Annotated in this window: 57 protein-coding genes (2 of these 57 only partly in view); 27 read left to right on the top strand and 30 right to left on the bottom strand. The window is 69.8% G+C overall.

Features of this window, described 5'->3' with window-relative positions:
• Together ACMGFG_RS08810 and ACMGFG_RS08815 are read left to right on the top strand one after the other, a co-directional pair.
• Positions 1-1108, top strand: partial view of a DUF7405 family protein gene (locus ACMGFG_RS08810; RefSeq protein WP_436929971.1) — the 3' portion only. The gene continues 203 nt to the left of window position 1, outside the view; only the last 1108 of its 1311 coding nucleotides appear in the window; its start codon lies off the left edge, out of view; its stop codon occupies positions 1106-1108.
• A 112-nt stretch (positions 1109-1220) separates the two neighbouring features.
• Positions 1221-2324 (top strand): DUF7350 domain-containing protein, encoded by a 1104-nt coding sequence (locus ACMGFG_RS08815; protein WP_436929972.1) that lies wholly within the window; start codon positions 1221-1223, stop codon positions 2322-2324.
• Positions 2325-2374: 50 nt separating this feature from the next.
• Here ACMGFG_RS08815 and ACMGFG_RS08820 read toward each other — a convergent pair whose 3' ends face one another.
• The 4 genes from ACMGFG_RS08820 to ACMGFG_RS08835 all read right to left on the bottom strand — a co-directional run bounded on the left by ACMGFG_RS08820 (position 2375) and on the right by ACMGFG_RS08835 (position 7987).
• Positions 2375-3874, bottom strand: coding sequence for an arylsulfotransferase family protein (locus ACMGFG_RS08820; protein ID WP_436929973.1), 1500 nt, complete (start codon positions 3872-3874; stop codon positions 2375-2377).
• A gap of 108 nt (positions 3875-3982) precedes the next feature.
• The gene (locus ACMGFG_RS08825; protein WP_436929974.1) at positions 3983-4288 is read right to left on the bottom strand and encodes a CPCC family cysteine-rich protein; all 306 of its coding nucleotides are present in this window, start codon (positions 4286-4288) and stop codon (positions 3983-3985) included.
• A gap of 140 nt (positions 4289-4428) precedes the next feature.
• Positions 4429-6180, bottom strand: a complete 1752-nt coding sequence (locus tag ACMGFG_RS08830; RefSeq protein ID WP_436929975.1) for a hypothetical protein — start codon at positions 6178-6180, stop codon at positions 4429-4431.
• 427 nt (positions 6181-6607) lie between these two features.
• The gene (locus tag ACMGFG_RS08835; RefSeq protein ID WP_436929976.1) at positions 6608-7987 is read right to left on the bottom strand and encodes a hypothetical protein; all 1380 of its coding nucleotides are present in this window, start codon (positions 7985-7987) and stop codon (positions 6608-6610) included.
• A 122-nt stretch (positions 7988-8109) separates the two neighbouring features.
• On the opposite strand from ACMGFG_RS08835, the gene ACMGFG_RS08840 reads away from it, so the two are divergent.
• Entirely contained in the window at positions 8110-8502 is a 393-nt protein-coding gene (locus tag ACMGFG_RS08840; protein WP_436929977.1) for a DUF7383 domain-containing protein, read from the top strand.
• 244 nt (positions 8503-8746) lie between these two features.
• Positions 8747-10396 (top strand): thermosome subunit beta, encoded by a 1650-nt coding sequence (gene thsB / locus ACMGFG_RS08845; RefSeq protein WP_436930060.1) that lies wholly within the window; start codon positions 8747-8749, stop codon positions 10394-10396.
• Positions 10397-10655: 259 nt separating this feature from the next.
• Here the strand turns inward: thsB and ACMGFG_RS08850 are convergent, their stop codons facing one another.
• Together ACMGFG_RS08850 and ACMGFG_RS08855 are read right to left on the bottom strand one after the other, a co-directional pair.
• Positions 10656-11204: a universal stress protein gene (locus tag ACMGFG_RS08850; RefSeq protein WP_436929978.1), complete on the bottom strand. Its 549-nt coding sequence runs from the start codon at positions 11202-11204 to the stop codon at positions 10656-10658.
• Positions 11205-11367: 163 nt separating this feature from the next.
• Positions 11368-12516, bottom strand: a complete 1149-nt coding sequence (locus tag ACMGFG_RS08855; RefSeq protein ID WP_436929979.1) for a Fic family protein — start codon at positions 12514-12516, stop codon at positions 11368-11370.
• A gap of 203 nt (positions 12517-12719) precedes the next feature.
• Here ACMGFG_RS08855 and ACMGFG_RS08860 point away from each other — a divergent pair, with 203 nt between their 5' ends.
• On the top strand, positions 12720-13709 hold the full coding sequence (locus ACMGFG_RS08860; RefSeq protein ID WP_436929980.1) for an ornithine cyclodeaminase family protein: 990 nt from the start codon (positions 12720-12722) through the stop codon (positions 13707-13709).
• Positions 13710-13730: 21 nt separating this feature from the next.
• Here ACMGFG_RS08860 and ACMGFG_RS08865 read toward each other — a convergent pair whose 3' ends face one another.
• A complete protein-coding gene (locus ACMGFG_RS08865; RefSeq protein WP_436929981.1) occupies positions 13731-14324 on the bottom strand; it encodes a nucleotidyltransferase family protein in 594 nt (197 codons plus the stop codon).
• A 100-nt stretch (positions 14325-14424) separates the two neighbouring features.
• Here ACMGFG_RS08865 and ACMGFG_RS08870 point away from each other — a divergent pair, with 100 nt between their 5' ends.
• Positions 14425-16119, top strand: a complete 1695-nt coding sequence (locus ACMGFG_RS08870) for a thiamine pyrophosphate-binding protein (RefSeq protein WP_436929982.1) — start codon at positions 14425-14427, stop codon at positions 16117-16119.
• Positions 16120-16311: 192 nt separating this feature from the next.
• Positions 16312-17316, top strand: coding sequence for an NAD-dependent epimerase/dehydratase family protein (locus tag ACMGFG_RS08875; RefSeq protein ID WP_436929983.1), 1005 nt, complete (start codon positions 16312-16314; stop codon positions 17314-17316).
• Positions 17317-17360: 44 nt separating this feature from the next.
• Here ACMGFG_RS08875 and ACMGFG_RS08880 read toward each other — a convergent pair whose 3' ends face one another.
• From ACMGFG_RS08880 to ACMGFG_RS08890, 3 genes are all read right to left on the bottom strand, one after another.
• Positions 17361-18059 carry an SIMPL domain-containing protein gene (locus ACMGFG_RS08880; RefSeq protein ID WP_436929984.1) on the bottom strand — a complete coding sequence of 233 codons (699 nt, stop codon included), beginning with the start codon at positions 18057-18059 and terminating at the stop codon, positions 17361-17363.
• A gap of 208 nt (positions 18060-18267) precedes the next feature.
• Positions 18268-18918, bottom strand: coding sequence for an HD domain-containing protein (locus ACMGFG_RS08885; protein ID WP_436929985.1), 651 nt, complete (start codon positions 18916-18918; stop codon positions 18268-18270).
• Positions 18918-19613, bottom strand: a complete 696-nt coding sequence (locus tag ACMGFG_RS08890) for an EthD domain-containing protein (RefSeq protein WP_436929986.1) — start codon at positions 19611-19613, stop codon at positions 18918-18920. The genes ACMGFG_RS08885 and ACMGFG_RS08890 overlap by 1 nt, the downstream gene beginning before the upstream one ends.
• A gap of 133 nt (positions 19614-19746) precedes the next feature.
• Here ACMGFG_RS08890 and ACMGFG_RS08895 point away from each other — a divergent pair, with 133 nt between their 5' ends.
• The 5 genes from ACMGFG_RS08895 (at position 19747) to ACMGFG_RS08915 (ending at position 24745) form a co-directional block, all read left to right on the top strand.
• Complete coding sequence (locus ACMGFG_RS08895; RefSeq protein ID WP_436929987.1) at positions 19747-20808, top strand: hypothetical protein; 1062 nt, start codon at positions 19747-19749, stop codon at positions 20806-20808.
• Positions 20809-20833: 25 nt separating this feature from the next.
• On the top strand, positions 20834-22102 hold the full coding sequence (locus ACMGFG_RS08900) for a M24 family metallopeptidase (protein ID WP_436929988.1): 1269 nt from the start codon (positions 20834-20836) through the stop codon (positions 22100-22102).
• Positions 22103-22151: 49 nt separating this feature from the next.
• The gene (locus tag ACMGFG_RS08905; RefSeq protein ID WP_436929989.1) at positions 22152-23153 is read left to right on the top strand and encodes an LLM class flavin-dependent oxidoreductase; all 1002 of its coding nucleotides are present in this window, start codon (positions 22152-22154) and stop codon (positions 23151-23153) included.
• 539 nt (positions 23154-23692) lie between these two features.
• The gene (locus ACMGFG_RS08910; protein WP_436929990.1) at positions 23693-24484 is read left to right on the top strand and encodes a CPBP family intramembrane glutamic endopeptidase; all 792 of its coding nucleotides are present in this window, start codon (positions 23693-23695) and stop codon (positions 24482-24484) included.
• A 114-nt stretch (positions 24485-24598) separates the two neighbouring features.
• Positions 24599-24745 carry a CopG family transcriptional regulator gene (locus ACMGFG_RS08915; protein WP_436929991.1) on the top strand — a complete coding sequence of 49 codons (147 nt, stop codon included), beginning with the start codon at positions 24599-24601 and terminating at the stop codon, positions 24743-24745.
• Positions 24746-24840: 95 nt separating this feature from the next.
• Here the strand turns inward: ACMGFG_RS08915 and ACMGFG_RS08920 are convergent, their stop codons facing one another.
• Together ACMGFG_RS08920 and ACMGFG_RS08925 are read right to left on the bottom strand one after the other, a co-directional pair.
• A complete protein-coding gene (locus ACMGFG_RS08920; protein ID WP_436929992.1) occupies positions 24841-25299 on the bottom strand; it encodes an NOB1 family endonuclease in 459 nt (152 codons plus the stop codon).
• Positions 25300-25539, bottom strand: a complete 240-nt coding sequence (locus ACMGFG_RS08925) for a PRC-barrel domain-containing protein (RefSeq protein ID WP_135366015.1) — start codon at positions 25537-25539, stop codon at positions 25300-25302.
• Between the two features lie 148 nt (positions 25540-25687).
• On the opposite strand from ACMGFG_RS08925, the gene ACMGFG_RS08930 reads away from it, so the two are divergent.
• The 4 genes from ACMGFG_RS08930 (at position 25688) to ACMGFG_RS08945 (ending at position 29212) form a co-directional block, all read left to right on the top strand.
• Positions 25688-26227, top strand: coding sequence for a plastocyanin/azurin family copper-binding protein (locus tag ACMGFG_RS08930; RefSeq protein WP_436929993.1), 540 nt, complete (start codon positions 25688-25690; stop codon positions 26225-26227).
• 162 nt (positions 26228-26389) lie between these two features.
• Positions 26390-26983 carry a cupredoxin domain-containing protein gene (locus ACMGFG_RS08935; protein WP_436929994.1) on the top strand — a complete coding sequence of 198 codons (594 nt, stop codon included), beginning with the start codon at positions 26390-26392 and terminating at the stop codon, positions 26981-26983.
• 98 nt (positions 26984-27081) lie between these two features.
• On the top strand, positions 27082-28896 hold the full coding sequence (gene infB, locus ACMGFG_RS08940; protein WP_436929995.1) for a translation initiation factor IF-2: 1815 nt from the start codon (positions 27082-27084) through the stop codon (positions 28894-28896).
• A gap of 100 nt (positions 28897-28996) precedes the next feature.
• The gene (locus ACMGFG_RS08945) at positions 28997-29212 is read left to right on the top strand and encodes a DUF8015 family protein (protein ID WP_436929996.1); all 216 of its coding nucleotides are present in this window, start codon (positions 28997-28999) and stop codon (positions 29210-29212) included.
• 13 nt (positions 29213-29225) lie between these two features.
• Here ACMGFG_RS08945 and ACMGFG_RS08950 read toward each other — a convergent pair whose 3' ends face one another.
• On the bottom strand, positions 29226-29579 hold the full coding sequence (locus ACMGFG_RS08950; RefSeq protein ID WP_135366021.1) for a DUF5811 family protein: 354 nt from the start codon (positions 29577-29579) through the stop codon (positions 29226-29228).
• Between the two features lie 116 nt (positions 29580-29695).
• On the bottom strand, positions 29696-30181 hold the full coding sequence (locus ACMGFG_RS08955; RefSeq protein ID WP_436929997.1) for a pyruvoyl-dependent arginine decarboxylase: 486 nt from the start codon (positions 30179-30181) through the stop codon (positions 29696-29698).
• Between the two features lie 108 nt (positions 30182-30289).
• Here ACMGFG_RS08955 and ACMGFG_RS08960 point away from each other — a divergent pair, with 108 nt between their 5' ends.
• The gene (locus ACMGFG_RS08960) at positions 30290-30886 is read left to right on the top strand and encodes a hypothetical protein (protein WP_436929998.1); all 597 of its coding nucleotides are present in this window, start codon (positions 30290-30292) and stop codon (positions 30884-30886) included.
• Positions 30887-30904: 18 nt separating this feature from the next.
• Here ACMGFG_RS08960 and ACMGFG_RS08965 read toward each other — a convergent pair whose 3' ends face one another.
• The gene (locus tag ACMGFG_RS08965; protein WP_436929999.1) at positions 30905-31813 is read right to left on the bottom strand and encodes an NAD+ synthase; all 909 of its coding nucleotides are present in this window, start codon (positions 31811-31813) and stop codon (positions 30905-30907) included.
• A gap of 166 nt (positions 31814-31979) precedes the next feature.
• On the opposite strand from ACMGFG_RS08965, the gene ACMGFG_RS08970 reads away from it, so the two are divergent.
• On the top strand, positions 31980-32615 hold the full coding sequence (locus ACMGFG_RS08970; protein ID WP_436930000.1) for a class I SAM-dependent methyltransferase: 636 nt from the start codon (positions 31980-31982) through the stop codon (positions 32613-32615).
• A gap of 162 nt (positions 32616-32777) precedes the next feature.
• Here the strand turns inward: ACMGFG_RS08970 and pan2 are convergent, their stop codons facing one another.
• Positions 32778-33998: a proteasome-activating nucleotidase Pan2 gene (gene pan2 / locus ACMGFG_RS08975; RefSeq protein WP_436930001.1), complete on the bottom strand. Its 1221-nt coding sequence runs from the start codon at positions 33996-33998 to the stop codon at positions 32778-32780.
• A 212-nt stretch (positions 33999-34210) separates the two neighbouring features.
• Between pan2 and secF the strand changes: the two genes are divergently transcribed.
• Both secF and ACMGFG_RS08985 read left to right on the top strand, forming a co-directional pair.
• Entirely contained in the window at positions 34211-35065 is an 855-nt protein-coding gene (gene secF / locus ACMGFG_RS08980) for a protein translocase subunit SecF (protein WP_436930002.1), read from the top strand.
• A 55-nt stretch (positions 35066-35120) separates the two neighbouring features.
• Positions 35121-36713, top strand: a complete 1593-nt coding sequence (locus ACMGFG_RS08985) for a preprotein translocase subunit SecD (protein WP_436930003.1) — start codon at positions 35121-35123, stop codon at positions 36711-36713.
• 95 nt (positions 36714-36808) lie between these two features.
• On the opposite strand, the gene ACMGFG_RS08990 is transcribed toward ACMGFG_RS08985, so the two are convergent.
• The 7 genes from ACMGFG_RS08990 to ACMGFG_RS09020 form a co-directional block, all read right to left on the bottom strand.
• On the bottom strand, positions 36809-37051 hold the full coding sequence (locus ACMGFG_RS08990) for a HalOD1 output domain-containing protein (RefSeq protein WP_436930004.1): 243 nt from the start codon (positions 37049-37051) through the stop codon (positions 36809-36811).
• 114 nt (positions 37052-37165) lie between these two features.
• Positions 37166-37924 carry a ribonuclease HII gene (gene rnhB / locus ACMGFG_RS08995; protein WP_436930005.1) on the bottom strand — a complete coding sequence of 253 codons (759 nt, stop codon included), beginning with the start codon at positions 37922-37924 and terminating at the stop codon, positions 37166-37168.
• 210 nt (positions 37925-38134) lie between these two features.
• Positions 38135-39151, bottom strand: a complete 1017-nt coding sequence (locus ACMGFG_RS09000) for a GDSL-type esterase/lipase family protein (protein ID WP_436930006.1) — start codon at positions 39149-39151, stop codon at positions 38135-38137.
• A 65-nt stretch (positions 39152-39216) separates the two neighbouring features.
• Entirely contained in the window at positions 39217-40644 is a 1428-nt protein-coding gene (locus tag ACMGFG_RS09005) for a tRNA pseudouridine(54/55) synthase Pus10 (RefSeq protein WP_436930007.1), read from the bottom strand.
• Between the two features lie 94 nt (positions 40645-40738).
• Entirely contained in the window at positions 40739-41695 is a 957-nt protein-coding gene (locus ACMGFG_RS09010; RefSeq protein ID WP_436930008.1) for an archaellin/type IV pilin N-terminal domain-containing protein, read from the bottom strand.
• An 89-nt stretch (positions 41696-41784) separates the two neighbouring features.
• Positions 41785-42144, bottom strand: coding sequence for a type II toxin-antitoxin system PemK/MazF family toxin (locus ACMGFG_RS09015; RefSeq protein ID WP_436930009.1), 360 nt, complete (start codon positions 42142-42144; stop codon positions 41785-41787).
• Positions 42145-42411 carry an AbrB/MazE/SpoVT family DNA-binding domain-containing protein gene (locus ACMGFG_RS09020; RefSeq protein ID WP_436930010.1) on the bottom strand — a complete coding sequence of 89 codons (267 nt, stop codon included), beginning with the start codon at positions 42409-42411 and terminating at the stop codon, positions 42145-42147.
• A 135-nt stretch (positions 42412-42546) separates the two neighbouring features.
• On the opposite strand from ACMGFG_RS09020, the gene ACMGFG_RS09025 reads away from it, so the two are divergent.
• Positions 42547-43416 carry an undecaprenyl-diphosphate phosphatase gene (locus ACMGFG_RS09025; RefSeq protein WP_436930011.1) on the top strand — a complete coding sequence of 290 codons (870 nt, stop codon included), beginning with the start codon at positions 42547-42549 and terminating at the stop codon, positions 43414-43416.
• A gap of 119 nt (positions 43417-43535) precedes the next feature.
• On the opposite strand, the gene ACMGFG_RS09030 is transcribed toward ACMGFG_RS09025, so the two are convergent.
• Positions 43536-43793 carry a hypothetical protein gene (locus tag ACMGFG_RS09030; RefSeq protein WP_436930012.1) on the bottom strand — a complete coding sequence of 86 codons (258 nt, stop codon included), beginning with the start codon at positions 43791-43793 and terminating at the stop codon, positions 43536-43538.
• Positions 43794-43930: 137 nt separating this feature from the next.
• Between ACMGFG_RS09030 and ACMGFG_RS09035 the strand changes: the two genes are divergently transcribed.
• From ACMGFG_RS09035 to ACMGFG_RS09045, 3 genes are all read left to right on the top strand, one after another.
• The gene (locus ACMGFG_RS09035) at positions 43931-45145 is read left to right on the top strand and encodes an RNA-guided endonuclease InsQ/TnpB family protein (RefSeq protein WP_436930013.1); all 1215 of its coding nucleotides are present in this window, start codon (positions 43931-43933) and stop codon (positions 45143-45145) included.
• A gap of 235 nt (positions 45146-45380) precedes the next feature.
• The gene (locus tag ACMGFG_RS09040) at positions 45381-46289 is read left to right on the top strand and encodes a winged helix-turn-helix domain-containing protein (RefSeq protein WP_436930014.1); all 909 of its coding nucleotides are present in this window, start codon (positions 45381-45383) and stop codon (positions 46287-46289) included.
• 85 nt (positions 46290-46374) lie between these two features.
• Positions 46375-47244, top strand: a complete 870-nt coding sequence (locus ACMGFG_RS09045; RefSeq protein ID WP_436930015.1) for a CheF family chemotaxis protein — start codon at positions 46375-46377, stop codon at positions 47242-47244.
• A gap of 116 nt (positions 47245-47360) precedes the next feature.
• Here the strand turns inward: ACMGFG_RS09045 and mntA are convergent, their stop codons facing one another.
• Together mntA and ACMGFG_RS09055 are read right to left on the bottom strand one after the other, a co-directional pair.
• The gene (mntA, locus tag ACMGFG_RS09050; RefSeq protein ID WP_436930016.1) at positions 47361-47765 is read right to left on the bottom strand and encodes a type VII toxin-antitoxin system MntA family adenylyltransferase antitoxin; all 405 of its coding nucleotides are present in this window, start codon (positions 47763-47765) and stop codon (positions 47361-47363) included.
• Between the two features lie 255 nt (positions 47766-48020).
• On the bottom strand, positions 48021-49106 hold the full coding sequence (locus tag ACMGFG_RS09055; RefSeq protein WP_436930017.1) for a Gfo/Idh/MocA family protein: 1086 nt from the start codon (positions 49104-49106) through the stop codon (positions 48021-48023).
• A gap of 212 nt (positions 49107-49318) precedes the next feature.
• On the opposite strand from ACMGFG_RS09055, the gene ACMGFG_RS09060 reads away from it, so the two are divergent.
• Positions 49319-50179: a CheF family chemotaxis protein gene (locus tag ACMGFG_RS09060; RefSeq protein WP_436930018.1), complete on the top strand. Its 861-nt coding sequence runs from the start codon at positions 49319-49321 to the stop codon at positions 50177-50179.
• A 31-nt stretch (positions 50180-50210) separates the two neighbouring features.
• Here the strand turns inward: ACMGFG_RS09060 and ACMGFG_RS09065 are convergent, their stop codons facing one another.
• The 4 genes from ACMGFG_RS09065 to ACMGFG_RS09080 form a co-directional block, all read right to left on the bottom strand.
• Complete coding sequence (locus ACMGFG_RS09065; RefSeq protein ID WP_436930019.1) at positions 50211-50621, bottom strand: HVO_A0114 family putative DNA-binding protein; 411 nt, start codon at positions 50619-50621, stop codon at positions 50211-50213.
• A gap of 23 nt (positions 50622-50644) precedes the next feature.
• Positions 50645-50941: a toxin-antitoxin system TumE family protein gene (locus ACMGFG_RS09070; protein ID WP_436930020.1), complete on the bottom strand. Its 297-nt coding sequence runs from the start codon at positions 50939-50941 to the stop codon at positions 50645-50647.
• A 193-nt stretch (positions 50942-51134) separates the two neighbouring features.
• Entirely contained in the window at positions 51135-51611 is a 477-nt protein-coding gene (locus tag ACMGFG_RS09075) for a toxin-antitoxin system TumE family protein (RefSeq protein ID WP_436930021.1), read from the bottom strand.
• Positions 51608-52150: a DUF7342 family protein gene (locus ACMGFG_RS09080; protein WP_436930061.1), complete on the bottom strand. Its 543-nt coding sequence runs from the start codon at positions 52148-52150 to the stop codon at positions 51608-51610. Before ACMGFG_RS09080 ends, ACMGFG_RS09075 begins: the two co-directional genes overlap by 4 nt.
• Positions 52151-52436: 286 nt before the next feature.
• Here ACMGFG_RS09080 and ACMGFG_RS09085 point away from each other — a divergent pair, with 286 nt between their 5' ends.
• Positions 52437-52712: a ribbon-helix-helix domain-containing protein gene (locus ACMGFG_RS09085; protein ID WP_436930022.1), complete on the top strand. Its 276-nt coding sequence runs from the start codon at positions 52437-52439 to the stop codon at positions 52710-52712.
• A gap of 131 nt (positions 52713-52843) precedes the next feature.
• Positions 52844-53968, top strand: the 5' portion of a protein-coding gene (glmU, locus tag ACMGFG_RS09090) for a bifunctional sugar-1-phosphate nucleotidylyltransferase/acetyltransferase (RefSeq protein WP_436930023.1). Its footprint extends 75 nt past the window's final position; 1125 of the gene's 1200 nt are visible here — the first part of the coding sequence; its start codon is at positions 52844-52846; its stop codon lies beyond the right edge, outside the window.

The following is a 53968-nucleotide window of genomic DNA, read 5'->3' on the forward strand; positions in this document are numbered from 1 at the left end:
CCCGCCGAAACACCACCTCCTGCTCTACCTTGACTACGCCGGCGACGGGACGCCCACGGACACCGACCGCGAGACCGTCGAGACCGCGCTCCGGTCGCTCGAACGCGCCTACCCTCGCAGTACCGAGGAGGGCGATATCGGCCTCCTGTTCACGGTCGGCTACGCCCCCGCCTACTTCGACCGCTTCGAGGGGAGCCTCCCGGAGAGCGTCGACCTGCCGGCTCCGGAGCCGCTCGCGCCGTTCGAGAACCCAGTGGCCGACGAACCCGACGCCGTGGTCCACCTCGCCAGCGACTACGGCTCGGCCCTGCTGGCCGCCGAGGAGGGGCTGCTGGGCGAGCGCGACGAGGTGAACGGCTACGGGATGGACGCCACCTTCGACGGCGTCTTCGAGCGCGCCAGCCTCGCCGAGGGCGGCCGTGCGCGCCGGACCGGCTTCATCGGCGAGGGCCTCCCCGCCGAGAACCAGGACGTGGCGGGGATCCCCGATTCGGAGCCGGTCCCCGACGACGCGCCGCTGTACATGGGGTTCAAATCCGGCTTCGAGAAGACCCAGGCGACCGAGGACCGGGTGACCATCGGCGAGGGGCCGTTCGCCGGCGGGACCACCCAGCACGTCTCCTCGATGGACCTCAACCTCACCCAGTGGTACGAGCAGGACAGCCGCGAGCACCGCGAGGCGTCGATGTTCTGCCCGGCCCACGCCGAGAACGACGTGATCGAGGGGACCGGCGAGAACCTCGGCAATTCGAGCGGCGTCGGCGGCTGCGCAGAGACGGTCGAAGAAGACGCCCGCGACGGCGTCGTCGGCCACGCCCAGAAGAACGCCCGCGCCCGCGAGGACGGCCGCCCGGTCATGCTCCGGCGGGACTTCGACTCGACCGACGGCGACCGCGCGGGCCTGCACTTCCTCGCGCTGCAGGAGTCGATATCGGACTTCGTGAAGACTCGCGAGGCGATGAACGGCACCGACGCCGCCGCCGAGGGCGCGGTCGGCCAGCGCGCCAACAACGGCATCCTCCAGTACATCAACGTCCGCCGGCGGGGCAACTACCTCCTCCCGCCCCGCGAGTCGCGGGCGCTCCCGGCGCCGAACCCCGGGGAGTGACGGGCGCGGTCGGACCGGTCGTCGGAAGCGTCCGCCGACTCCCGGAATGGGACCGCCGGCTTTCGAGAGCCCAACCAGAAGCCGCTTTTGGGTACGGCGATTAGGCCCGGGTATGCACAGACGACGCTTTCTCGCCGCGGGCGCCGCCGCGGCGTCGGTGGGGCTCGCGGGGTGTCGGTCGCTCTTCCAGACGCGGTCGGCGCGGTCGCCCCCGCTGGTCGAGGACCGCCCCGACGCCGTCTACGTCCCCAGCCACGCCGAGGGGATGGCGATGGTCGGCGTGGCGTCGGCGGGCGACTTCCGGGTCGCGCTGACCTACAGCTACCCCCACCGCTTCTGGCTCGTCAGCGGCGACAGCACCGAGAAAGTCGAGATCGAGGGGTCGGACTCGCTGCACCTCATGACGACCGTCTGGGACCCCGAGACGATGACCGTCCTGCCCCACGGGTCGGTCACGGCGACGATCACTCGCGACGGCGAGCGGCTCACCAGCGGCAAGTCGCTGTGGCCGATGCTCTCCCAGAACATGGGCGTCCACGCCGGCGACAACCTCGAACTCGACGGCGACGGTACCTACGAGGTCGAGGTGACGGTCCCGCCGCTCCCCACCCGTCGGGCCGGCCCGCTCGCCGGTCGCTTCGGCGAGCTGGGCACCGCCTCGTTCACGCTGGAGTTCTCGCAGTCCGCGCTGGAGGAGATCTCCTACGAGCGGCTCCCCGACCGGCAAGGGGAACGGGACGCGCTCGACCCGATGTCGATGGATATGATGCCCGTCTCGTCGACGCCCGCGCCCGGTGACCTCCCGGGGACCGTCGTCGGCGAGGGGGCCAGTGGTGACGCCCGGTTCGTCGTCTCGCGGCTGGCGTCGCCGCCCGAGGGGGTCTCCGCGGGGGACTCGACGGCGACACCGGGCGGCGACGCCGACGGCGACCGTCCGTATCTCGCCGTCTCGATGCGGACGCCGTACAACGGCTACCCGGTCCCGCAGGCGTCGCTGTCGGCGACGGTCTCCGGCGGCGGGACGACCCGCTACGACGGCTCGCTCACCCCGACAGTCCACCCCGACCTGGGGTACCACTACGGCGCCGTCGCCGACGTGCAGTCGGGCGACGACCTGACGATCGCGGTCGACGGGGTCCCGCAGATCGCCCGCCACGAGGGCTACGAGACGGCGTTCATGGCCTTCGACGAGCTGTCGATGACCGTGGGAGAGTAGGCCCGGGGAGCGGCAACGGGTCGATACTCGGCCATTCGCGGGCGGGTCGCCTACTCCCGTCCGGGCAGCGAGATACCGCGCGCCGCGAGCAGGTGGTCGACGCCGCCGACGAGGACGAACACGACGCCGAGCGCCGTCGCGGCGAGGTGGAGTTCGCCGAACCAGATGGGGACCCAGGCGAAGGTGCCCTGCATGCCCGCGACCGCCTCGGAGAGCAGCGGGATGTCGTCGTCGGGCGCGGTCAGCGCGCCGGAGCCGTTCGCGGCGGTCATCCGCGGCAGGGGCGTCTTCGTCTGCGTCGCGTCCGCGGGCGTCGCGGTCCCGTTCGCGTCGGTCGCCGTCGACGCGCCGTCGTAGCTGCCGGCGTACTCGCCGTAGGGGAGCCGGTCGGCCTCGTAGACGATGCCGGGGCCCGTCCGCGCGGCGGCGCCGACGGAGACGTTCCAGACCGCCTCGCCCTGCGGGTTGACCTCGACGACGCGCCGGTTGCGCGAGTCGGCGATCAGGGTGTTGCCGTTGGGCAGCCGGTCCGCGTCCCGGGGCCACGTGAGCTCGATGCCACCCGCGCGGTCGACCGCCCAGACGGGCTCCCAGTCGCCGTCGTCGGTCCGGTGGAGCTCGACCACGCGGTCGTTCTCGCTGTCGGCGACCAGCACCGCGCCGTCGCCGAGCCACTGCGGGTTGTGCTGCTCTTTGATCACGCTCGGGTCGCCACAGCGCACGTCCCCGTCGCCGTCGGCGTCGTAGAGCCGGCCGTCCGTGAGACAGTTGGCGTCGCTCGACCCGTCGTCCTCGTTGATGACCTCGACGACGCCCTCGCCGCGCTCGACGATCAGGATCTGGTTGGCGTTGCGCACCGAGACGAGGAAGCGGCCGTCGCCGATGGTGTCCACGTCGTTGATGTGCAGCCAGTCGCGGCTCGTCGGGTCCTCGGGCGCCTCGTAGAGTTCGCTGGCGCGCCACTCCCAGACCTCGGTGTCGTTCTCGACCACGACGACCCGTTCGGCGTCCATGTCGACGTAGACGATGCCGTCGTCGGTGGCGTCGGCGGCGTGGACCTCGCTGTTGGTGATCGACCCGACGGGGAAGCTGTACTCCGAGCGGATGTCCCCGCTGCCGGGTTCGAGGATCCGGTAGCCCGTCCGGGCGCAGGGCGGGGAGAGCTCGCCGCAGTCCTCGGAGCTCTCGTTGGCGAAGGCGGCGAGGACGCGCCCGTCGTCGAGCCTGCTCACCTCGAAGTAGCCGTCGGCTTTGGTGTTGCGCCAGACCACCTCCCGGCCGTCGAAGGCGATGACGCTGCCGTGAGTCACCCACCCGCCCTGGTTGCCCACGAGCGTCTGGGGCTCGTCGGCGGCGGGCGTCTCCGAGGGGGTGGCCGTCCCGCCGGGGTCGGACGGCGCGTCGGTGCCGTTCGGGAAGGCCGTCGGGGTCGTCGACTCGTCGACGCCGCCGGTCGACCCGGAGGGGGCGGTCGCGGCGCCGACGACCATCGTCGCGAGGAAGAGGCCGACGCCGAGCAGGGCCAGGGCGCTGCCGCGCGATACGTCCATCGTGGCACGTTCCTCCGCCGCGTTCGCGAATAAGCCTTCGGGTCCGTGACGGGTCGACGTGGCACGGTCCCGCCGCGGCCCGCCGTGCTCCGGCCGGTTTCGCCCCGCTCACTCCTCGCGCTCGTAGGGCCAGTTGGGGTCCCGGGGCTCGTCGGCCGTTGGCTCGCGCGTACTGGGCGCGGCGCCCTCGACGCAGGCGCCGAATTCGCGGACGTTGGAGCGGGCCTCGGCGAGGCTGACGTGGTTGGTGTCGCTGACGAACTCGGGGTCGGAAAACTGGATGGGGTCGTCGAGCCAGTCGCAGACCGGACAGCGCTCGTAGGAACCCGGTCGTCCGGGCGAGAGCGTCCGGTAGCCACAGCAGGGGCAGTAGCCCTTCTCCCGCGCCGCGGGGTTGCCGGGCGGGTCGGCCATGGCCGGGCTTGGGACCGTCCGGAGAAATGCGTGGCGACGGCCCTCTCCCTCTCCGGGGGTGGGCTCGGGCGGGAGCCCTCGCACCCTATCCGGTCGGGCGGGGCTCTCCTACCCTGTCGGGTCGGGCGGGGCCCTCGTTCCTATCGGGTCGGGTCGGATCCCTTCAGCAGGCCATCCCGTTCGAGTTCGGCGGCGACGGACTCGGAGAGGAACTGCGCCGAGGCGGGGTCGTCGTAGCTGAGATACCCGTCGCAGGTGTGGTAGGCGCCGCTGCGGCCGTCGTACTCGCCGGGACAGCGGCTGGCCTCGTCGAGGCGGCCGGCGACGTTGTGCAGCAGTTCGTGGACGGCGATGAACGTCCGGTAGCTGGTCCCGTCGAACTCCGTGTGGTACCGCGTGGCGACGGCGGCGAACGTGCCCGGCGCGGGGGCGCGGCCGGCCCACTCGGCGTCGACCTCGACGACGGTGACGAGGTGGTAGACGCCGCTGCGGTTGCCCATGAACGACTCGCTGTCGTAGTGGCGCTTGAGCGCCGCGTAGTCGCGGTCGTCGTCGACAGTGATGGAACGGTCGAGCGACCCCTGGTCGACGTGGACGGCGACCCCCGACTCGCCGTCGGGGTTCGAGACGGGCATCTCGGCCCACGCCTCGCGGAGGTCGGCGAGTTCGCCCGCGTCGAACGCCTCGGCGTTCTCGCTGACGTTGATCTGGACGTAGAGGTCCTTGTGCAGCGGGTCGGCGCCGGGCAGGCGGGCGCCGCCGTCGGTGACGCCCGCGACCTCCGCCCCGTCGGCGAGGCCGTCGCCGTCCGTGTCGGCGAGCGTGAGGTTCGTCCCGACCTCGACTTCCCGGCCGTCGACCAGGCCGTCGCCGTCCGTGTCCGCGACCAGCGGGTCGCCGCCGAGTTCGACCTCTCGGCCGTCCGCCAGGCCGTCGCCGTCCGTGTCGGGGTCCGTGGCGTTCGTCCCGCGGTCGAGTTCGGTCCCGTCGGCGAGGCCGTCGCCGTCCGTGTCCGGGTTCGTGGCGTTCGTCCCGAGTTCGACCTCCCGGCCGTCGGCGAGGCCGTCGCCGTCCGTGTCGGGGTCCGTGGCGTTCGTCCCGAGTTCGACCTCCCGGCCGTCGGCGAGGCCGTCGTCGTCGGTGTCGGGGTCCGTGGCGTTCGTCCCGCGGTCGCGCTCGCGGCCGTCTTCGAGCCCGTCCCTGTCGGTGTCGGCGACCAGCGGGTCGGTCGCCCCCGCGACCTCCGCGCCGTCTTCGAGGCCGTCGCCGTCCGTGTCCGCGAGGGTGGCGTTCGTTCCGAGGTCGCGCTCGCGGTCGTCAGTGAGTCCATCGTCGTCCGTGTCCGCGCGGGTCGGATCCGTCCCGAGTTCGACCTCCTGGCCGTCTTCGAGGCCGTCGCCGTCGGAATCTGCCAGGGTCGCGTTCGCGCCCAGTTCGGCCTCCCGACCGTCCGCCAGCCCGTCGTCGTCGGTATCGGCGACCGTCGGGTCGGTGCCGAGGTCGAGTTCCGCGCCGTCCGCGAGTCCGTCGTCGTCGGTGTCCGCGGTCAGTGGGTCGGTTCCGAGGTCGAGTTCCGCCCCGTCGGCGAGGCCGTCGCCGTCCGAGTCGGCGACCGTCGGGTCGGTTCCGAGGTCGACCTCCCGGCCGTCCGCGAGTCCGTCGTCGTCGGTGTCCACGAGGGTGGCGTTCGTCCCGAGGTCGCGCTCGCGGCCGTCGGTGAGGCCGTCACCGTCGGTATCGCTCGGGGGCGTCGCCGTGGCCGGGCCGCTGGAGGGGGCGCCGACCGTGTCGTTCGTCGCGCTGTCGCCGACCGGCAGGCTGCCGGTGAGTGCCAGTGTCGCCGCCGCGCCGACGAGGAGGAGGGCTGCGAGGGCGACCGGGAACCGACGCATCGTCCGAAGGTTCGGATCCGCGGGCAAATACCTGTCGGCGGCTCGGTGCGGTGGTCGATCCGGCGGTTCGGTCCGCGGAAACCCTTCAGCAGACCCGGCTCAGCCGACAGCGAGCGCTGAACGCCCTCGGCGCGAGCGCGCCTCGCCCTTTCAGTCCGCCAGGACAGCACAGCACCGCGACCCCACAGCACAGCAGGGGACCTCACACCTCCCCAACCTCTTGCGCTGTCTGCGGGCGACCCGAGCGTCGCCCGCATGGCCCGAGGGACCTCCGGTCCCTCGCTGCTCGCAGGCTGCGGTGCTCATCCACCGTCAGAGACAAGCTCTGACGAGCCTTCTCTCACGAGTTCGAGAAGACCTCGCGCAGTTCCGTCGCGCGCACGAAAGCGCGCGACAGCGCGCGCCAGTGGCGGGAGTCCCACTCGTCTCAGGGCGCGGTGTCCTCGGTGGTCGCGGGCGCGTCGTCGGGTTCGTCCGCGACTGTTCCGCCCTCCCCGAGCCGGGAGACGAGCACGCCGCGGAGGGGGTGAGGGCTGTGCTCGCGGACGACCACAAGCAGGTTCGCGGCGAACAGGGCGAAGCCCGCGGTCGCGAGGGCGCCCGAGCCCGCCGTGACGGTCGCGGGGAGGTCGAGCACGGTGGCCGCGAGGAGGCCGACAGTCCCGAGGGTGACGCAGGCGAAGTCGGCGGCGGCGAGGCGGTCGTCGTAGAGGTCGTCGATCATCGGGACCTGTTCGTACCCCAGCAGGTCGCTGTAGCGGTGGACCCAGACGATGAACGGGACGACGTGGTAGAGGGTCCCGAGAACGACGAAGCCGACGACGCCGAAGACGAGCAGGTGGACCGGCCCGCCGCCGAACAGCGCCGAGGGAGCCAGCGGGTCGGCGAGCCACGCGCGCCCGGCGAGGACGGCCCACGCGGCCATCGCGACGGCGGCGACGGCGTAGCGCGTGAGCATCGGCGTCCGCTCGACGGAGGTCTCGACGAGCTTGCGCCCGAGGACGACGGCGAACCCGCCGAGCGCGGCGGCGACGAGCAGGCCGCCGACGCGGGCCAGCGGCGCCGACCCGAGCAGCCGCCCGGTCGCAAGCGCGAGCACGCCGACCGGGTAGCCTACTTCCTCGAAGCGCCGGAGGTGAGTGTCGACGCCGTGGAGCTCGGTCTGGGTGAACATCGTGGCGAGCTGGTAGAGCGCGCCCAGCACCGTCGTGAGGACGGCGCCGAAGACCGCGAGTGTCGCGTGGGCGGCGGCCAGCCGGACGCGGCTGACGGGCGAGTCGGCGAGAAAGAGGACCGAGTAGTCCATCGCGAGGGCGAACCCCATCGCGGGGACGACGGCGAAGAAGGCGAGTGCGAGCGCGAAGTGGCGCTCGGTCACGTCCCAGGGGCGGGCGCCGAGCAGGGTCCGACCGACGTTGTAGACGAACGTCCAGAACCCCAGCAGGGCGAGGCCGCCGAAGGCGTGGACCCAGCCGAGCGCGCCGGTCGAGAACGAGGCGGCCATCCCGGCGACGCCGGCGGCGACGAGCCACAGCTGGGCGGTCGCCAGCCGTCGCGAGTGCAGCGCGACGTTCGACCACACGGGGACGAACTGCACCATCGCGCCCATGATCGTCACGCAGACCCACCCCGCCAGCAGGAGGTGGACGTGTGCCAGGCCGGACAGTCCCGACAGCGTCCCCACCGCGTCGAGGACGCCGACGGCGCCGCCGGCGACGAGCAGCGCCAGCCCCACGAGGAAGTGCCGGAGCGGGACCGTCATCGGGGGCTGGCGGTCGGTGTCGACCTCGCCCGGGATCGCGCTCATGCCCGAGCGTACGGCCCCCGAACTCGTCGGCTTGTGGCCGAACGTGTTCGCCTGCGGCCGGCGGCGGAGATCTGGGCATCACCGGACCGGACATATAAATCGGCTGACGCCCACTGTCCGGTATGGGAGACCGCCGCCCCAACTACGCGCTCGTCCCGTTCCAGCAACACCTCGGCCAGAACGAGGAGAGCCTCGCCGTCCCGTGGGCCGAGTTCGTCGGCGACGAGACCGACGAGCTGACCTTCGAGGTGCCGACCGACGACGCGACCGAGGCCTACCTCGAACTCCAGGCCTACGACGTCGAGGAGTACGGCCACGAGATCCGGGTCAACGGCGTCGCCCTCTCCGGGTTCGACATCCCGCCCGCCGACGGCTGGCAGCAGTGGATGGACACGCTCACCGGCATCGACCTCGTCGAGGGCGAGAACACCATCAGGGTCGAGCGCGACACCGACACGACCGACGCGTTCGTCGTCGGCGTCGTCGTCGTCCACTGGAAGGAACCGGTCGACTGATCCGCCGCGCCGGCCCGACACGCGCCCCGCCGGCCACTCGTCTTTCGCTGCCGACATATAAACCCCATCACTTCCCGTCGGAAGACGTTGGTACGGTGTAACACACGCAAACCGGGTAGCGGACTCGATATGCCGGGAATCCGGAGATACAGCCGGGCTCTCGCGGCGTCGACGAACGGCCTCGAACACCCAAATTTATATAGAAGCACATTCATACTCCCGGATGAACATGAGTCAGCAGCGAATGCAGGGTCAGCCCATGATTATTCTGGGCGAGGACTCCCAGCGCATGAAGGACAAGGACGCGCAGAGCCACAACATCTCGGCGGCGCGGGCGGTCGCCGAGTCGGTCCGGTCGACACTCGGGCCGAAGGGGATGGACAAGATGCTCGTCGACTCGCTCGGCGACGTAACCGTCACGAACGACGGTGTGACCATCCTCACCGAGATGGACATCGACAACCCGACCGCGGAGATGATCGTCGAGGTCGCCGAGGCCCAGGAGGACGAGGCCGGCGACGGCACGACGACGGCAGTTGCCATCGCGGGCGAACTCCTGAAGAACGCCGAGGACCTGCTCGAGCAGGACATCCACCCCACCTCGATCATCCGCGGGTTCAACATGGCCAGCAGCAAGGCCAAAGAGGAGATCGGCGAGATCGCCACCGAGGTCGACCCGAGCGACGAGGAGATCCTCAAGTCGGTCGCCGAGACCTCCATGACCGGCAAGGGCGCCGAGCTCAACAAGGACGTGCTCGTCGACCTGGTCGTCGAGGCCATCCAGGCGGTCACCGTCGAGGCCGACGACGGCAGCCACGTCCCGGACCTGCAGTTCCTCAACATCCAGACCCAGACGGGCCGCGCGGTCTCCGAGTCGGACCTGCTCGAGGGCGGCATCATCGACAAGGACGCCGTCCACAGCGACATGCCCGAGACCGTCGAGGACGCCAACGTCCTCCTGCTCGACACGCCCATCGAGGTCGAGGAGACCGAGACGGACGCCCAGCTCAACCTCGATAGCCCCGACCAGCTCCAGGACTTCATCGAGCAGGAGGAGGAGCGGCTCCAGGAGATGGTCGAGACCATCAAGGACGCCGGCGCCAACGTCGTCTTCTGCCAGAAGGGCATCGACGACATGGCCCAGCACTACCTCGCCAAGGAGGGCATCCTGGCGGTCCGCCGCGTCAAGAAGTCCGACATCGAGTTCGTCTCCGAGGTGCTCGAATCGCGCATCGTCTCGGACATCGACTCCGTCACCGCCGACGACATCACCGAGGGCAAGGTCACCCGCGACGAGGACGACGAGCTGTTCTACGTCGAGGGCAGCGGCCACGGTGCGACGCTGCTGCTGCGCGGCTCGACCGACCACGTCGTCGACGAGCTCGAGCGGGGCGTCAACGACGCGCTCGACGTCGTCGCCTCCACCGTCGCCGACGGGCGCGTCCTCGCGGGCGGCGGCGCCACCGAGGTCGAACTCGCCGGCCGCGTCCGCGACTACGCCGACTCCGTCGAGGGCCGCGAGCAGCTGGCCGTCGAGGCCTTTGCCGACTCGCTGGAGCTCGTCCCGCGCGTGCTCGCCGAGAACGCCGGCCTCGACTCCATCGACACGCTGGTCGACCTGCGCGCCGCCCACGAGGACGGCGACGAACACGCCGGCCTCGACGTCCACGAGGGCGAGGTCGTCGATACCTTCGAGACCGGCGTCGTCGAACCCGCCCACGCCAAGGAGCAGGCCGTCTCCTCGGCCTCCGAGGCTGCGAACCTCGTCATGAAGATCGACGACATCATCGCCGCCGGCGACCTCTCGACCGAGGGCGACGAGGACGAGGGCGGCCCCGGCGGCCCCGGCGGCGGCATGGGCGGCATGGGCGGCGGCATGGGCGGCATGATGTAAGCCCACTTTTTCGAGCGGAGAGTTCCTTGCGCGCCGGAGGCGCGCTGTGGGAATCCTCCGCTCGAAAAACTTGGGGAAAAAAGCTGGACGCGTCGGTCGCTTCGCTCCCTCGCGTCCGGTGTCTGCGGGAGTGAGCACCGCGAACGACCGCAGGCTCGTCAGAGCTTTGCTCTGACGGCGAACCGGCGCTTCGGCGCCGGATGCTTACCCGTCGACCGCCGTACCGCTCGCTGATCGTCCTTCCCGTTCTCGGGCCGCGTTACGCCGTCGGCGCCGGTTCCTCGGACTCCTCGCCGACGCGCTCGACCTTCGTGCCGCCGCAGTTGCGACACGAGGGGATCGTCATGTCGTCGTCGGTGTAGTACTCCTCGCCGCAGCTCTGACAGCGGTGGCTCGGGATGTGCTGCTGTTCGCGGTCGCCGGTGACGACCACGGGCCGCTCGGCGTCGAGCGTGACCTCCTGGCTGACGCTGCCGAACAGGACCGACCCGAGCGGCGACCGCTTGCGCCCGCCGAGCAGGATCATGTCCGCGTCCGCCTCGTCCGCGGCCGCCAGGATACCCGAGGCCGGGTCGCCGTACCGGGTCATCGGTTCCACGTCGAGGCCGGCCTCCTCAAGGCGCTCGTAGGCGTGCTCGCCCGCCCTGAGCTGGAGCGGTGACGCCTCCTCGGCCCGGTCGGCCTCCCGGAACACGTGCAACAGCTTCACCTCGACGTCCTCGGTCGCGCTGGGCAACCCGATCGCCGTCTCTACCTGTGCCGTCGCCCGCGACTCCGCCATGTCGACCGGCAGCAGGACTGTGTACATGGGTATGTCACCCGTGTTAACGTACACCAAGTAGCGGGAAAACTGTTCCCCCTGCAGCGGGATCGGGATCCGTTGGGCCGGTTGGGTGTCTGCGTGCGCGGCGGCGGAACGTCAGGCGGAGAAGTGACCCGCTGCACGGTCAGTTCGGCGCATCTCTGCGCGTCTATTCAAGCGGTTCGTTGAGAACGTCGAAGATGTCGACAGCCTTGAATTCCTGGTATCGCTCCTTCCCGGTCACCTCCTCGAGTACGCCCTGGTCGACGAGTTCCGTGATCCCGTTTCTGGCCGACTGCTCCGACATCTCCAGAATGTTGGCCGCCTCCGCGACCGTGAGATACGGCTGCTCGAAGAGTCGCAACGCGAGCCTGTCGGCCGCGGTCTTCCCGTGCCCGTACTGGTGTTCGTAGCGCTGGCGGAGGTCCTGCAACCGCTCGGTTCGCTCCACGGCTTCGCTCGCCTGCGCCCGGATTCCCTCGACGAAGAACTCCAGCCAGGGCTCCCACTCTCCGCGCTCGCTGACGGCACGCATCCGCTTCGCGTACTCGACTTTGTGTCTGTTGAAGTAGGCGCTCGGATACAGGTACGGTCTGGAGAGGAACCCGTTCCGGATCAACTGCAGGGTTATGAGGATGCGACCGAGGCGCCCGTTCCCGTCGGCGAACGGATGTATCGTCTCGAACTGGTAGTGGACGATACCGACGTTGACGAGGTCGTGGTGCTCGCTCCCCGACTGCATGAAATCTTCGAGGTTTTCCATCAGTCCGTCCACGTGGTCGGGCGCGGGTGGAACGAACGGTTCGATGCCCGCTTCCGGCGACGGGATGTGGGTCGGATCCGTCCGGAACTCCCCGAGCGGCTCGGTTTCGCCGCGGACATCCTCCAGAAGTTCCGAGTGCAGGTCTTTCAGTAGCGCTACGGTTATTTCCCCGGATTCCTCGACTTCCTCTGCCCCCTTTCGAACGACGCGCTCGTAGTTGAGCGCCTCCTGAATGTCTTTCTCTACCGTCGAACCCGTTTCGATCTCCGAGCGCCGAAACACGTCCTCGAGCGTGAGCTGACCGCCCTCGATGAGCGTCGACTCGACCGCTTCCCTGCGTACGAGTGTCGTGTACAGGAGCGGATTGGCCGGCGATTCGCGACTGATCCCGTCGAGCCTCCCCAGCTGGAAGATCGTCTCCTGCAATGCGTCCCTGAAATCGTCGTCGAACTCGAAGTTGGCTTCGGGCGGGAGTGGGTCCGGACGATAGTACGACCGGCGACCGTACGGTACGTACGTACCCGGAGCCCGACCCGGAAGCGTCGGTGGATTCATTTTGCTTAGCGCCCTGCTCTACACGCTAAGACAAACATCTTATGAATGTCTTGTGCTCAAAACAAGCCTCCGGGAAGATCAAATATATACGCTCCGATCACGACCGGCTGCTAAGCAAAACGACGCCCGCGAGTGGATTTCAGAGATACAGGTGCCCGTGGTTCCACACCGATTGAAGTGAGTTCAGGATTTATATACACGGTATGCAGACGCTACTTCTGGACCCCGACGCCGTCGAGGAAGCCGCGGAGATGCCGGCGGTCGTCTCCGCGGTCGAGGACGCCTTCGCCGCCGACGCGCGGGGCGACACGCAGATGCCCGCCAAGACCTACATCGACCTGCCGGCGTACAACGGCGACTTCCGGTCGATGCCCGCGTACCTGGACGCCGGCGAGTGGGACGCCGCGGCGGTCAAGTGGGTCAACGTCCACCCCGACAACCCCGCCGACCACGACCTCCCGACGGTGATGGGCACCGTCGTCTACTCCGACCCCGAGACCGCCTTCCCGCTCGCGCTGCTCGACGGGACGACGATAACGCGCAAGCGCACCGGCGCCGCTGCGGCCGTCGCGACGAACCACCTCGCCGTCGAGCACGCCCGGACGATGGGCATCGTCGGCGCGGGCGTGCAGTCGTACACGCAACTGGAGGCGGTCGCGACCGTCCGGCCCATCGAGGAGGTCGTCGTCGCCGACCGCGACCAGGAGGCGGTCGACGAGTTCGTCGCCGCGTTCGAGGACCGGTTCGACGTGCGCGGCGGGACCATCGAGGAGGCCGCCCGCTGCGACGTGCTCTCGACGGTGACACCCGTCGAGGAGCCGATCGTCCACAGCGTCGGCGACCACACCCACGTCAACGCAATCGGCGCCGACGCCGCCGGGAAACACGAGATCGCCGACGAGATCCTGCTGGACGCGACGCTCGTCATCGACGACTACGAGCAGTGCACCCACTCGGGGGAGATCAACGTCCCCTGGAGCGAGGGCGCCCTCTCCGACGCGGACATCCACGGGGAACTCGGCGAGATCGTCGTCGGCGAGAAGCCCGGGCGCACGCCCGAGACCGGCGTGACCGTCTTCGACTCGACGGGCCTGGCCATCCAGGACGTGGCGGCCAGCCACGTCGTCTACGAGTACGCCGCCGAGCACGACGTGGGCGAGGTCGTCTCGCTGGTCGACACCGACGTGCTCTGAACGGTCACCGGGGCGACGGGCTCACTCCCGGAGCGCGGCGAGGTCGGCGGGCGTGTCCACGTCCGTGCGGACCCCGGGGTCGCCGGTCTCGACGACGGCCGCGTCGTCGGCGCCCTCGAAGACCGCGCGTCCGCCACGGTCCCCCTCGACGGCCGCGAGCGCGTCGAAGTGCCGGCCGTCGAAGAGGACCGGGTTGCCACGCTGGCCGTCGTAGCCCGCCGCGAGTGCGGACCCGCGGCCCGCCCGATAGGCCGCGACGAGCCGGTCCACGGTCCCGGGGTCGACCCGCGGCATGTCGCCGAGCGCGAACACGACCGCGTCGGCCCGGTCGCGGGCCCATCGGACACCGCACCGGACCGACGTGGCCTGCCCGGCGGCCGCGTCGGGGTTCTCGACGACCGCGAGGCCGACGCCGGCGAGCGCATCGGCGACGGCCGGCGACTCCGGGCCGACGACGGCCGCGGTCGAGCCGATGTCGGCCTCGACGAGCGTTCGAGCGGGGTGACGGACGAGCGGTTCGCCGTCGAGCGTCGCGAGCAGTTTGTCGCGCTCGCCGAAGCGGTGGCTGTCGCCCGCGGCCAGTAGCACGCCCGCGACGGTCGGGTCGCCCCTCACGGCGCCGTCTACGCCGTCGTCCGGGAAATCCCTGCCGCCGGAAGCCCGGGGTGTCCCGGCGCGCGGAACTACCAAGGCCGTCGCCGTGGTACTCGATGGCATGAACACGGCCGAGCGGATCGTCGCGACGCTGGAAGCGCTCGACGTGGCGTACGTCTTCGGCTATCCCGGCGGGCGCGTGATCGAGGTATTCGACGCACTGGGGGAGTCGGACATCGAAGTGGTCCGGCCGCGCGACGAACGCGAGGCCAGCGTCATGGCCGAGGCCGCCGGTCGGATCACGCGCGATCCGGGCGTGCTCGCCGGCCAGGGCCCGTGGATCGGGAGCCTCGGCGCCATCGGTCAGATGGAGGCGCGGCTGGGTTCGTCGCCGATGGTCGTGATCACGGAGGCGAGCGAGCGCGGCGAATACGCGACGCTCGCACCGTACCAGCAATCCCGCGGCGACTACGGCGGCCTCGACCTCCCGTCGATCCTCGACGGGGTGACCGCAGAGCACTGGGAACCGCGGACGCCGACCGAGACGGTTCGCAGTCTCCAGCTGGCGTTCAAGCACGCGACCGCCGGTCGGCCGGGGCCCTGCGCGGTCGTCCTCGACGGCGACGCCGTGACCGAGGAGGTGCCCGACGATCCCACTCCGCCGCTGTGGGACGACGAGGCGCAGGCCCGGACGTGGGACGCCCGCCCGGTCGACGGCGACCTCGACCGGGCGGTGGCGGCGCTCGACGGGGCCGAACGACCCGTGATCCTCGCCGGGAACGGCGTCCACGCGGCGAACGCCTACGACGAGCTCGAGGCGGTCGCCGCGGCGGCCGACGCCGCCGTCGCGACCTCCTACCTCGGGAAGTCGACCATCGCGGAGACGCACGACCGCGCCGCCGGCGTCGTCGGGTCGTTCGGCCACGAGGGCGCCAATCGCGCGGTCAGCGAGGCCGACACCCTGCTGGTCGTCGGCTGCCGGCTCAACCCGATGGACACCAACTGGGGCGCGGCGTCGTTCGTCCGCCCGGACGAGCAGACGGTCTGCCACGCCGACGTGGACTCCCGCAACGCCGGGTGGGTCTACCCCGCGGACGTGGGGCTGATCGGCGACGCGCGGGCGACGCTGGCGGCGCTGGCCGACCGGCTGCCGGACGAATCGAACGAGGACAGCTGGGCGCTCGACCGCGCGGCGGCGGCCCGCGAGGACTTCACGGCGCCGGCCTGCGATTCGGACGCGGTGCCGATCAAGCCCCAGCGCGCCGTCGCGGCGGTCGAGTCGGTCGTCGACGCGGAGACGGTCGTGACGGCGGACTCGGGCAACAACCGCTTCTGGCTGCTCAACTACCTCCAGACGCCGGCCCGGCGGACGTACTTCGGGAGCGGCGGCGTCGGGGCGATGGGGTGGGCCGCGCCCGCCGCGGTCGCCGCGGCGCTGGTGACCGACCGCGACGCCGTCGCCGTCGCGGGCGACGGCGGCTTCGCGATGACGATGACCGCCGTCGAGACGGCCGTCCAGCGGGGCGTCGCGCCGACGTTCGTCGTCCTCAACGACACCTCGCTCGGGATGGTCCGTCAGATGGACGACGAGTTGCCGGGGACGGAGTTCCCGGACACCGACTTCGTCGCGGTGGCGCGGGCGATGGGCGCCCGGGGCGTCCGCGTGACGGAACCCGGGGACCTGAAGCCGACGCTGGTAGATGCGAAAGCCGACGACCGCCCCACCGTCGTCGACGTGCGCATCGACCGCGACGAACCGATGGCCGACCGGCTGGCGTCGTCGTTCTACGAGGGGGTCGGCGGGCTACACGAGTGAACACCGGCTGCTGCTGACGCGACGTGAGGGCGAGCAGGCGGCGCAGTCGGCCCGCGGAGCGGCGCGCCGCGCGACCGCGACCCGCTCCGCGGTGGCTCTCACAGCACGAGTCGGGATGGTCGCGCTCTCCGGGATAAATGTCAGCACCGTATCTTGCGGCAACTTTTTCCAGTTCGTGGGCGAACGGACGGTATGGCAACGGCACTGGTGACCGGCGGGACCGGCTTCATCGGGGCGTACGTCGCCGCGGACCTCGTCGACCACGGGCACGACGTGGTCGCGTTCGACCTGTCGACCGACGAGACACGGCTGGCGAAACTGGGGGTCGACGACGACGTAGACGTGGTCCGCGGCGACGTGACCGACCCGACGGCCGTCGTCCGGACGGTCCGGGAGACGGGCGCGACGCACGTGGTCCACCTCGCCGCGCTGCTGACGGACGCGGCCGAGGCGGACCCGCGGGCGGCCCTCGACGTGAACTGCGGGGGGACGAACAATGTGTTCGAGGCCGCTCGCACGCTCTCCGATCAGGTCGAGCGCGTCGCGTGGGCGTCTTCGGCGGCGGTGTACGCGCCGCCGGACCGATACGCGGACGGGGGCGGCGCGAGTAGCGCGGGCGGCCGGAGCGGGGGCGACGGAACGGCCTGGGTCACGGAGGACGACCTGGTGTACCCGGACACCCTCTACGGCGCGACCAAGGAGTACAACGAACACCAGGCGCGGGTCTACGCCGAGGCGTTCGGCGTCTCCCACGTCGGCCTCCGCCCGACTGTCGCCTACGGCCCCTACCGCGAGACCGGCGGCTCCGCGTTCCTCGTGGACCTGGTCGAGAAACCCGCGGTCGGAGAGTCGTTCGCCGTGGAGTACGGCGACCAGGTCATCGACTGGCAGTACGTCCGCGACATCGCGCAGGCGTTCCGCAAGGCCGCGTTCGCCGAGGAGTCTGCCCTCTCACAGCGGATCTACAACGTCCGCGGCGAGTGCGCCACGATCCGCGAGGCCGCCGAGACCGTCCGATCCGTCGTGCCCGGCGCCGACATCTCCGTCTCCGACGAGGGTGAGTTGCCGTGGACGCAGACGCTCGATATCACGCCCGCCCGCGAGGACCTGGGCTACGAACCAGAGTACGACCTCGAAGCGGGCGTCTCCGAGTACGTCTCCGTCCTCCGCGAGGAGCGGGGGCTCGACCCTGTCTGACTGTCCGTGTTCGCTGTTCGACAGTGAATACGAGGGGGGTGTCTTCAGTCGGCGGACGCGTTGTAGGTGATCTCGACGGTCGCGGAGACGCTGACGGGGCTGGGTTCGACGGTCGTCCCCGCGTCGGCGGCCCGTTCGACGAGGAAGCCGCTCCCGTCGCCCGTCGACACGGAGCGGACCTCCCCGAGCGCGAGTCCGGTGCTGTCGGCGACGGCTTCGGCCTGGACGCGGGCGTCGTCGACCGCCGCGTCGATGGCGTCGGCGCGCAGGTCCTGCCGACGCTCGTCGGAGACCGTGAACGCGACGCCGTCGATCTCGGCGGCGCCGTTGGCGACGGCGGTGTCGACGACGGCACCGGCCTCGCTGGTGTCGGTCGTCGTCACCGCGAACGACTGGCGGGCGACGTAGGTCGTCGTCCCGTTGTCGACCCGCTGGAAGACCGAGTAGCTCGTCGTGGCGACCGACTCGACGGAGAGGTTCTCGTCGTCGAGCGCGTCGCGGAGCGTCGCGGCGTCCTCCGCCAGGCGCTCCGTCGCCGCGGTGGCGTTGTCGGCCTCCGCCGTCGCGGCGAGGTCGACGACGGCCCTGTCGGGTTCCGCCGTCACGGTCCCCGTCGCCGAGACGGTGACGGTCGAACTCTGGTTGCCCGCCTGGGCACTGCCGAGGAGCGCGGCGCTCCCGAGCCCGACCGTGCTCAGCAGGACGATTCCGGTCAGCGCCGCCGCCGCCAGTTTCCGGTTCATGGGGGAGTCGGCGGCCCGACCCCGGATAGTAATCCGCGCGCTATCCCGGGTACGCTCGGCCAACCCGGCGGTAGGCGCCCGGTTCGCGGCCGTACGCGTCGCTGCCCGGTTCGCGGCCGTACGCGTCGCCGCCCGGTTCGCGGCCGTACGCGTCGCCGCCCGGTTCGCGGCCGGACGCGTCGTCACCCGTGTCGAGCCCCCCGGCCGGTCAGTCGCTCGTCCGCGAGTACCGCTCGACACACTCGTCGAGGGAGATCCCCATCGTCGCCTGGGTGATCGCGTTCGAGGAGGCCGCGTTGGCGCTCTTGACGAGTTCGGCCGCCAGCGTGCGCTCGGGGACCTCGCCGAGGAAGTGCGGGATCGCCCGCTGGACGGCGAGCGGACAGCCGACCTCGTGGGCGAGCGCGTAGCCCGACAGCGAGTGGGGGATCGCCTCGCCGGCGTAGCGCGGGTCCGGATCCACCAGGTCGTCGTCGACGTGGGCGACGTACTCGTAGCACTTGCCCACGTCGTGCAGCAGACAGGCCGCGACGACGGTGTCGGTGTCGACCGCCGCCCCGTGGCGGTTCCGCTGGACCGCGGCGGCCTCGACCGCGATCTCCGTCACGCCGCGGGTGTGTTCGACGTTGCTCACCTCGTGGATGTTCCAGGCGTAGGGGATCTCGTGGATGTCGCGCCAGCCGCCGCGTCGGAGCCCCAGAATCCATGCTTCGACCACCCGCTCGCACAGGTCCTCGTCGGTGACCGCGTCGAGTTCGGGGAAGGCGTCGCGGACCTGTTGCTCGTACTCGCCCCCCTCGTTTCGTGTCGAACCGGGACCGTCGCCCCCGTCGCCGGTTCGTCGCCCGTCGCCGCCCATCAGTACCCCTCGCGGTCGGTCGCGTCGAACTGGACCGTCTCGCGGCCGATGAGTCGTGGCCGCTCCTCGACGGCGAGGAAGTTGTCCACGTCGTCGCGGGCGGCCGCGGCCACCTCCTTGCCCGGGTCGTAGTCCCGCGAGCCGGGCGAGCCGAGCGCGTCGTACAGGTCCTCCAGCGACTCGAAGTACAGCTCGGCGACACCGTCGAACGCGGCGTCGTCGGGGTCGACGGGGTACACCGTGTGGTAGCGGACGACGCCCTCGATGTCGCGGGCCAGCGGCGTGTGCTCGGTCTCCCAGTAGTTGCGGAACGCCCCGTGGCTCATCCCCGCCTTCCGCACGAGAAACGCCGAGTGCTTGTAGAGCCCGTCGGTGTCGCCCCCGGTCTCGTCCCGCTGGAGGACCTCCTCGCCGACGAACGCCGACCGCTCGGCGACGGCGGGCAAGCCGCCCTCCCCCCGCACCCCGTCCTCGCCCGTGCCCACCGCAGCCTGGAGGTCGTCCAGCGACTCGAAGTACCGCTCGGCGATCCCGTCGAACTCGGCGGCGTCTGGATCGGTCGGGACGACCGTGTGGTGGCGGACGACGCCCTCGATATCGCGGACGAGCGGCGCCTGTTCCTCCAGCCACCGCTCGCGGAACGCCTCGTGGCGCTCCCCCTCGCGCCGGTTCAGCAGCGCGATGTGCTTGTGCATACCACACATACGAGGTGGCGGCCGGATGTACTTTCCGGCGATACTTGCCGCCCGTCGCAGCGTCGACCCAGTCGTTCAAACGACCGCTGTATCCTCCTGAAGGCCCTTATCCGGGACGCTCGTCCGCTCGGGTATGAACCGACGCGACCTCCTCGCCGCGCTCGCGGCGGGCGCCGTCGCCGTCCCGGGCTGTCTGGGCGACTCGAACGGTGCGAGCGGCGGCTCCCCGTCGGCGACGCCCACCGAGACACCGACGGGGACCGAACCGACTGCGACCGCCGGTGGAACGCAGTCCCCCTCGGACGGCGAATCCGGGACGGGGACGACCACCGCGGGCGGCTTCGTCCGCGAGGCGTTCGCGGTCCCGGAACTGGCCGCGCCGAGTTCGCCGGACTCGTTCGGCGTCTACGGCGACCGCGACGAGCAGTACGTGGTCGCACTGCTCGACGGACGGGGCGGGACGGACCCGCTGGCCGAGGACATCGAGCTGGTCGCCGGCGGCGAGTCCTACGCCGCCCGGGTCGACGTGGGGCGGCAGTGGTGGGCGCTGTTCGACTACGGCGAGCCGTACTCACCGGTCGACGAGCCCGAGGGGTGGGTCGTCTTCCGCGTCCCGAACCCGCTCGACGCCGACGCCGCGACGATAACCTGGCCGGGCGGCGAGCGCGCGCTGACCGGGGAGGCCGTCGCCGCGCTCGCCCGACCGCCCGCGTCGTTCGCGGTGCAGTCGTTCGCGGCGCCCGAGACGGCCGACCCCGGCGAGACGATCCGGCTGTCGGTGACCGTCGAGAATACCGCGAGCATCGACGGGACGTTCGTGGCGGCGCTCAACCGCTCGGCGCCGCTGTACGCGCCCGAGGCCACGGCTCGCCTGCCGGTCCCCGCCGGCGGGACCGCGACGTGGGACCACGAGCACACCGTGAGCGAGCGGGGGCCATCGGAGCCCCACACCCTCCGGTTCGGGCTCTACTGGCGCGACGGGTCGATGGACCGCACCGTCCGCGTCGGGGAGGCCTCCACGACGACCGAAGGGGATCCCGCGACGACCGAAGCGGATGGCGCGTCGACCCCGACGCAGGGACCGACCAGTCGTCGCCCACGGAGACGCCGACCGCGACCGAGACGCGCCCGATCACGCCGACGCCGTCGCCGGAGTGACGCCCCGGGACCGCTCGCAATTTTTGCCGTAGCTTGATGGGTTCGGCGGTCGAAGCTCGCGTATGCACGACCGCGAGTACATGGCGGGGACGCGGGGGACGATGGCGGTCGACTGGGAGGAGCGAATCGACGTGCAGCGTCTGCGCCGGGAACGGTACGACCGGGCGCTGGAGCGCCTGGAGGACTCGCCGCTGGGCGCCCTGCTGCTCGTCTCGGACCCGAACATCAGGTACGTGACGGGGCTGGCGATGACCGGCGGGAGCGGCGCCGACCACTACACGCTGCTGACCGAGGAGGGGGACGTGGTCCACTGGGACACCGCCGACCACGCCGCCAACCAGCGGTACAACTGCCCGTGGCTCGACGACATCCGCCACGCCGCACCGGGACTGGGGAACGTCCCGCGCGCCTCGGGCAGCGACTCGGCACGGGCGTTTCTGGCGGGAAAGATGGCGGATCTCGTCGCCGAGGCGATGGGCGAGTACGGCGTCGCCGACCTGCCGCTGGGGGTCGACGTGGGCGCCCGGCAGCTGCACGACGCACTCGACGAACGGGGGATCGAGACTCGCGTCGACGAGGCGGTCGACCTCATGCACGACGCCCGGAAGACCAAGACCCGCGACGAGGTCGAGTGTCTCCGGCAGGTCGCGGCAGTCTGCGAGGCGGGCTTCCAGCGGATCAAAGAGACCGCGAAGCCGGGCGCCCGCGAGTCGGAGGTGTGGGGCGAGGCCGTGCGGGAACTGTACCGCCACGGCGCGACCGTGGGCGGGGGGTATCTCACCTCCGGGCCGAACACCTGGCCGAAACACCAGGCCAACACGACCGACCGCGCGATGCGGCCCGGCGACCTGCTGTACGCCGACTTCTACAACGTCGGCTATCTGGGCTATCGCTCCTGCTACTACCGGACGTTCTCGCTGGGCGAGCCGACCGAGGCGCAACGGGACGCCTACGAGACCGCTGTCGAGAGTCTCTATCGCGTCCTCGACCGCATCGAACCGGGCGTCACGACCGACGAGGTCGCCGAAGCGTTCCCCGACATGGCAGGGGAACACGCCGACTGGTACGGCGCCGACGAACACTGGGAGCTGACGACCAACCACTGGGCCCACGGGCTGGGCCTCCAGCTCTACGAGGTCCCGCTGGTCTGGCGCGGCGTCTCGCCCGACCACCCCATCGAGATCGAGGCGGGGATGACGATGGCCGTCGAGACGCAGGCGCCGGCCGACCGCCAGGGCGTCCGCGTCGAGGAGATGGTCGTCGTCCGCGAGGACGGCGTCGAACTGTTGAGCCAGTGGCCCGTCGCCGAGATCACCCGGATCGACCACTGACCCGGCGCCGCCACCGGCATATTTTACCGCGGCCGCCCAACGGACCGGCATGGACCTGGGCACCGGTCTGTTCACCTGCCAGCGCCGCCCGGACGACGACCGGCCGCGGGAGGCGATCTACGACGAGCTGCTGACGATCGCGGGCGCCATCGACGACGCCGGCCTCGCCTCGGCGTGGGTCTCCGAGCACCACTTCGCCGACGACGGCTACCTCCCGGGGACGATGCCCGCGCTGGGCGCGCTCGCCGCGGCGACCGACGACGTGACCGTCGGCACCTGCATCGCGCTCGCCCCCCTCTACGACGCGGTCCGGCTCGCCGAGGACGCCGCCACCGTCGACCTGCTCTCGAACGGGCGGCTCGCACTCGGGCTTTCCATCGGCTACCGCGACATCGAGTTCGAGAACTTCGGCGTCCCGACGGACGAACGGGTCGCCCGCACCGAGGAGGCCGTCGCCCTCCTGCGCGGCGCGTGGTCCGAGGGCCCGGTCGGCGTCGACCCGGAGTTCCACGATATCGACCCGGAGACGACCGTGACGCCCGAACCCGCGGGCGACCCGCCGATATTCCTCGGCGGCGCCGCGAAACCGGCCGTCCGCCGCGCCGCACGCATCGGCGACGGCTGGTGTGCCCCCTCGTCGCTGTCGCTGGAGGGGGTCGAGAAGCGCGTCGAGGACATTCGCCGCGTCCGCGACGAGGAGGGCATCGACGGCGACTTCCAGGTGTACGTCCTCGCGCACGGCTTCGTCGGCGACTCCCGCGAGGCCGCCTGGGAGTCGATGCGCGACGGCTACTTCTACCTCCAGCGCCGGTACGCCGAGTGGTACGAGGGCGAGGCGATCGACGAACTCCCCGCCGAGCGCCGCGCGGAGCTGAAAGACGACGCGGTCTTCGGGACGCCCGACGACGTGGTCGCGGAACTGGAGCGCTACCGCGAGGCGCTCGGCGACGACGTACACGTGATCCTGCGGACCTACTACCCCGGCATCGGTACCGACGCGATGGTCGACTGTATGGAGCGCCTCGGCGAGGAAGTCGCACCGCGGGTCTGAACCGTGAGAGCATTCGGTGTCGACAGCTACCGGGCAACTGCGGTCGGCGCGCGCTGGAGCGCGCGTTCATGCGCGCGACCGTAGTCGCGCGAGGTCTTCGTGAACTGTGTGAACGAAGGCTCGTCGGAGCTTGCTCGACGGTGGATGAGCGACGACAGGAGCGAATCGGCTGGGGAGGTTCGTGGCCCGTTGCGGTGCTGTGCGGGGCGGGTGCGGTCACAGTGCCGTGCAGTGCGGTCCCTGGTGTCCGCGCGAACGTGTGAGCGCGGGCTCGGGAGAGCGTGCTCTCCCGGTGGACTGAACGGGCGAGGCGCGCTCGCGCGCAGTTCAGTCGTCTGAGCGACCGCGAGCGCGCCGAGGGCTTTCACCGCTTGCTGTCGAGTGCGGTTGAGTCGACTGCTAGCGAGCGCGTCGAGGACTTTCAGCACTCACCGACGAGTGCGGTCACTCGCCTTCGGTTCACATCGATCCAAATAGAACCAACTACTCAACTCACATTCCGAACTGAACAGCTCCGCGGGACCGGTGCAGTCAAACCCGTGGAATCCCTACCGGCGGCCACGCAGATGGGTACGGAGTACTACCGCGTCGCCGACATGGAGACTCGCGTCGAGAGCCTGTTCCACTCGCTCGCGCTGGTGGTCTCGGCGTTCATCCTCGGGACCTTCCTGATCGCCGGGGCCGGCTCGGTCCTGAGCGCGCTCGGCTTCGACGTCACGTCGACGGCGACGCTGCCGCCGCTGGCCTACGCCGCGCTGACGGCCACGCAGTTCGTCGGCTTCTTCGCCGTCGTCGCGGTCTATCTCCAGTGGCGCTCCGACGAGCAGTTCTTCCAGGTGGCCGTCCCGTCGCTCCGGGACCTGGGCTGGGTCGTCGCCGGCTTCGTCGCCCTGTTCGCCGTCGCGTCGGCGCTGTCGGCGGTCATCCAGGCCGCCGGCGTCGACAGCGCGACCAACCAGGTGATCACGCAGGGCCAGCAGGACCCCGTCCGCTTCCTCTACCTGATCCCCGTCACCTTCCTGTTCGTCGCGCCCGCCGAGGAGCTGCTCTTCCGCGGGATCGTCCAGGGACTGTTCCGCCGGGCCTACGGCGTCGTCCCCGCGGTCGTGCTGGCCAGCACCGTCTTCGGTGCGATGCACTACTTCGCGCTGCTGGGCTCGGAGGGCAGCGTCGTCTCGACGCTCGCGGTCGCCGCCGCGCTCGGGCTCGTCCTCGGGACGCTGTACGAACTCTCCGAGAACATCGCCGTCCCCATCGTCGTCCACGGGCTGTGGAACACGATGAGCTTCCTCCTGCAGTACCTGCAGGCGACCGGCGCCGTCGGCGGGTGAGCGGAACGGCCCCCGTCGGCGCCCGAACCCGGCTCCCCGACTCGACTGCCAGGAATCGGAGTCTGACGGCCGTCTGACGGGTAGTTAAGCCGAACGGGCGAAAATACGGGGTGTATGCCGACCCGCTACACGGTCGTCTGCGACGACGACCGCGCCCGGGAGATCGAGGCGATCGCCCGGCAGTACGACCTCACGGAGGAGGAAGTACTCCGGCAGCTCGTCGACACCGGGCTCGAACAGCTCGACGAACAGATCCAGTAGCGGGTGGGCGGGGCTGGGGCAGCCACCGAGGGCGGTCCGACCGGAGCCGGTCGGTTCCGGTCGGCGCTGGTCGGTTCGTGGTCGCCAGCGACGGCTCAGGCGGGGTTCTTCCGGGAGAGGTCGCTCCCGCAGACGGGACAGCGGTCGTGGTTCTCGTCGAACTCGCGGCCGCAACCGGAACACTGGAAGCGCCAGTCGCGCTGCTCGGTGATCCCCTCGCGGGCGATGAGTTCGACCGCCACCTCCAGCTTCTCGGCGACGTTCTGCATGGCGTAATCGTCGGTGACGAGCCGGCCGTCGAGTTCGAACGCGGCGGCGACCAGCCGGATGTCGGTCTCCGAGAGGGTCTCGAGGTCGCCCGTCTCGCGGGCGGCGCGTTCGATCCGCTCGACGGTTTCGTCCTCGGGGATGTGGATGTGCATGCCCGACCCCTCCATGGCGTCGTAGCGGTAGGCGCTCTCGTCCTCGAGCTCCTCGCGGACGAGCGGGATCGTGGCCTGCTGTTCGGTCGTGTGATACTCGTTGATAAAAGCCGAGGCGTCGAGGACGTACATTTAGCGCTGGACGATCATCTGGTCTTTGACTGCCTGGACGCGGTCGACGGGCACGAGGAGGTGGCCCTGCTCGTCGACCTCGAACTGCGAGTTGTCGAGGTGCTCGTTGGGCTCGATGATGAGGTTCTGCAACCGACCAGTCTCCAGGTCCATCGTGATGTTGTACAGCATCCCCATCTCGGCGCCGTCCGTCCCGGTGACGGCCTTGCCGGAGAGGTTCTCGGCGAGTATCTCGGCCATACCCCCGACTACCGAGTGAGGCCCCATAAACGCCACGGGGCCGTCTGACGACCGCGTGACGCCCGCTGTGCGGTCCGTCGGGACCCGCCGCGGGCTCACAGTCGCCGGAACCACCGGGATTATGCGGGTGGTCGTCCATGTCGTCGCCATGGAGCGCAGACGCCTGTTGCGGGCGAGCGCCGTCGCGCTCGCGGGGCTCGTCCCGGGGTGCGGGCTGGGATCGGGTGACGGCACGGCGACACAGGACGACGATCCGGCGCCGAGCGACCCGCCGACCGCCACGACCGCCGCGCCGACCGCCCCGCCGACGGCGACGCCCACCGAGGAGCCGACGCCGACGCCCACGGCGACCCCGACCGCCACGCCGACGGCCACTCCCACACCGGTACCGAGCGAGGCCGACCAGGTCGTCGCGGTCGCCGACGGGTCGGCGACCTTCGACCCCGAGACCTTCGAGATCGCGACCGGCGAGACGGTCGTCTGGGCCTGGCACAGCTCCGGCCACAACGTCCGGGCGACCGCGCGGCCGCGGGGGTCGACGTTCACCGGCACCCCCGGCGGCGACGGGACCACCTACGGCGAGGGGTACACCTTCGCCCACACCTTCGAGGTCGCCGGCCAGTACGAGTACCGCTGTTACCCCTACCGGAACCTCGGCATGACGGGCTCGTTCACCGTCACCGAGTAACCGGGGTGTCGCGCACCGAGTAACCGGGGTGTCGCGCACCGGGTAACCCGACGCGTCGCGCACCGAGTAACCGGGGTGTCGCCCGCTGAGTGGCCCGGAGTGGCCGCATCGACCGACCCGCAGCGTCGCGGGGTTTATTCCGCGACAGCCCCGAGCGCGCCCATGGACCGCCGTAGCCTGCTCCGACTGGCTGGAACCGCGCTCGCCGCCGCCGTCGCCGGTTGCGGCGGGGACGACGGCACCGAGACCGACGGCTCCGGGACCGACGGCGACGCGACGCCCACCGAGAGCCCGACGCCGACGGAGACGCCCGGGACGGATACGCCCAGCCCCTCGCCCACGGCCGAGGCGACACCGACCGGGACGCCGACCGACACGCCCGACTCGGCGGCGACGCCGACGGTGACGCCGACCGCGAGTCCCACGCCGACCGAGACGCCGACGCCCACGGCGACTCCCAGGCAGGCCGCGCAGGTCGTCGCCGTCGCCGACGGGGGGCTTTCGTTCTCGCCCGAGACCTTCGAGATCGCGACCGGCGAGACGGTCGTCTGGGTGTGGTACAGCTCCGGGCACAACGTCCGCCCCGCGACGACCCCGGGCGGGTCCGAGTTCTCGGGGACGGCCGGCGGCGACGGCGACCTCTACGACGAGGGTCACGAGCTGTCGTTCACCTTCGAGACCCCGGGCGAGTACGAGTACTACTGCAGCCCCCACCGCTCGGCCGGCATGACGGGCTCGTTCACCGTCACCGAGTAGCCGCGCGCGAGCGACGACGGGCCCGCGCACGGGCAGATGAGATCACTTATCCGGCCCGCGGGGCTGATCCGAGACAACCGAACTTCTGTGGTGATAGGATGGCAGACTCACAACCGACAGACACCGACGACGAGTCCGAGGCGACGCTTCGGACACCGATAGTCGCCGTACTCGGCCACGTCGACCACGGCAAGACCAGCCTGCTCGACGAGATCCGCGGCTCCGCGGTCACCGAGGGCGAGTCCGGCGCGATCACCCAGCACATCGGCGCGACCGCGGTCCCGCTCGACGTGATCTCCGAGATCGCCGGCGAACTGGTCGACCCCACCGACTTCGACCTGCCCGGCCTCCTCTTCATCGACACGCCCGGCCACCACTCGTTCTCGACGCTGCGCTCGCGGGGCGGGGCGCTGGCCGACATCGCGATCCTCGTCGTCGACGTGAACGACGGCTTCCAGCCACAGACGCTCGAAGCCGTCGACATCCTCAGCCGCACGCAGACGCCCTTCATCGTCGCCGCGAACAAGATCGACACCACGCCCGGCTGGAACCCCAACCCCGACGCGCCTGCCCAGCAGACCATCGAGGCCCAGACCGACCGCGTCGAACAGGACCTCAACGAGAGCCTCTACGAACTCATCGGCGATCTGTCCGACAACGACTTCTCGGCGGACATGTACTGGCGGGTTCAGGACTTCCAGAACAACGTCGGCGTCGTCCCCGTCTCCGCCGAGACCGGCGAGGGCATCCCCGACCTGCTGACCGTCATGATGGGCCTCTCCCAGCGCTACATGAAAGAAGAGATGGCCGTCGACGTCGACGGGCCCGCCGCCGGCACGGTACTGGAGGTCACCGACACCCAGGGCTTCGGGGCGACCGTCGACGCCATCATCTACGACGGCACCATCTCGGCCGACGACCAGATCGTGGTCGGCGGCGTCGAGAGCCCCATCGTCACCGAGGTCCGCGCGCTGTTGCGCCCGCGCCCGCTCGAGGAGATCCGCACCGAGGGCCAGTTCGAACAGGTCGACTCGGTGAAGGCCGCCGACGGCATCAAGATCGCCGCGCCGGATCTCGACGACGCGATGGCCGGCGCGCCCATCCGGGTCGTCGGCGACCGCGAGGTGGACGACGTGATCGAGGAGGTCCGGGCCGAACTCGCGGACATCGCCGTCCAGACCGGGGAGGAGGGCGTCGTCGCCAAGGCCGACACGCTCGGGAGCCTGGAGGCGCTGGCCTCCACGCTCGAAGAGGAGGAGATCCCCATCGTCCGCGCCGAGGTCGGCGACATCGCGCCGCGGGACGTGCGCGTCGCCGAGACGGCCAACGAGGACAAACACCGCACCATCCTCGGGTTCGGCGTCGAGGTGCTCGACGACGCGGCGGACCTGGCCGAACAGGAGGACGTGCGGATCTTCGACCACGACGTGATCTACCGGCTGGTCGAGGAGTACGAGGCGTTCGTCGAGGAGCGCGAGCGCGCCCAGCAGGACCAGGTACTCGAAAACATCACCCGGCCGGCCCGCTTCCAGATCCTCGACGACCACACCTTCCGGCAGTCCGACCCCGCCGTCGTCGGCGTCGAAGTCCTCGGCGGCACGCTCAAACGCAACTCCAACGTCGCGCTGTTCGAGGGCAGCGAGCCCGAGCGCGTGGGGCTGCTCAAGTCCATCCAGGACGAGGGCGAGGACGTCGACGAACTCGGGCGCGGCGAGCGCGCGGCCGTCTCCATCGACGGCCCCACGGTCGGCCGCCAGATCGAGGAGGGGGACGAACTCTGGACGGAGATCCCCGAGAAACACGCGAAGATCCTCGAACAGGAGCTCTCGGAGGACATCCCCGTCAGCGAACTCGAGACGCTCAACATGTACCTGGAGAAGCGGCGCAACCGCGACCCGTTCTGGGGCAAGTGACGCCGTCGCTCGCCGCTCGCTGACCGACTCCCGCGGCACCCGCTCCCCCGCTGCACACGCAGTAATAACATTTAATTAGGTTACGCTCGACGGTTGACACGTGCTTGGACCAGCAGCGAGCGACGCGCGCGGTGTGATGTCGGTCCACGACGCGGTCCTGGCGCTGATCCCGGCGCTGCTCGCGCTCGCGGCGCTCGCCGGTGTCGTGCTGTCGTGGTCGTGGGGGACCGCCATGGCCGTGGGGAGCGTCCCGGCCAGCGGGACCATCGGCTACGCGCTGTTCTACAACCCGCCAGAAGCGGCCGTCGAGAACTGACTGGGGCCCTCCGCTATCGCGCGGCCGGGCTGTCGTTGTTGGAGAGGGCCTGTTTGACCTGGAGGGCGGCGCTGGCGGCCAGCCCCTGTGCGAGGTCGGCCTGTTCGTCTTCGTCGATCGTGGCGTCGGCGTCCTCGGGCGTGTAGCCGGCCGAGACGACGGGGCCGACGGGCGGACGGACGGCGACGGTGGCCTCGGGGCCGTCGGAGCCGGCCGTCAGGTCCGACCCGACGACGAACTCCTCGGGGAGGAGTCTCCGCGTCTGGTGGGCGACCTGCGAGAGGTCCCGCTCCAGCCGGCGGCGCTGGTCGGGCGTGAGCGTCTCGGGATCCAACCCGTCGTCGCCGAGCGGCGAGTTTCCGTACATTGGGCTCTTCCGCGGCCGTATGCGGCCCAGGGTCTTAACCCCTGGGAGAGGCGTACAGCTTGCCGTCCCACACGATCGATCGTGGTCGCTCGGGCCGCGGCTCCCGCCGTTCCCGGTCAGTCGAGCAGCGGTTCGCTCCCGCCGTAGGCCGCGACGACGACCGCGGTGGCGTGCTCGGCCGGGTCGGCGGGGGTCGACTCGACGACGACCTCCGGTTCCTCCCGGAAGGCCCACTCGCGCAGTTCCGTCCCGCGGCGCAGGCCCGCCTCGACCGCCTCGGCGACCGCGTCGGGGTCGGTCCCGCTGGCCTCGTAGAACAGCCCCCGGCCGGACTCGCTGCGGACCCACCCCAGCCCCGCGCAGGCCTCGCCGTCGGCGCCCGGCGGAAGCGTCTCGCGGCCGACGACCGCGTAGAGCGCCTCGCCTGCCGCTCCCAGGTCCGGGGCGGTGCCGACGCGTTCCAGCCGGGCCTCCGCGGGGATCACCGAGGAGAGCGTCAGGAGGTTGTAGTTGTGGACGCCCGCCTCGGCCAGCGCCGCGTCGAACGACGACATCGCGGTCGGGCCGGCGGCCGACCCCCACGCGACCCGGATGGTGCTCATACCTCCGGGTCGTCGACTCGCGCGCTAAGGGGTTTCGCTTCCGGTCGAACGGCACCGTCAGGTCTGTCGGCGAGAAAGTATTTACCGGCGGGCGCGCCCGTCTGTCCCGTGACGCCGACACGCCGCTCGGTCCTCCGGGGGATCGGTGCCGCGGTCCCGTTCGTGGTCGCGGGCTGCGAGGCGCCGGATTCACCCGAACCGGACGCCGACGCCGCACCGTCGCCAGCGCCGACCGACGCCCGGACGCCGTCGCGGACGCCGGAGCCGACGGGGTCGCCCTCGCCGACGCCGGACCGCGATGCCGGAGAGGTGTTGCCCGAGCCGGGCGACGGCTGGACGCTCGTGGAGACACGGGGAATGGCCGCGCGGATGCTCGGCGCCGAGACGGGCGTCGTCGGCGAGTACGAGCACTCCCGCGGCACGCGCTTCCGCGCCGTCGTCCTGGAGCGGTTCCCGCGCCACGACCCGACCGGCAAGGCCGAGCGGTGGGCCTGCATCGGCTGGGACGTGGCGGTCGCCTACGGGGACTTCGCGTTCGCCGCGGGGACCGGGACCGAGCAGCGGAACTACACGCCGGAGACGCCCCCGTACATGGACCGGACGGCGATCCCCGGCAGCGCGGACCGGTCCCGGGAACTGCTCGCGCGGTCGCCGCTGCTCTCCATCGACCGCGTCGACGAAAACGAGGTCACCTGCGAGGAGTGAGCGGCTCGCCGACCCCGGTCACAGCCCGTTCGCCATCGGCGCGAGGTGCAGCGGGTGGGAGCCGCCCGACCCGTCCCCGCGGTCGTCGATGCCGGGCGTGGGCGGAACCGCCCGTTTGTGCAGCGAGTCGACGTACATCCGCGCGACGGTCTCGGCGGTCTCCGGGCTCGCGTCGAGGTCCTCGATAACGTCCTCGACGCGCTCGCTGCGGTCGACGACCCGGCGGAGCACGGGGTCGATCGCCGAGTAGCGGGCGCCCAGGTCCTCCGCGTCGGTCTGGCCGGCCCACAGGTCCGCGGTCGGCTCCTTGGCGACGATCCGCCGGGGGACGCCGACCTGCTGGGCCAGCGCCTGGACCTCCGTCTTGTAGAGGTCGCCGAGCGGGAACAGGTCGGCGCCGCCGTCGCCGTACTTGGTGAAGTAGCCCAGCAACAGCTCCGAGCGGTTGGCCGTCCCGCAGACCAGATACGACCGGGCGTTGGCCGCGTAGTAGAGCGCGCACATCCGCAGGCGGGCGGTGAGGTTCCCGATCGCCCGCCGTCCGCCGTCGGGTGCGACCTCGGGTGCGACGTGGTCCTCGAACAGGTCCAGCAACGGCCGCAGGTCGACCTCACGGAACTCGATGCCCAGCCCCTCGGCCATCGTCTGTGCCTCCCGCGCGTTGTCCGCGTCGGTGTGGGCGGGCAGCCCCATCCCCAGGACGCGGTCGTTCCCGAGCGCCTGGACGGCCAGGTTCGCCGTCAGCGTCGAGTCGACCCCGCCGCTCAACCCGACGACGACGCCTCGCGCGCCCGCCGCGGTCACTCTGTCCTTGATGAACGCCACCGCCTCCTCCCGGACCGCCGCCAGGTCGTCGCGGTCTGTCAGGAAGCCCGGGCCGTCCGTCCGGACCGACGTTACCCCCTCGTCGGCGTCACTGGATACCATGTGTTCGGTCACCGTAATACGTTTTCTCTGGTCGAACGTCTCGTATTTAGTTTTGATCCTTAAACAAGTAGTAAGGATTGGCCTAATCAGTGATCGTAGCGGGGCGCGTAAGTCGGTGGTGGCGGGGTCGTCGGATATTTCGTCTGCGCGATACAACAATCGCGGTATGGTCGGGGATCGATGGAACGAGTTCTACGCCACCGGCGAGTACGAGCGGTGCGCGTACCTCGCGGGGGAGGAGATGGACGAGTACGTCGACCGGTTTCTCGACGGATCGGGGGTCGACCCCGAGTCGTTCGCCTCGGTCGGCTGCGGCCCGGCAGTGACCGAGTTCGCGCTCGCCGAGCGCCATCCCGACACCGAGTTCTACTGCTATGATCTTGCCGAGGACGTGATCCGGGACGACCGCGAGGTGGCCGACCGACGTGGCCTGTCGAACATCACCTTCCACGTTCGCTCGCTGCCCGACCTCGACCTGGGTCGGGAGTTCGACATCGTGTACTGCATGGCGACGCTGTACTTCGTCGAAGCCATCGAGGACGCTATCGAGGCGCTCTACGACCACGTGCAACCCGGCGGCTACCTGATCTTCAACTACCCGAACGAGGCGACCCGGGAGTGGCTCCGGGACGAACCCGAGGGGAAGCGGGAGTTTTTCGCGCCCGTCGCTGCGGGAACGAACCTGCTCACTCGGGAGGCGATCGAACAACTGCTCGGCACGGATGTCCGCGATTACTGGAAGTTCGTCGGTGCGACCGATCTACAGTCCGGGAACAGTCCCGCCGTTTTCGTGCAACGGTAGTCCGGCAAGTCATACGAGCATCCGCGCCGCAGGCGCGGTTCACCGGACGCGAGCGAACGGAGTGAGCGAGTCGTCCGGCCTTTTTCCCCAAGTTTTTGCGACGGAGGATCCCCGCAGCGCGCCGCTGGCGCGCAAGGCGCTCTCCGTCGGAAAAAGTGGGTCCTAGTAGAAAGCGACCGGCTGGCCCTCGGTGGCGTCGCCCTCCTCGATCTTGTCGAGGGCGTCCTCGAAGTCCCCGGTGCGCACGTCGGTGCGGCCGTCGCGGATGGCGAACATGCCGGCCTCGGTGGCTAGCGAGGCGAGTTCGGCGCCGGAGAACCCCTCCGTCTCCGCGGCGAGGTGCTCGAAGTCGACGGTCTCGGCGAGGCTCATGTCCGCGGTGTGGATCTCGAGGATGCGCTTGCGGCCCTCGGCGTCCGGTTCGGGCACCTCGATGAGCCGATCGAAGCGGCCGGGACGGAGGATCGCGCGGTCCAGCATGTCGAAGCGGTTGGTGGCGGCGATGATGCGGATCTCGCCGCGGTCCTCGAAGCCGTCCATCTCCGAGAGCAGTTGCATCATCGTGCGCTGGACCTCGGCGTCACCGGAGGTCTTGGACTCGGTGCGCTTGGCGGCGACGGCGTCGATCTCGTCGATGAAGATGATGGCGGGCTCGCGCTCGCTGGCGAGCTCGAAGAGATCGCGGACGAGTCGGGAGCCCTCGCCGATGAACTTGCGGACGAGCTCGGAGCCGGCCATCTTGATGAACGTGGCGTCGGTCTCGTTGGCGACCGCGCGGGCGAGCATGGTCTTGCCGGTGCCCGGCGGGCCGTGCAGCAGGACGCCGCTGGGCGGCTCGATGCCGACCTCGTCGAACTGTGCGGCGTCGACCAGCGGCTGCTCGACGGCCTCGCGGACCTCCTGGATCTGTTCCTCGAGGCCGCCGATGTCGTCGTAGGTGACCGTCGGCGACTCGTCGACCTCCATCGCCTGGGCGCGGGCGTCGGTCTCGCTCTCGAGCTGGGACTGGATGGAAAAGGAGTCGTTGATGGCGACGCGGTCGCCGGCTTCGAGCCCCTCGCGCAGCTGGGTGGGGAGCTCGGTGAGCACCTCCTGGTTGTTGCCGTGCTGTTTGACGACGACGCCGTCGTCGAGGATCTCCTCGGCGGTGGCGACGTACAGCGAGGAGGTCTTGAGCGTCTCGTTTTCGCGTTCGAGCTGGTCGACCTCCTCGGTGAGCTCCTCGCGGCGCTCGCGTGCGCTCTCGAGCTGGGTTTCGAGTTCGCGGTTCACCTGGACGAGCTGTTCGTAGTGGTCCGTGAGCGCGCCCAGCCGTTCGGATGGAGACATGTCGGGGTCGAGTTCCAGCCGGGGGCGCTCGGGGAGCGAAGGACTGCGGGACATCGGGTTAGTGGGTGGTAACGAGCGAACGAAAAAGTGCCTTTGGGTATTCCGGGTCCGTGGTCGGCGTCCGTTCCGGCGGTCGCCGGCGGGGAGGCGGACCGCTTCGGCCGGGTTCCGCGGTCGCTTGCGCCCGCCCAGTCCCGCGAGCCCCCTCGCGTCGCGTGCCGGCGCAATGGAGAAGGCTTATCGGCCGGCGTCGCACACCGACGGGCATGGTCGAGTTCGTAGTACCGGAACCCGATTACGACCGGTACTCAAACCGTCAGCTGGCGGCCGTCCCGCTGGCCGTGCTGGCGATCGCGTTGCTGGTCCTCGCGGGGTGGACCCTCGTGACCGGGACACCGGTCACGCCGGGGATCGAGTTCACCGGGGGGATCGAGATACAGATAGAGACCGACGCCTCCCAGTCCGAGGTGCGACAGAGCCTCGACTTCGACGACTCGGTCCAGCCGATCGTCGGCTCCAACGAGTACATCATCACGACACAGGCGACCGACACGGACGCCGTCCGCTCGGCCGCCCAGTCGGCCGGCTACGAGATCGTCTCCATCCAGTCGCGGTCGGCGAGCTTCGGCGCCGACGCCCAGCGGCTCGCGCTGATCGGCATCGGCGTCGCCTTCGTCGGGATGAGCCTGCTCATCTTCGCGCTGTTTCGGACGTTCGTTCCCTCCATCGCGGTCGTCGTCTCGGCGTTCTCCGACATCATCATCCCGCTCGCGCTGATGAACGTGTTCCAGATCAAGCTCTCGCTGGGGGCGGTGGCGGCGCTGCTGATGCTGATCGGGTACTCCGTCGACTCCGACATCCTGCTGAACAACCACATCCTCCGGCGACGCGGGGACTTCTACGAGAGCACCTACCGCGCGATGCAGACCGGTGTGACGATGACCGTCACCTCCATCTCGGCGATGGTCGTCATGTGGATCGTCTCGTCGCTGTTCGGCATCCCGCTGTTGCCGGACCTCGCGATCGTGCTCGTGTTCGGACTCACCGCCGACCTCATGAACACCTACATGCTGAACCTGAGCCTGCTCCGCTGGTACAAGTACGAGGGGGTGGCCCGATGAACACCGTCACACGCGGGGCGCGTGACGACCTCACGCGAATCAAGGGGGGATTCGCGTGAACCTCCGCGAGAACTGGCGGATCGTCATGCTGGTCGTGTTCGTCCTCGCGTCGACGTTCGCGCTGTTCGGACCGGTCGGCGCGGTCGACGGCGGCGCGAACAACAGCTCCGCCTACGGTTCGGCGGACGGACCGACGAACCTCAAGTTCGGACTCGAACTGGCGGGCGGGTCGCGCATCCGCGCGCCGCTGGTCGGGACGACCGCCGAGAACCTCGACATCGGGCAGGACGAACAGGCGAGCGTCCGCCAGACCGTCGCCGCCCAGCTGGACATCCCGACCGGCGACGTGTCCGTCGTGTCGAACACCGGCAACGGAGACGCCGTCGAAGTGCTCGTCGAGGGCGTCGACGAACAGCGGTTCCGCGACGCGCTCGCGGAGGCGGGACTCGACGGTGAAGGGGCGGAGATACGCAGCGGCGTGACCGCCCAGACCCGCCAGCAGACCGTCGAGACGATCTCGGCGAAGATCAACCGCGGCGGCCTGAGCGGCGGGCAGGTAGCCACCCAGCGCTCGGCGACGGGCGAACAGTACGTCGTCGTCGACGTGCCCAACGCCAACACCACCGAGGTGCTCAACCTCATCGGCGACGAGGGCGAGGTCAGCATCGTCGCCCACTACCCCGTCGAGTCCGGCAACGGCACCGTCTACCGCAACCAGACGGTGCTGACCAACGAGCAGCTCGAACAGTCCCAGGTCGGCATCGCCGAGACCTCCGACAGCGGCGAGCCGTTCGTCCCGATCACGCTGACGGAGGACGCCGCCGCGAGCTACGCCGGCGACCTCGTCGACATCGGGTTCACGTCCGACCAGGCGACCAGCCCGTCGAGCTGTCGCTACCGGGAGAACCCGAAGGACGCGGGCTGGTGTCTGTACACGGTCGTCGACGGCGAGGTCGTCTACGCCGCGTTCATGAGCGACGGGCTCGCCCAGTCGATCGAGTCCGGCGAGTTCGAGAAGGCCCCGAGCTTCCGAATGTTGACCACCTCGACCGACGAGGCCCAGGCGCTGCAGGTCAACCTGCGAGCCGGCGCGCTGCCGACGCGGCTGGCCGTCGAGGAGGGGACCGTCCTGTTCCTCCAGCAGAGCCTCGGTGACCGCTTCAAGTGGCAGGCGCTGCTGACGGGCCTGATCGCCTGGCTCGCGGTCAGCGGCGCGGTCTTCCTGCGCTATCGGAACCCCCGCGTCGCCGTCCCGATGCTCGCGACCGCCGCCGCCGAGGTGTACCTGCTGCTCGGGTTCGCCGCGGCCATCGGCCTCCCCCTCAATCTCTCGTATATCGCCGGGTTCATCGCCGTCATCGGGACGGGGGTCGACGACCTGCTGATCATCGCCGACGAGATCCTCAACCAGGGTGAGATCGCCACCGGCAGGGTGTTCCAGAACCGCTTCCGCAAGGCGTTCTGGGTCATCGGCGCCGCCGCCGTGACCACCATCATCGCCATGAGCCCGCTCGCGTTCCTCTCGCTCGGGGACCTGCAGGGCTTCGCCATCGTCACCATCGTCGGCGTCCTCATCGGCGTGCTGGTCACGCGACCGGCCTACGGTGACGTGCTCCGGAACTTGATGCTCGACCAGGGCGGCGACTGAGCGCGACTCCGTTTTTTCGCGGCGCTGTCCGGGCGGTCGCCAGGGGACAGTCGTTCTTGGCGTGCGGACCGTTCAGGCGCTCGCGTGCGGGCCGTTCAGGCCCCCGAGAAATCGTTCTCCGCCGCACCGTCGACCAGAATCGTCCCGTCGCTCGTGACGGTCACGCTGTGGCCCGGGAGCTCGAAGGTGAACGTCCACGTGCCTCCCGGGTGTTCGGCCAGTTGTTCCAGTGCGTCGGGGTCGACGTGATCCGCGAGCACGAAATCCAGCTCCCGCGGATCGCTGTTTCGAGCACTGGCGACGGCATCGACGATATCCGTCGACAAGCTGTCGTTCACTGGTGGTTTTTCACGGCTTGTTACGAAAGAAATCACACCTAACTGGTAAGGTGGGAAACGAGGTTTCCGTATCCAACACCGTCGCGAGTCGCTCTGGCGTCCGGAATTCGGGGTCTAGAAGTCGTCGAGGGTCGTCCGCCGGAGGCCGCTGCCGTCGGACCGGACTTCGGTCTCGTCGGCGGTCTCGTCGACCGCGCGGCCGCCGTCGGGTTCGAACTCGCCGAGCGAGGACTGCGAGACCGCGGCGAGGGCGTCCTTGCTGGTCTGCCAGGACGCGCGGGCGCAGGCGGGCAGCTCCTCGTGGTCGGCGACGTAGGCTTCGAGGAACTCTCTCGTCGTACTGTCGCCGGGGTAGCCGCTGCCCACCTCGCCGTACTCCTCGGCCAACCGCTCGACGTGGGCGTCGCGGGCCACCTTCGCGACGATGCTGGCCGCACCGACGACGGGGTAGGTCTCGTCGGCACTGTGTTCGGCGCGGGCGTCGATGGCGGCGCTGGCGGCGTCCTCGACGCGCCGTTCGAAGCGGACGGCGTTGGTGTCGCCGGCGTCGACGTACCCCTCCAGGGGGTCGTCGTCGGTCGGCATCCCGTCGAGGGCGTCGGCGAGCGCGTCGACCGCCTCGGCGTGGGCGGCGACGGTCAGCGAGTTCATGTCGGTCTCCTCGTCGTCGATGCGCTCGACGGTGATCTCGGCGACGCCGACCGACCCGACCTCGCGGATCCGCTCGGCGAGTTCCGCCCGGCGCTCGGGGGCGATCCCCTTCGAGTCACCCACGTCGTCGGGCAACTCGGCGGGATCGACCGCCACCGCCGCCGCGAACATCGAGCCCAGCACCGGCCCCTTGCCGGCCTCGTCGACGCCGAACTCCTGCATGGCCGCGGCTTGTGCCCCCTCGTATTTAAACCGTCGCGGTCGAGACGCCGACCGTCTGACGCGCGTCTGCCGTCTCGGGGGCGCTCCCGGCGGTTCTATCCGCTCGAACCGCGCTCCCGGTAGGTTCGAACGGCGTCAGCGACCTGAAAAAGCGGGGCGGGCGCGTTCGCGCGCGGTCGGGACGCGGTCAGGCCCCGTCGGCCGGCGTTGTCACTCGACCCGCTCGTCGAGTTCCCGGGCGAGGCTGCGGCCGATGGATTCCATGCCGGCGTCGCCGGGGTGGAGGATGTCGGCGGTGTAGCCGGACACGTCGGTCAGCTCGCGGCCCTCGACCACGGAGATATCGGGGTGGTCGGTGTCGGCGACGATCGCCCGGAGCGTCTCGCGGTAGGCCTCGGCGCGCCCGGCGTCGCCGCCCTCGATCACGTCGGGATAGTAGGGGAACAGCGTGATACAGACGATCGGCTCGTCGGGGTGGGCCTCGGCGACCGTCTCGACGAACGCCTCGGCGCGGGCCTCGAACTCCTCGACCGGGAAGTCCTGGTTGGCCATGTTGATCGACAGCGCGAGCGTGGCCACGTCCCAGTCGTCGCGCTCGGCGACGTACTCGCCCATCGGGGGGTCGGCGTAGGCCGAGCCCGAGCAGCCGAAGTTCAGGGGGTCCCAGCCCAGTTCGCGGGCGGCCCGCGAGACGTAGTTGAGGTGGTCCGCCGACGCCGCGGCGCCCTCGGTGATCGAGGTGCCGTAGGCGAGATAGCGCGTGTCGGGCAGCTCTCCGGGCTCGGGCGGCCGGCAGTCGCCGCGCACGTCGTGGACGGCGACCGCGGGGACCCGTTCGAAACAGATGCGACAGACACGCGGGTCGTACCGTCCGTCCAGGTCGGCGTCGAGTTTCCGCAGCCGTTCGGGCACCGAGAGCGTGAGCGTCGTCGGCTCCGGCCCGATCTCCGTCGGTTTCCAGGGCTGGAACCCGCCCCAGAACACGTGGAGTTCGCCCGGCTCGTCGGCCGAGAGCGTCACCTCGATCTCCGCGTCGTCGCGCTCGGGGACGAAGCGGAGTTCGCTCCCGGTCGGGTGCCGAACCCGGTCGTCGGCCATCTCGTTGAGTTCGGCGGCCACGTCGGCCGGGAGCCGGTGGAGCCGGTCGCCCTCGTCCGTCCAGTCGGCGGGCACCGTCTCTGCGACGTTGTGCAGCGACACCGATGGGTACTCCTCGAGCGTCGTCATTCGGCCTGACAACTCACAGCCGCCCCCTTGGCTCCGTCGGTGGCGGCGGCTTCGCCCGGTTCGGGCTACTCGCCGTCCGCGGCCGGTGACTCCCCGTCGCCGGATCCGTCCGACGCCGTCTCCCGCTCGTCGCTCCCGGCCCCCTCGCTGTCGCCATCGGCGCCGGCGTCCCCGGGCTCGTCGCGGAAGAACTCCTCCCTGGCGAACGGCTCGTCCTCGCCCTGTACGTCGAGCACGTCCAGCGCGGTCACCTCGGCGTCGACGCCGAGCAGGCCCGCGAGGCTCGGCTCGGTGCGGCCTTCGTCGCTGGAGACGAGTTCCTTGACGTAGAGGCCGCCCTCACCGTGGAGTTCGACGGTCGCCGTCCGCTCGTCGTCCAGCTCGCCCTCGATGTCGTAGACCTCGCGGGTCCGCGTCAGGTCGGCCCGCCGGTGGTCGACCCGCTGGGGCGTCCGCTGTTCGACCGTCGCGCCCGCCAGCTCGTCGAGCGCGGCCTCGAAATCGGCGGCGTCGACGGCCTCGTCGAACTCGACCTCCATCCGGTAGGTCTTGCTGGCGTCGAGTTCCTTGACGCGCTCGACCATCTCGTGGGTGGCCTGCCGGATCTCGGTCACCTCCACCTTGCCGTCGGCGAACTCGTTGATCTCGGGCTGGAGGGTCGCGGCGTCGACGGTCCGCTCGCGGGGCTCGTCGATCTCGATGACGAACGGGCGGCCGCCCTCGAGCATCAGGGCGTCCACGTCCTCGCGGCCGGCGCCGTGGAAGGTCGCTGACTCGCCGTCCATCGCCTCCTCCACGACGGGGGCGGTGAGTTGCTCGACGCTCTCGTCGTACCGGTAGCCCGACCCGTCGCAGCCCTCACAGATCTCGCCGCGGATCAGGCCCGTGCCGTTACAGTCGTTGCAGGGCCACTTCGTCTGGGGGATGTCCCGTTCGAGCTTGCGGTAGCGGCCGTAGACGAACGCGGAGTTGACCTGCGCGTCGACGGTGTCGTCGCCGAGGTTCAGCGTGATCTGCACGTCCGGGCGGCCGAACTCCACCTCGGCGCCCGTCTCGCGGCCGAACCGCTTGCCCACTTCCCTGTTGAGTTCGGTCTTGAGCGCTTCGCCGGCGTCCGAATCGAGCCCGAGGTCCTCCCGGAGGAGCGCGTCGTTCTCCTCGAACAGCGGCGGGACGCGCGTCCCGACCTGGAAGGTCTCGAAGTCGTAGTCGGCGACGGCGTAGGCGGCGCGCTCGGCCCACTCCTGGACGCGCTGCTCGGTGGATTCCCCCTCGCAGACCCAGCACGGCTCGTCCGGTTCGAGGTCGGCAACGGGGCGGTCGTCGGCGAGCGCGACGGCGACGCGGAGGCTCCGGCCCCGCTCGCGGTTGGTGAGGCCGAAGCTCCGCTCGGCGAGCAGGCGGCCGAGACAGGGGTCACAGAGCGGCCCCGTCTCGACGGCCCGCCGCGCCAGGTCGAGCACGTCGTCGGTCGGGCGCGCGTCGTCGGTCATGGGGGAGAGTGGGCGACCGGGCCGTAATTCCCTTTCGACATCCGCGGACGCGCTCGTCTCCCGGCGATACCGTCCGTTCGGGACCCGGCGCCGCTCAGGCGTCGGGGTCGGTCGGCGAGTACTCGCTGCAGTCCTCCCCGCCGATGGTCGAGTCGGTGCAGTCGAACTCCGCGGGGTCGACGAACACCTCGCCGCCGACGGTCGCGCCGTCGAGTTTCACTCCCTCGTCGGCGGTTACCGACCCGTCGACGCTGCTGTCGAGGACCTTCACCGATTTCTCGTCGCTCTCGGCGTCGCCGCCGACCGACCCGCCGTCGATGACCTCGACGGTCTTTTCTGCCCGCACAGCGCCGCCGACCGTCGCGCCGTCGACCTTCACGTTCTCGGTCCGTGCCCGCACCGAGCCGCCGACGGTCCCGTCCTGGACGTTGACGTCCTTCTCGACGGTCACGTCGCCGTAGATCCGCGAGTCGTCGAGGTCGACGAGCTTCGCGTGGCTGACCGCGTCGCCGACGACCGCGCCGCCGTTCTGGAGTTCGATCACCTTGTCCGTCTCCACGTCGCAGGCGACGGCGATCCCGTCGACTTTCGCGTCGTCCGTCCCGCCGTCGGTCTCGGCGTCGACCCAGTCGCAGCCCTCGTCCGGCGACGGCACCGTCGCGTCGGCGTCGACGGTGAACTCCTGGAGGACGTAGCTGGTGTCGTGGTCGCCGAACCAGACCACCTCGACCGTCTCGTCGGTCGCGTACACGCGCCGGCTGTCGGCGGCGGCGAAGTCCGCGCCGGCCAGCGCCTCGTCGTTCGCGACCCCGCGGAGGCGAACGTCGTCGCCGTCGAGTGCCTCGCCGTGGTCGTGGACGAGCGCGTGCTCCCCCGGGAGGTCGCCGGCCGACTCCAGCGACAGCCGCACCTCCGGCGCGGGCTCGCGCTCCTCGGTCAGCCCGAGGACGACCCCGCCCGCGACGACCGCCAGCACCACCACTATCGCGACGAGCAACGTGGCCCCGATGACCGGGGAGAGTCCCCTGTCCCGTCGGTCGAGCCGCGACACTGTGTCGGAACGCAGGAGTGGACCGACTTGACCGTTTCCGGTGGTTTCAATTCGTGAAACCGCTTCCCCGACGAGACCGGCTGTCGGGATTACACGTCTCGAAGGCCGAGACTGTACTCCAGGGCACGATCGACCTCGTCGAGACGCTCGTCCGGTATCGATCCGATCACCTCGGTGACCCGTTCCTCGATCGATACCGTCCGGATCTGGCTGCACAGAACTGCCGAGTCCTCGCGGAGGGCGCACTCCTCGGCGGGCACGAGCACCTCGAAGGGGTGCAGCTGGTCGCCGAACGAGGTGGTGAACGGGACGACGACCGTGGTCGGGGCGTTCTCGTTGCCGACGTCGTTCTGGACGACGAGACAGGGGCGGGTGCCCCGCTGTTCCGACCCGCGCGTCGGGTCGAGGTCGACGACGATGTCGCCGCGACGGACGTGTGTCCCCGCCATCTACCAGTCCGGCGCGTCTCCGAGGTAGTCGTCGGCTTCACTGGACGTGTGTTCCATCTCCTCGGCGATCTCGCGGGCGCGCTCGGCGGTGGCGCGATAGCCCGCTGCGAGCTCCTCGCGCGTGACGGGCTTCTCGATGACGACCCTCCCGTCGTCCTCCCGGACGACGACCTCGTCACCGCCGTCGATGCCCAGCCGCTCGCGGATCCCCTTCGGGATCGTCACCTGCCCGCGCTCGCCGACCGTCCGCTCCTCCTCGCTCGACATGTGCGATCATATCGTATTCATACTCATGGCCCTTGTGGTCGCGTCGGTACTGGTAGGGAGGGTGCGAGCGGAACAGTCCGGCGGGTACGCTCCCGAAACCCGAACGCCTTTACTCGCCAGGCACGCCCTCCCGCTATGGATCCGCGGGCGACGCTGCTCGCACTGCTGGTCGGGCTCGTGCAGGGCGTCCTGGAGTGGCTACCGGTCTCCAGCGAGGGCGGCGTCGCGCTCGTCGTCGCGCTGTTGACCGGCGAGTCGGCGTTCGACGCGACGCAGTTCGCGCTCTTCCTGCACGCGGGGACGGCCGTCGCCGCGCTGGCCTTCTACCGCGAGGAGGCGGTCGGCGTCCTCGAATCCGTCCCGGCGTGGCGGCCGCGCGACGCCTTCGGCGCCGACCGCGCCGACCTGACGTTCTACGGGGTCGCGACGCTCGTCTCGGGGGTCGTCGGGCTCTCGATCTACGCCGCGCTCTCGGAGGCCGCCACGGAGCTGGCGGGCGGCGCGTTCGTCGCCGCCGTCGGCGTCCTGCTCGTCGGCACAGGTCTGATCCAGCGGGCCGCCGACCGCTGGGGGCTGGGCGAGCGCGAGACGCCCGGCGCCGCCGACGCCGTGCTCGTGGGCGTCTGTCAGGGCCTCGCCCTGCTCCCCGGCGTCTCCCGGTCGGGCACCACGGTCAGCGCGCTGCTCCTGCGGGGCCACGAGGGCGAGCGCGCGCTACAGCTGTCCTTCCTCCTCTCGATCCCCGCCTCGCTCGGCGCGGGCCTGCTCGTCGTCCTCGACGAGGGCGTGCCGACGATCCCCGTCCCGCAGGCGGTGCTGGCGCTCGCCGTGAGCGCCGTCGTCGGCTACCTGACCGTCGGCGCGCTGGTGGCGCTGGTCCGCCGCGTCGCCTTCTGGGGCGTCTGCGTCGGCTTCGGCGCGCTGGCGGTCGTCGGCGGCGGCCTGCTCGTGCTCGCCGAGCGCGGATTGCTCGCCGGCGTCCAGGACTGGCTGCTCGTCGTGTGAGTGATCGCCGTTGTGTAGCTGCTCGCCGTCGTGTACGTAGGTGCCGCGCACCCGGTTTCCGTAGCGGGCGCGCGGGGAGGGCCGAAGCGATGTCTCGGGAGTCGTTCAGTTCGCTCGCGTCACTTCGCCGCCGGGCGGCCGCGCTCGGCGCTCAGCCGCTCGTGGGCGCGTCGGGCCACCGGAACGGTGACCACGTGCCGGAAGCGAACGGCCGCCGCGGCGACGGCGACGCCGACGGCGACCGCGGGCTGGGCGACGGCCGCAACCATCGCGACCGCCACCGCCATCGCGACCGCGCTGACTGCGACGACCCGGGCGACCGAGTGGGACGCGACGGAAGCCGATACCGCGGCCGAACCGTGGACAGGTTGGCTCATAGAGTAGCAAGGCGGAAACCCACGACTTCACAGGTCGTGGGAGGAAGCCGACGACACCGACACACTCCACGACCGTTGACAGCAGATTCCCACACGATTCGGTAAATAATATAAATCTACGCCTCACTATATGAAGTATGGTGGAGGTGCGGCGAACTGTCGTCGTCAAACTGACGGTCGACGACAGCGACGCAGCTCTCCTCCAGGAAACCATCGAGGAGTACTTGTGGGCTGCCAACTACGTCGTCGAGGACGCCTGGCAGGACGAGTACAAGCCCACGTCCAAGCAGCAGCTCCACGAGCGGACGTATACGGACGTACGCGAGCAGACGAGACTCCAGGCCAATCTCGTTCAATCCGCGCGGAACAAGGCTGCCGAGGCAATCAAGGGTGTCGTCGCGCGCTGGCAAGCGGGCAAAGACGCCTCACGACCACAGTTCACCACGCCGTCGGTCCGCTACGACAAGCGCAGCGCGACCTTCCACGACGACCACGTCTCGCTCTCGACGGTCGATGGCCGCATCGAGGCCGACTACGTTCTGCCGCCCGAGGGCGACAATCCACAAACGGAGTATCTCCGCGACGACGACTACGAGATTACAGGCGCGACGCTCCAGTACCGCGAGGCGACGGACACGTTCTTTCTTCACGTCGGCACAAGGGCCGAAGTGGAGTCGGAGATACCGGACACCGGCGATGCCGAGCACAGCACAGTCCTCGGTGTCGACCTCGGTATCGAACAGCTCGCCGTCACCTCGACTGGCCAGTTCTGGAGCGGTGGCCTCCTGAACCACCGTCGGCGGGAGTGCGAGCGCGTCCGTGGAAATCTCCAGCAGACTGGGACGGAATCAGCCCATCGAACGCTCGAGCAACTGGGCGATCGGGAGACACGATGGGTCGAGGACTACTTGCACCGGGTTTCGAAGTCCATCGTCCAGGAAGCACTCGCCCACGACTGCGAGACGATCGTCTTCGAGGAATTGACCGACATCCGCGAGCGACTACCTAACGCCAAGCAATTCCACGCCTGGGCGTTCCGTCGGTTGTACGACTACGTCGCCTACAAAGCCGAAGCGGAAGGCATCGAGACGACGCAAGTCGACCCAGCGTACACGTCCCAACGCTGTTCGAAGTGCGGGACGACACTGGCGGAGAATCGGTCGTCACAGGCGCGGTTCTGTTGCCAGAAGTGTGGCTACGAGGTCAACGCCGATTACAACGCGGCGAAGAACATCGGCGTTCGGTATCTCCGTGCGGGGCAGAAGTCTCCGCACGGAGGGGCGACACGTCACCTCGCCCTGAAGTCGGGGACGCTGAACGTGAACGGCGAGTATTCGCCTGCCGCCCAGTAGCGGCCAGAACGGGAGTCCACCGACAAGCCCACGGCCTCAGCCGTGGGTTGGTGACATCTGATCGAAGGGCCGGGGCCACCATAAGTATAATACGAAATACATTTCTGTAGGGCGAAATACTGAAACGCAGTCCGGTAAGAGCTCTGTCACTATCCGGTCGACCGTGCTCGCCGAGCGGCGAGCGACAGGGTGGCGCCCCGGGATATTTGTGCCGCGGAGTCCCGAGTGTCGAAGTATGGCCGACGGAGGAGACTCCGGAGAACAGAGACCGGGTGCCGACGAGCGCGGGGACGGAATCGTCGAGCGAGTGTCCGCGGAGGGCGCCTTCGAGCTGCTGGGCAACGAGACGCGCCTCGCCACCGTGCGGGCGCTGTTCGAGGCCGACGACCCGCTGTCGTTCTCGGCGCTGCGGGACGCGGTCGGGGTGCGCGACAGCGGGCAGTTCAACTACCACCTCGACAAGCTCCGCGGGTCGTTCGTCCGCGAAACCGACGAGGGGTACGCGCTGACCGCGGCGGGGACCCACGTCGTCGGGTCGGTCCTCGCCGGCCACTACACGAAGACCGTCGCGGGCGACCCGGTCCCCGTCGACGCCGACTGCCCGTACTGCGAGGGGTCGCTCGCGGCGCTGTTCGACGAGGAGTACGTCCGTATCGCCTGTTCGGACTGCGACCGGAACGTGATCAGCCTCACCGTCCCGCCGGGGGCGTTCGAGGACCACCCCCGCGAGGAGTGGCCCGTCGTCGCCGAGCGCTGGACCCGCCGGACGTTCGAGCGCTACCAGCGCGGGTTCTGCGGGGTCTGCCACGGCCCCGTCGACCCGCACCTGGAGCTGGACCCGCCCGACGTACACGACGTGTACGACGCCGGCGTCCGGTACGCCTGCCGGCGGTGCGGCGACGACATGTTCGCCAACGTCGAGGCCACCGTCCTCTCGCACCCGGCGGTCGTCGCCTTCTACTACGAGCGGGGGATCGACGTGGCCGAGACCCCGATCTGGGCGTTCGACTGGGCGGTCCAGCCGACGGCCTCGGTCGTCGCCGAGGACCCGCCGCGGGTCGAGGTTCCGGTCGAACACGAGGGCGACCGCCTCGTGCTCACGCTGGACGAGGCCGCCGACGTGGTCGCGGAGCGCCGCGCGTGACCGCGGTGCGTGTCGCGGTCGTACAGTGCGAGATTGCCCAGACGAATTTATATAGGTCGCGCCGTCATCCTTCGATAGCTGCGACATGAGCGGGGACGAAGCCAAACTCGTGGACGCCTCGGGCGACTACGCGTTCGTCGTCAGGGACGGCGAACCGGTCGACCAGCCGCGCTGGCGCTCCTCGCGCGTCGTCCTCACCAGCGAGCGGATCGTCCTCGCCGACGCCGACGGCAACCAGTCGTTCCCCCACGGCGCCGTCGAACTCGTCGACGACCCCGACGGCGTGGTCCCCGAAGGGTTCCCCGCCGACGGCGCTACCGCGCTCCGGGCCGGCAACCACACCCTCCTCGTCGACGCTCCCGAGGTCGACGCCTTCGACCGGGAGTACTGCCGCGCGGCGCTGGACGCGGAGGTCATCCTCGTCAAACACCCCGCAGTCGTCGGCGGCGTCGTCCAGGACACCGAGTGGTCGAAGGCCCGCTTTCGCTTCGCCGACGACACCGTCAAGCTCGCGCTCCCCGGCGGCCGGAGCACGTCTTTCCCCGTCGAGGACGTGGGCACCGTCGAGACGGCCACCCAGGAGGTCATGGGCAGCCGGCGGCAGGTCGTCCGGCTCGAACACACCGACGAGGAGGACCGCAGCGTCGAGACGCACTTCTCGGGCACCGACGCCCACTGCCGCGCGCTCGCTCACCTCTTCGAGGCCGTCGTCTCCGAGCGGGGCAGCGAGGAGCACGAGCTCACGGAGACCGAACGCCAGGTGCTGATGGCGCTGTACTCGGGCGTCTCCCCCTTCGAGATGAGCGACTTCGTCGGCATCAGCGTCGAGGAGGTCGAGGAGATCTACGGGAAGTTGCTGGAGATGGACGCCGTCGACGAGGTCCGCACCCGCACCGAAGTGTCGCTCAACGCCCACGGGCGGAATCTGGCGAGCGAAGCGATGAGCGAGCAGTAGCGCTACTCCCCCGAGAGATACTCGTGGACGGCTTCGACGAATTCGACGTACCGTTCGAGACTGTTCTGGACGGCATCGAACACGATTTCGTCTGTATTGCCCATCTTCTCCCCTGTTCAGGCATTTCCCGAGTCTACCTCGCCGTCGTTCCGAAGCCGCTCAACGGCCGCTGCTACCCGGTCTTTCGCCGCTTCCGTCGAGAGTTCTTCCCCGGCGAATTCCGCTTTCAGTTCGGCTCGTTGGTCCTCCGACCCGCGGATCGTCACTCCGTGTTCGAAGACGGTCTCGGCGAAGGATTCGGGCATGGTCCGAACGTCCACGATATCGATGTCGTAGGAGATCGCGTCCCCGACCGCCGAGCGGAGGCGGAGATACGCGTCGCTGTATCCCTCGTCTTCGGGACCGAGCGCCTCGAACGACACTGCCAGATCGAGGTCGCTGTCGGTATGTACGTCATCCTTCGCGAGGGACCCGAAGACCATCGCGAACGAAACCCCGTGTTCGGAGAGGATCTCGCGCACTCGGGTCAGTTCCGCCTCGTCGAGGGGAAGACGGCGCTCGGCGGAGGTCATTGCTTCTAGTTCGATCCCACCGACGTATTAGTGTTGGTGCCGGCGTCGACGGGTTTGTCCAGGCCTCTGTCTCCGGATGCACCGACGAGGTCCGCACCCACACCGAGGTGTCGTTCGACGCCCACGGACGGTACTTGACGAGCAAAACTACAAGCGACAGGTGTTTCGACCACAGAAGCGCCCTCTTCCCGCTGGTCTGCTCCGTTACTCGTCGTCGACGCTCACGCACGTCCCGGCCTCGGCCGACCGATAGATGGCGTCCATGACGCGCTGGACGGTCAGCGCCTCCTCGACCGTACTGTCGGCCGGGGGCTCTCCCTCGGCGACGGCCTCCAAGAACCGTTTGTCGTTGCCTTCCCAGCCGGTGTGGTCGAGCGACCCGTCGGCCAGCTCGGCCTCCATCACGTGGTCGGTGCCCTGGCGACCGGACTCGATCAGGTGCAACTCCTCGCCGCCGAGGTCGAGGCGCGCCCCGGCGTCGGTCCCGCGGACGAGGAACTCCTGGGACTCGGTCTGGTTGGCCGCCCAGGCGACCTCCAGGGAGACCGTGCGGTCGTCGGCACAGCGGATCATCGCCGTCGCCGAGTCCTCCACGTCGAAGACGGCCTCCTCGGTCTCGTCGTACCAGTCGCCGGGGTCGGCGTAGTCCTCCCGGTTGCCGAACTCGGTGCGGGTGACGGCGAACACCTCCTCGACGGGCGGGAAATCCAGCAGGTACAGCGCGAAGTCGATGGCGTGGACGCCGATGTCGACGACCGCGCCGCCGCCGGACAGCTCCTCGTTGGTGAACCACGAGCCGACGCCGGGGATGCCCCGCGAGCGGACGTAGTCGGCCTGGACGTGGGTCACGTCGCCGAACCGGCCGTCGGCGCGGTAGCCGGTTAACACTTCCGCCGCGGTCGAGACCCGGTTGTGGAAGTTGACCATGCAGAAGCCCTCGGCCTCGCGGGCGGCCGCGGCGATGCGTTCGGCCGCGTCGAGGGTATCCGCCAGCGGCTTCTCGCAGAGCACGTCGTAGCCCCGTTCGAGCGCGCCGACGACCGACTCCTCGTGGAAGGCGTTGGGCGTCGAGACGACGACCGCGTCCAGGTCCTCGCGCTCGTACATCTCGTCGGCGTCCTCGTAGGTCGTCGCGCCGAACGACCGGGCGAACTCGTCGCGGCTGTCGGCCACCACGTCCGTCCCCGCGACGACCTCGTGGCCGAACTCCACGGCGTTGTTCGCGTGTGTCTGGCCCATGAAGCCGAGTCCGACGACGCCGAGGCGCACCGTCTGCTGTCCGTCTGTCATGGCTGTGATCCCGTCTGGACCGCGGATGAGCCTTTGGGCCGCGGCGGCCTGGTCCGGCTGTCGGTCTCCGGGTGAGTCGGCGCCGATTCCTCCGCGTCGTCGGGAGCCGTTGGCGGGTTCGGACCCCGGCCGAGGCGACCGATTTCGGGAGGCGATAATCGGCCCGCAACGCCTATTGCGGGCGACCGGGAAAGCCCGACAATCGCGGTCCCATGAGCAACTCGGAGAAGAAGGTGACGGACATGCAGGGCCGGTACATGCAGGCCGTCGCCGACGGGCGCCAGCGCGACGACGCCGACTGGCAGTCCTGTCGGATCGTCCTGACCACCGAGCGGCTGGTGCTCGTCGCCGAGGAGAAGCTGACCGTCCCGCTCGCGGAGATCGACGAGATCGGCGAGCGCTACGACGTGAACCAGCGCGCCGCGGGCGTCGCCAGCTACCTCGGCCTCCACGTCGGCGACGACGTGGTGCTGGTCTCGGGCGCCGAACACGACGAGTTCGAGACCGACTTCTACCACGCCTGCCTCAACGGCGAAGTGCTCTTCGTCGACCACCCGGCTGTCGAGGGCGGCGTCGTCCAGGGCACCGACTGGACGAAGGCCCGCATCCGCATCACCGACGACGACATCCGGCTGGCGCTGGCCGACGGCGAGCGGGTCGTCATCGAGCGCGACGACATCGGCGAGGTCGAGGAGGACGAGCGCCAGGCCGCCGGGGACGAGCGCCGCGTCATCGAGGTCGAACACAGCCAGGGGGAGATCAGCGTCGAGACGCACGTCACCGGCGACGAGTACGACCTCTCCGTCCTCTCGCAGGTCCTGGAGGAGGGCGTCGAGCGCAACCGGGCGGATCTGGACCTCGGCCCCGTCGAGAAACAGGTCGTCATGGCGCTGCACTCGGGCGTCTCGCCGTTCGAGATCCCCGAGTTCGTCGACGCCGAAGTCGAGGAGATCGAGGCCATCTACGACCGGCTGATCGAACTCGACGTGATCGAGGTGGTCCGAGAGCGCACCGAGGTGGCGATGACCGCCCGCGGGCGCTCGGTCGCCGGCGAACGGATGGGCGAGCAGTGAGCGGTGCCGGGGGAATCGGGGAGATGGTCGCTCACGCTGCCGCGGGGTCGGGTCGTTCGTCGTCGACGAGATCGATATCGATCTCGAGTCCGTCGTAAGGGAACCGGGGCTGCTTGGCGGTCCCCGGTCCGGCGTCTGCCCACTCGACGACGCCGAGTTCGACCAGTTCACTTAACTGCCGATGAACGGTCTTGTAATCGCGCTCGACCAACTCGGAGGCGGCTCTGATACTCTCCGGGTCGTGGGCTGCGATGGCCTCCAGTAGCTCGATACGCTGGGCGCTCAACAGGTCGAACAGTTCGCCGTACGACTCGAACCGCAGTTCGGGTTGCACGTCGTCGAGGTCTTCGGGATCGGCGCCCGACTCGATGGCTTCGAGGCGGTCGCGCGTTCGTTCGGCCAGTTCGTCCATGGTCCCGACCGTGATCTTGAGTTTCGTCATGGTTCTCTCCGTTCGATGGCACCTCACCGCGGCAGATCTTCGAGGTCCGTCCGGACCGTTTCGAGGAACTCCTCGTACAGCGGTGTCATCCCCGGAAATTCGATCTGCTCGACCCCTTCCTCGGTATGTTTTTCGTGGCCCTTCGTATCCTCGTGTGCGTTGTCGTACCGAAGGATCGTCTCCCCGTCGATCGTTCCGAAGTGGAGCGCGTATCGCCACCCGCTGGGGTACGCGTCGTCGTCGGTGGTGGCGATAGCCACGTCGACCACCTTGTCGCCTTCCGTGTACGACCAGTCGTCGACCGGGTGGTAGGGTGCCATCCCTGCCTATGGCTTTGACACCATAGAATGAAAAGCCTGTGGGGGAAAGCACCATTTCACGGTCGATATCTCTGGTATCGAGTTTGCCGATGCGGAATTCAAGGAGGAGGGGTCTACGGACGGTTGAAGCTGGAGATGACCGCCCGCTGGCGCTCGGTCGCCGGCGAACGGATGGGCGAAGACTGACCGGCACTCAGGGCGGGTTCTCCGCCTCGTTGATCCCGTCTAGACTTCCGCGTTCGTACGCGTCTCGCCACAGTTGCACGACTGCACGGGTGACCAGCGATACTTCCGAGACGGAGATACAGGACGGTTCGACCGGTCGGCTCGCTGCGTCCGGCGGCGGGTGGAAGTGTCGGTTCGGCGCGTCCGGTTTCGGGTGGCAGTCGAAGCGGAGATCCCGATCCAGATCGTCCGTGTAATGAACGGCGTAGTTGCCGGTGACGCTCCAGCGGACGTCGAGCCGGGCACTCGAGGCGTCCCCGATACCGTCGGCGAGTTCGACGGCGAGCGTCCCCGGGTTCAGCGGGTCGTCCAGCGCGGCGGTCTCGACGAGCGGTTCGCGGTCGACGAACAGGTCACGGATTTCGCGGAGCGCCCCCGCGTCGATCGGACCGAACCTTTCGTCTCTGTCTTCGTCGGTCGAGGACGCTGATTCGTCCTCTCTCATGTGATGGCCGACGTATCCTCGTCGTCGTCCCCGTCTCGGCCGGCGAGGTGTCCCGCGCGCTGGGCGTCGGCGATCGCCAGCGCCGCCTGCGCGAGCGCGAGGTTGCGACGGGTAGTCTGCCACTCCGTGAGTACGGACCCGTGTTCGCTGTCTGCGTCGGCCACGTCCAGCTCGCGGGCGAACTCCTCTGGCGAGTCGACGCCGTACTCCTCGCGCCACTCCCGGATCGTCGCCTTCATGTCGGCGATCCCGGCGCTGATCTCCTCCGTCGACCGGTCCTGCAGGAGCGACTGGGCGTGTTCAGTCACGATGGCTGTCTCCGACCGCCGGTACAGCGTCGTCCCGCCGTCTTCCGCCGTTGCGACCTCGCCCGCGTCGGCCAGCGTCCGCAGGTGCTTGCGCGCGGTCGTCGGTGACGTGCGGGCGCGCTCGGCGATTTCGTCGGCGGATTCGCCGTCGTACGTCCGCCGAACGACCTCGTAGACCCGCTCGAACGGCGTCGTCTCGTCGACCCACTCCTCCTCGACGATCTCGTTCACGTCCCGGCTGTCGCCGTCTCTGTCCCCCCGTGGTTGACCCGGTGGTTCGTCTTCAGTCATCTACTTCACTGTTGTTCGCACAAATATAAGAATTCGTGGATCAGTATACTGGTCTTATCTGTCGTCAGGATCGCACTGCGACCCTGAGTTCGACGTAGTCGAGGGACCCCGCAAGCTCACGATAGATGCCCCCCGCGGACGCACGGTCGCAGGTAACACTAGAGGAGCAGTATCGACTACCAAGAGCGGCAATAGTATTTTGTGTGTCCGTCTGGCGCACATCTGTATGTCGAACACCGATTCGGACGGGAACGAGCCCAAAATCGACCGGATCAACCTCCAGATCTCGCGTTCATTTCTCGATGTGGTCGACGAGACGTGGCGGGAGCATGGATTCAACAACCGAAGCGAATTCATCCGATACGCACTGCGTGATTCGGTGAACCATCCAGAAGGCGCTGGCGTCTGGAAGGATCTGGCGATCAGTGAAGCACAGTTCCACGAGTGCGAGGGGATTTCGAGCGACGAGATGCGGGAGAAGTACGGGACAGACGCCAGGTGACGACTGAACAGGTCGGTCACGGGAATTCGGGCGCGGGGATCGGTCGATTCTGAAGGAGACGACCGCACCAGACCACGCGCGTCAGATCCGTCGCCCAGAAAGTTGAAAGTGGCAGGCGACGACGAACACGTATGAGCATCGATACGGCGGTGGTCCTCGCGGCGGGTGAGGGGACGCGGCTGCGGCCGCTGACTCGCAACCGGCCCAAGCCGATGTTGCCGGCGGCCAACCGGCCGATCCTGGAGTACGTCTTCGACGCCTTGGTCGCGGCGGACGTGCGGCAGATCGTGGTCGTGGTGGGGTACAAGCGCGGGCGGGTGCAGGACCACTTCGGGCCGACCTACGACGGGGTCGACCTGGAGTACGTCACCCAGCGCAAACAGCTCGGCAGCGGGCACGCCCTCCTCCAGGCCCGCGAGGCCGTCGACGGGCCGGCGCTGGTCGTCAACGGCGACCGCGTCATCGACGCCAACATCGTCCGCGACGTGGTCCGGGAGTTCGAGGACAGCGGCGAGCCCTCGATGGCCGTCCTCGAACGGCCCGAGACCAGCCAGTACGGCGCGGTCGTCCTCCACGAGGGCGACGTGGCCGAACTCGTCGAGAAACCCGACACCGACGAGTACCGACTGATCAACGCCGGCGTCTACGCGTTCGAATCGTCCGTGTTCGACGCGATCGACGCGACCGACCGCTCGGACGGCGAACTCGCGCTGACCGACACCATCGGGCGGCTGATGGACGACGGCCGGGTTCGCGGGGTGCGGACCGAGGGGATGTGGGTCGACGCGACCTACCCCTGGGACCTGCTGGCGGTGGCCGACGAGGTGCTCGCCCGGGGCCACGTCGACGAGCCCGCGCGAAGCGAGCGCGACGCGGACGTGTGGGTCGACCCCGCGGCGACCGTCCACGACGCCGCAGTCCTGCAGGGGCCGGTCGTGGTCGGTCCGGACTGCGAGGTCGGCCCCGGTGCCGTGGTCGGCCCCGGCGCGGCGCTGGGCCAGAACGTGACTGTGGGCGCGAACGCGACCGTCCGGAGTTCCGTCCTCGACACGGACACGCGCGTCGAGTCGGGGTCGACGCTCATCGACGCCGTCACCGGCCAGGACGTGACCCTCGGCGCGGGGACGGTCGTCCCGGGCGGCCCCGCCGACGTGCGCGTCGGGCGCGAGGTGTTCGAAGACCAGCGGCTGGGCGCCGTCGTCGCAGACCGCGTGACCGCCGAGGGCGACGCGAGCTTCGCCCCGGGGACGCTCGTC

Origin of the sequence: Halosimplex halobium (assembly GCF_051414055.1) — an archaeon.
GTDB classification, from domain to species: Archaea; Halobacteriota; Halobacteria; order Halobacteriales; family Haloarculaceae; genus Halosimplex; species Halosimplex halobium.

What these genes read in the sequence shown, in the direction of transcription:
- ACMGFG_RS08815 (WP_436929972.1), top strand. Translation starts at nt 1,221, where the DNA reads ATGCACAGACGACGCTTTCTCGCCGCGGGCGCCGCCGCGGCGTCGGTG.
- ACMGFG_RS08820 (WP_436929973.1), bottom strand. Translation starts at nt 3,874, where the DNA reads ATGGACGTATCGCGCGGCAGCGCCCTGGCCCTGCTCGGCGTCGGCCTC.
- ACMGFG_RS08825 (WP_436929974.1), bottom strand. Translation starts at nt 4,288, where the DNA reads ATGGCCGACCCGCCCGGCAACCCCGCGGCGCGGGAGAAGGGCTACTGC.
- ACMGFG_RS08830 (WP_436929975.1), bottom strand. Translation starts at nt 6,180, where the DNA reads ATGCGTCGGTTCCCGGTCGCCCTCGCAGCCCTCCTCCTCGTCGGCGCG.
- ACMGFG_RS08835 (WP_436929976.1), bottom strand. Translation starts at nt 7,987, where the DNA reads ATGAGCGCGATCCCGGGCGAGGTCGACACCGACCGCCAGCCCCCGATG.
- ACMGFG_RS08840 (WP_436929977.1), top strand. Translation starts at nt 8,110, where the DNA reads ATGGGAGACCGCCGCCCCAACTACGCGCTCGTCCCGTTCCAGCAACAC.
- thsB (WP_436930060.1), top strand. Translation starts at nt 8,747, where the DNA reads ATGCAGGGTCAGCCCATGATTATTCTGGGCGAGGACTCCCAGCGCATG.
- ACMGFG_RS08850 (WP_436929978.1), bottom strand. Translation starts at nt 11,204, where the DNA reads ATGTACACAGTCCTGCTGCCGGTCGACATGGCGGAGTCGCGGGCGACG.
- ACMGFG_RS08855 (WP_436929979.1), bottom strand. Translation starts at nt 12,516, where the DNA reads ATGAATCCACCGACGCTTCCGGGTCGGGCTCCGGGTACGTACGTACCG.
- ACMGFG_RS08860 (WP_436929980.1), top strand. Translation starts at nt 12,720, where the DNA reads ATGCAGACGCTACTTCTGGACCCCGACGCCGTCGAGGAAGCCGCGGAG.
- ACMGFG_RS08870 (WP_436929982.1), top strand. Translation starts at nt 14,425, where the DNA reads ATGAACACGGCCGAGCGGATCGTCGCGACGCTGGAAGCGCTCGACGTG.
- ACMGFG_RS08875 (WP_436929983.1), top strand. Translation starts at nt 16,312, where the DNA reads ATGGCAACGGCACTGGTGACCGGCGGGACCGGCTTCATCGGGGCGTAC.
- ACMGFG_RS08880 (WP_436929984.1), bottom strand. Translation starts at nt 18,059, where the DNA reads ATGAACCGGAAACTGGCGGCGGCGGCGCTGACCGGAATCGTCCTGCTG.
- ACMGFG_RS08885 (WP_436929985.1), bottom strand. Translation starts at nt 18,918, where the DNA reads ATGGGCGGCGACGGGCGACGAACCGGCGACGGGGGCGACGGTCCCGGT.
- ACMGFG_RS08890 (WP_436929986.1), bottom strand. Translation starts at nt 19,613, where the DNA reads ATGCACAAGCACATCGCGCTGCTGAACCGGCGCGAGGGGGAGCGCCAC.
- ACMGFG_RS08895 (WP_436929987.1), top strand. Translation starts at nt 19,747, where the DNA reads ATGAACCGACGCGACCTCCTCGCCGCGCTCGCGGCGGGCGCCGTCGCC.
- ACMGFG_RS08900 (WP_436929988.1), top strand. Translation starts at nt 20,834, where the DNA reads ATGCACGACCGCGAGTACATGGCGGGGACGCGGGGGACGATGGCGGTC.
- ACMGFG_RS08905 (WP_436929989.1), top strand. Translation starts at nt 22,152, where the DNA reads ATGGACCTGGGCACCGGTCTGTTCACCTGCCAGCGCCGCCCGGACGAC.
- ACMGFG_RS08915 (WP_436929991.1), top strand. Translation starts at nt 24,599, where the DNA reads ATGCCGACCCGCTACACGGTCGTCTGCGACGACGACCGCGCCCGGGAG.
- ACMGFG_RS08920 (WP_436929992.1), bottom strand. Translation starts at nt 25,299, where the DNA reads ATGTACGTCCTCGACGCCTCGGCTTTTATCAACGAGTATCACACGACC.
- ACMGFG_RS08925 (WP_135366015.1), bottom strand. Translation starts at nt 25,539, where the DNA reads ATGGCCGAGATACTCGCCGAGAACCTCTCCGGCAAGGCCGTCACCGGG.
- ACMGFG_RS08930 (WP_436929993.1), top strand. Translation starts at nt 25,688, where the DNA reads ATGGAGCGCAGACGCCTGTTGCGGGCGAGCGCCGTCGCGCTCGCGGGG.
- ACMGFG_RS08935 (WP_436929994.1), top strand. Translation starts at nt 26,390, where the DNA reads ATGGACCGCCGTAGCCTGCTCCGACTGGCTGGAACCGCGCTCGCCGCC.
- infB (WP_436929995.1), top strand. Translation starts at nt 27,082, where the DNA reads ATGGCAGACTCACAACCGACAGACACCGACGACGAGTCCGAGGCGACG.
- ACMGFG_RS08950 (WP_135366021.1), bottom strand. Translation starts at nt 29,579, where the DNA reads ATGTACGGAAACTCGCCGCTCGGCGACGACGGGTTGGATCCCGAGACG.
- ACMGFG_RS08955 (WP_436929997.1), bottom strand. Translation starts at nt 30,181, where the DNA reads ATGAGCACCATCCGGGTCGCGTGGGGGTCGGCCGCCGGCCCGACCGCG.
- ACMGFG_RS08965 (WP_436929999.1), bottom strand. Translation starts at nt 31,813, where the DNA reads ATGGTATCCAGTGACGCCGACGAGGGGGTAACGTCGGTCCGGACGGAC.
- ACMGFG_RS08970 (WP_436930000.1), top strand. Translation starts at nt 31,980, where the DNA reads ATGGTCGGGGATCGATGGAACGAGTTCTACGCCACCGGCGAGTACGAG.
- pan2 (WP_436930001.1), bottom strand. Translation starts at nt 33,998, where the DNA reads ATGTCCCGCAGTCCTTCGCTCCCCGAGCGCCCCCGGCTGGAACTCGAC.
- secF (WP_436930002.1), top strand. Translation starts at nt 34,211, where the DNA reads ATGGTCGAGTTCGTAGTACCGGAACCCGATTACGACCGGTACTCAAAC.
- rnhB (WP_436930005.1), bottom strand. Translation starts at nt 37,924, where the DNA reads ATGCAGGAGTTCGGCGTCGACGAGGCCGGCAAGGGGCCGGTGCTGGGC.
- ACMGFG_RS09000 (WP_436930006.1), bottom strand. Translation starts at nt 39,151, where the DNA reads ATGACGACGCTCGAGGAGTACCCATCGGTGTCGCTGCACAACGTCGCA.
- ACMGFG_RS09005 (WP_436930007.1), bottom strand. Translation starts at nt 40,644, where the DNA reads ATGACCGACGACGCGCGCCCGACCGACGACGTGCTCGACCTGGCGCGG.
- ACMGFG_RS09015 (WP_436930009.1), bottom strand. Translation starts at nt 42,144, where the DNA reads ATGGCGGGGACACACGTCCGTCGCGGCGACATCGTCGTCGACCTCGAC.
- ACMGFG_RS09020 (WP_436930010.1), bottom strand. Translation starts at nt 42,411, where the DNA reads ATGTCGAGCGAGGAGGAGCGGACGGTCGGCGAGCGCGGGCAGGTGACG.
- ACMGFG_RS09025 (WP_436930011.1), top strand. Translation starts at nt 42,547, where the DNA reads ATGGATCCGCGGGCGACGCTGCTCGCACTGCTGGTCGGGCTCGTGCAG.
- ACMGFG_RS09030 (WP_436930012.1), bottom strand. Translation starts at nt 43,793, where the DNA reads ATGAGCCAACCTGTCCACGGTTCGGCCGCGGTATCGGCTTCCGTCGCG.
- ACMGFG_RS09035 (WP_436930013.1), top strand. Translation starts at nt 43,931, where the DNA reads ATGGTGGAGGTGCGGCGAACTGTCGTCGTCAAACTGACGGTCGACGAC.
- ACMGFG_RS09040 (WP_436930014.1), top strand. Translation starts at nt 45,381, where the DNA reads ATGGCCGACGGAGGAGACTCCGGAGAACAGAGACCGGGTGCCGACGAG.
- ACMGFG_RS09045 (WP_436930015.1), top strand. Translation starts at nt 46,375, where the DNA reads ATGAGCGGGGACGAAGCCAAACTCGTGGACGCCTCGGGCGACTACGCG.
- ACMGFG_RS09055 (WP_436930017.1), bottom strand. Translation starts at nt 49,106, where the DNA reads ATGACAGACGGACAGCAGACGGTGCGCCTCGGCGTCGTCGGACTCGGC.
- ACMGFG_RS09060 (WP_436930018.1), top strand. Translation starts at nt 49,319, where the DNA reads ATGAGCAACTCGGAGAAGAAGGTGACGGACATGCAGGGCCGGTACATG.
- ACMGFG_RS09065 (WP_436930019.1), bottom strand. Translation starts at nt 50,621, where the DNA reads ATGACGAAACTCAAGATCACGGTCGGGACCATGGACGAACTGGCCGAA.
- ACMGFG_RS09070 (WP_436930020.1), bottom strand. Translation starts at nt 50,941, where the DNA reads ATGGCACCCTACCACCCGGTCGACGACTGGTCGTACACGGAAGGCGAC.
- ACMGFG_RS09075 (WP_436930021.1), bottom strand. Translation starts at nt 51,611, where the DNA reads ATGAGAGAGGACGAATCAGCGTCCTCGACCGACGAAGACAGAGACGAA.
- ACMGFG_RS09085 (WP_436930022.1), top strand. Translation starts at nt 52,437, where the DNA reads ATGTCGAACACCGATTCGGACGGGAACGAGCCCAAAATCGACCGGATC.